Here is a 56,405-nt window from a genome sequence, read left to right on the forward strand (position 1 = left end):
TGCATTTCATGGGTCGGCTCAGCGGCTGCAGTGGTATTATCGCGTGATCCGCCCTCAGGGCTTGTGGATCCCATTCATGGATTTGCCCAGTAGTCGAACAACGCTTTCGTTTGCCAATCACGTATCGAATGATTGATCCCCTGGCGCGCTCCGACCGCTGGGGTGGAGTGCGCCATGACTGAAGTAGAAGCAAAGAAGCCGCAGGAAAGTCTCCAGGAGCGCCTGGCGCAAGTCGTTGACTTACTTCAGCGCCACAGGCTCGTGGAGGACCTGGCGCATAGGCAAACGCAGGAAGGCCAGCAGCAGGAAATAATCGACAACCTGGTGCATCGCCAGAATCTTGTCGAGCTGCAACGCAAGCTTGAAGCGCTTCACCCTGCCGACATCGCGCATATCCTCGAAGCCTTGCCACTCGACGATCGCCTGACGGTATGGCAGTTGGTCAAGTCAGACCGTGATGGCGATATTCTGCTTGAGGTGTCTGACGCCGTTCGCGAGACACTGATCGCCGATATGGACGATCACGAGTTGCTTGCGGCAGCCAAGGAAATGGACGCCGACGAGCTGGCTGACCTTGCCGCCGAGCTTCCCCGCGACGTCGTACACGAACTCATGGAAACCCTCGATGCGCAGCAGCGCGAGCGTGTTCGCTCGGCGCTGTCGTACGAGGAGGACCAGGTCGGGGCGCTGATGGATTTCGAGATGGTCACCATCCGCGAGGATGTGAGCCTCGAAGTCGTGTTGCGCTACCTGCGGCGCTTGAAGGAGCTGCCGGGGCATACCGACAAGCTGTTTGTGGTCGATTATGACGGCGTGCTGAAAGGCGTGCTGCCGATCAAGCGCTTGCTGGTCAACGACCCGGAACGGCACGTCTCCGAAGTGATGGCCAGCGATCCGGTGACCTTCCATCCGGATGAAGATGCCTACGAGGCGGCTCAAGCCTTCGAACGCTATGACCTGGTTTCGACCCCGGTTGTGGATAAAGGCGGCAAGCTCATTGGGCGTCTGACCATCGACGAGATGGTCGACCTCATTCGAGAGGAAAGCGAAAGCGAAGTGCTCAACATGGCTGGTTTGCGCGAGGAGGAAGATATCTTCGCGTCGGTCTGGAAGTCACTGCGCAACCGCTGGGCCTGGCTGGCGGTCAATCTCGTCACCGCCTTTATCGCCTCCAGGGTGATCGGTCTGTTCGACGGCTCGATCGAGAAGCTGGTGGCACTGGCCGCATTGATGCCCATCGTTGCGGGTATCGGCGGTAATTCGGGTAATCAGACCATTACCATGATCGTCCGGGCAATGGCGCTGGACCAGCTGGGCACCGGCAACAGTTCACGTCTGCTACGCAAGGAGGCGGGTGTCGGCATGCTCAATGGCCTGATCTGGGGTGGCGTGATCGGCATTGTCGTGTACTGGTTGTATGGCAGTTGGTCGTTGGGCATCGTAATGACCGCCGCGATGACCCTTAATCTGCTTCTGGCAGCCTTGATGGGCGTGCTGATCCCGGTGACGCTTGCGCGAATGGGGCGCGACCCGGCGCTCGGTTCCAGTGTCATGATCACGGCTGTAACCGATAGCGGGGGGTTCTTCATTTTCCTGGGACTGGCGACACTTTTCCTGCTCTGATTCCCTGCCGGCTGCGGCTGTATGGCGTTTGCCTTGCGTCGCGCATTCGGGCTACTGTTCGCGGGTTTCGCTCTGGCGAAGCCCTGAACCGTGCACATAACAGGCGGCCCGAGCTGCTGATTTGATAGGGAATCCCTGATGACCCCCAGCGAACTCCTACTCGAAGGCGTCGAACTTATGCTGTTCGGCCTAGGTTCTGTCTTCGTCTTCCTCGTGTTGTTGATTGTCTGCATCCGCCTGATGTCGTTCTTGATCGGTCACCTCGACGGCGGACCGACCCTGCCTGCCCCCGCTAAGCCGGCCGCCGCCACAGCGGACATGGATGCCGACCTTTTCGCAGCCATCCAGGCTGCCATTCATCAGCACCGCGCTCGTCGCGGTCGATAAGAACAGGGAGTTCCTCCACATGACTTCAGCCAAACAGCCACTCGGCATCACCGATGTGGTGCTTCGTGATGCGCATCAATCCATTCTTGCCACCCGGGTTCGCCTCGAAGACATGCTGCCGATCGCTGGCAAGCTCGACCGGGTGGGCTTCTGGTCGGTCGAATCCTGGGGTGGCGCCACCTTCGATGCGTGCATTCGCTACCTCGGCGAAGACCCTTGGGAGCGCATTCGCGAGCTGAAGAAAGCGATGCCCAATACCCGCCAGCAGATGTTGCTGCGCGGCCAGAACCTGTTGGGCTACCGGCATTATGCGGACGACGTGGTAGAGAAGTTCGTCGAGCGTGCCGCCATCAACGGCGTAGATGTATTCCGGGTGTTCGATGCGATGAACGATCCGCGCAACCTGGAGACTGCACTGCGTGCCGTCAAGCTTCAGGGTAAGCATGCGCAGGGCACCATCTCCTATACGACAAGCCCCGTGCATAGCCTGGACATGTGGGTCGACCTGGCCAAGCAGATCGAGGACATGGGTGCCGACTCGGTGGCAATCAAGGACATGGCCGGCATCCTGACGCCTTACCGGGCATACGAGCTTGTCTCACGCCTGAAAGCGAGCCTGTCGATTCCGATCCATATGCAGTGTCATGCCACGGCGGGCCTGTCCACCGCCGCCATTCTCAAGGCGGTCGAGGCGGGCATCGATAACGTCGACACCGCCATTTCGTCGCTCTCGATGACCTATGGCCATTCGCCGACTGAGTCGGTGGTGGCGATTTTCCAGGGTACCGAGCGTGACACCGGGCTCGATCTGGAGCTTCTGGAAGAGGTAGCGGCGTATTTCCGCGAGGTGCGCAAGAAATACGCGAAGTTCGAAGGCACGCTCAAGGGCGTCGATTCGCGCATTCTCGTGGCGCAGGTGCCTGGAGGCATGCTGACCAATATGGAAGGCCAGCTCAAGGAGCAGGGCGCACTCGACAAGTTCGATCAGGTGCTGGCTGAGATCCCTCGTGTCCGAGAAGACCTCGGCTTCATTCCGCTGGTAACGCCAACTTCGCAAATCGTCGGTACACAAGCGGTGATCAACGTCCTTACCGGCGAGCGCTACAAGTCCATCACCAAGGAAACGGCCGGCATCCTGAAGGGCGAATACGGCAGCGCGCCGGCGCCGTTCAACGCTGAACTCCAGCAGCGCGTGCTTGATGGCGCCGAGGTCATTACCTGTCGTCCCGCCGATCTGCTGCAGCCAGAGATGGACAAGCTGACAGCCGAGCTGAAGGGACTGGCGCAGAGCAAGAACATCAAGCTGGCCCAGGACGAGATCGATGATGTCCTGACGTACGCCCTTTTTCCCCAGATCGGCCTTAAGTTCCTCGAGAACCGCGGCAATCCCGCGGCCTTCGAGCCGGTACCGAGCGGTGACGTACCGGCGCCACGCGAGCCGGGTGTCGCCGAGGTCTACACCGTCGAGGTCAACGGCAAGTCATTTGTCGTACAGGTCAACGAGGGGGGAGACATCGAAGGGCTCAAGCCGATCGGTGCAGCTTCAGGAGCGGGCGCTACGATGCCTGCACCGGCCGCCGGCACGGGTGAGTCTCAGCCGGCGCCTCTGGCCGGCAACATCTTCAAGGTGCTCGTGCAGCCCGGTCAGCTGGTGCAGGAAGGTGATCTGGTCATCATCCTGGAAGCGATGAAGATGGAAACCGAAATTCGTGCGTTCAAGGCCGGCACCGTATCGGCTGTAGGTGTCAAGGTCGGCGATGCGGTGGCCGTAGGCGACAGCCTGCTGACCATCGCCTAAGGAGAGCTGCATGGATAAGTTGCTCAAGCTCTGGCAGAGCACAGGCCTGTATCACCTGGAGCTCGGTCAGTTGTTCATGATCGTGGTATGTCTGGCGTTGATCTTCCTGGCCATACGCAAGGGATTCGAACCCTTGCTGCTGATCCCGATCGGATTCGGCGGTCTGCTTGCCAATATTCCCGTAGCCAACATGGCCGAGGGCGCTGGCATCCTGCACCTGTTCTATGAGGTCGGGCTGCCGACCAGTGTGTTCCCGTTGTTGATCTTCATGGGTGTGGGTGCCATGACGGACTTCGGGCCGATGCTGGCCAACCCCAAGACGCTGTTGCTTGGCGCTGCGGCGCAGTTCGGTATTTTTGCTACCTTGCTTGGCGCCTTGGGGTTGGCCGCGATGGGCGTTCCCGGTATGGCGTTCACGCTGCGTGAGGCGGCTTCGATCGCGATCATCGGCGGAGCTGACGGCCCGACATCCATCTTCGTGACCGCGAAACTGGCGCCGCATCTGCTTGGCCCCATTGCCGTGGCCGCCTATTCGTACATGGCGCTGGTGCCGTTGATTCAGCCGCCGATCATGCGTGCGCTGACGACCAAGGAAGAGCGCGCCATCGTCATGACGCAGTTACGCCATGTGAGCCAGGCGGAAAAGATCGTTTTCCCGCTCATGCTCGCGCTGTTGATCGGCATGCTGTTGCCTGACGCTGCGCCCCTGGTCGGCATGTTTGCCTTCGGCAACCTGCTGCGCGAGTGTGGCGTGGTCGATCGCCTGGCCGATACCTCGCGCAACGCGCTGATCAACATCGTCACGATTGCGCTGGGTCTCACGGTCGGCTCGAAGCTGTCTGCCGAAGCGTTTCTGCAGTTGAAGACGCTGGGTATTCTTCTGCTGGGCATGGTTGCCTTCTGCTGCGGTACCGCCGCTGGCGTGCTCATGGCCAAGGTAATGAACGTGTTCAGTTCGAACAAGATCAACCCCTTGATCGGATCGGCAGGTGTATCGGCCGTGCCCATGGCAGCGCGTGTTTCGAACAAGGTCGGGCTGGAGGCGAATCCGCATAACTTCCTGCTCATGCACGCCATGGGGCCGAACGTGGCCGGGGTGATCGGCTCGGCGGTCGCTGCAGGTATCTTGCTGAGCTTCGTCGGTTAGAGCGCTGGTCGGCGGTAAGGACGCCCGCATCGATGAGATGCGGGCGTTTCAAGATAGCCAGCTCGGGGCTAGTGACTTCGCGGGGCCGTAGCGGGGTAGATGGCTGCGTCTAGGGGTGGCTGAACGACCAACGCCCCGACTGTGTCGAGGCGTTGGTCCTATTCTGCAAGCGTCTAGAAGCGTCAGTCTTCTTCTTTTGCCGCTTCCGTATCCTGTGCGATCAACGCTATCAGAGCATTCTGCTGGCGATGGGCGAGCTGGCGGAAGCGCTGCAGCAATTCACGTTCGTGAAGGGTCAGTTCCGGGCTGTCCAGGCGCATGGTCGAGTCGTCATCGAGTGCGCCCTCTTGAAGCAGGCTCTGCTCCAGGCGAGCAATGATTTCAGAGTTCATGCTGCGATGATGATTGCGTGCAACTTCAGCGATACGCTCACGCATTCCGTCTGGTAGCCGAACCACGAATTTGTCAGCCGTGCGGCTGGAGTAAACTGCCTGCTTCATAGGGCGCATATTAAACCGGTTAGTCAGGTGGGCGATGGTGGCTTATTGCCGTTCTAGTCACCGGTCAGACACCAAACAGCACTAGCTGTTCCACGACCCGTGAAAAAGATGCAAGACGGCTTAATGACGCCAATTATACGACGATTAAAGGCCGCGTAAAGCGCTGCGTGGTGGCATTTAGCCTTTACTGTGACCTGCCGCCGATCTACACCAGAAAAAGCGCGCTCATCGCAGGATCGGGTCGAATTTGATGCGCCGCCCCATCACCAGCGAGACGAGGAAAAGCGTGCTGAACAGCGCCGTGCCGCATTCGGCGACGGCTTCCCATGTCTCTGTCAGCTCTGCACCAAAACTCAACGTGCCACAGGCGACACTGAGCATCACGAACAGGTAACCATAGATAGACATTTGGTTTCTCCGCTGAAGTTATGGTTACAACGCTGGGCGTCAGAATACCCAGCGCTTGGCTTGTGCTGGTCGGGTTATTTCACTACTGATGGTCTGTGCCTGTACCGCAAGCGGTTGGGCAGCGACCTGATGGGCGCTCGCAGGCGGAGTAGGGGAGATTGTTGTGTTCATGTTGTCCGGCAGCTGTGAGGCAATCGCTGCCAGAACCGCAGTACTGAATAGGTAGGCCGGGCGTAACATGAGCGTCTCCTTCGCATGATTTGTCAGAAGACTTAAGCATTCCGCATGCCAATTTTTTGAAAACAAAAATGCTTTATAATCAATGACTTACGCTTTTGTCGAATACTCCGTTCGTGCGCAATGCCTGATTGTATATTTTAGATTCGTGCAAAATGCATTGCTTGCGCGAGCGTTCAAGCCGATGGGCGGAGGCCCAGGTCGAAGCGGCATGACAAATAGGCCAAGGCTCGCTAACATGCTGCCGCCTCATGCGTCCCAGTAGCTCAATTGGATAGAGCATCCCCCTCCTAAGGGGAAGGTTGTGAGTTCGAACCTCGCCTGGGACGCCATCTATTCGCTGTCGCAGAGTGGCTGCCATTGGCACGCGGCCAGTCTCCGGCCGTTTCGCGTGCTAGCGAAAGCCGTTCACGTTGGTCAGACAGTGATGGGCGAAGCGCAATGGCTTCGCGAGACTCTTGCGGGGCGTATCAGCTAAAACGATCGCCTGCCTGATCGCGTCGTGCTTCCCGCTGCAGCTGATAAACGAATCGCTCGATCTGTCGTTGCGTCAGTCCGCTGATGCGGTGAAAGCGCATGCCGCAGAATGTCGTGTCGAGCTTTTCATCGAAGATTACGTGGCGTAGTTCGGCTGCGGTTGTGACCGTGCCGAATGGTAGCTTCGCAGAAAGAGCCTCGTAGACTCGGCCTGGTTGCAGTCCGCTTTGTACATCGCCCTGGAAGCTCAATTTACAGCCGGTCGCGGACATATCCAGCACCTTGCCCTGAAGGGGCTGCCTGATCGTCTTCCCACCGAGTTCAACGGCGATCGATTGGCCTGTCAGCTGGGCGCGATAAGCGTTGCGGCGCTGGTGATAGATGATCTCATCAGGCAGCGGCGCCCAGTAGCAGCGGGCATCGTCCAGCTCACCCAGATGCACAGGATGGCTGTTTTTCCAGGCGATACGAACGCCTTCGTAATAGCCTTCGACCTGAAAGGATTCGCCAGCCGCCATCAGCCGCTCGCCGTCGGTGGGTATGAGTTCGTCCAGCGCGATCCAGCCCTTCTCGCGGTTTATCTCTACCAGATAGGTTTGGTATCGCTGGTTGCGGTCGGTGAAGCGCACCATCAGCGGAATGTGATTGTCCAGCAGAACGCGCAGGTTCGCCTGGACTTCCGCTACTGTCTTCAGGGTCTGGGGAGGCTGCGGGCCTTCATCTTCAGCAAAGCGACTGGACACTTATCTCTGCTCTCCGGCATATAACGACGTCGGCCGCATAATAGCATTTTGATGTTATTGGGCGTGTATGCGTCAGGCCTGGCTGAGTGGGCGATGGCTGGCGCTTCTGGCAGCGGCGCCTCTACGATCATAAAGATCGGGGGTCTGGTTGCTGCCTTGCAGTACGCGCAACATGCTTCCGACCGCGCTCTGGTTGGCGCGAATCAACTTTCCGTTGCGCTCGTTGGCGCTCCGGCAGGCCTCGAGAACCTGATCCAGCTGATCCGCTTGGGCGAGAATTTGCTCGCCTTGCGCTGAGCGTGCAGCAAATGCCGCCAAACCGTTCCGGTCGGCACTCAACTGGGCATGGGCAAGTATCTGGGTGCGCCGAGAACCGTGCTGGCCCAGCAGCGCCAGAAGCGTCTGCTTTTGGGTGAGCAGCTGTTCGAGCCCGGCGAGGTTGCGCTCAGCGAGTGCCTGGTACTCGGCATTGGTGAGCTCAAGAAGTTTTCCGGCAATGTCGATATCGTCGGTGAGCTGCTGAAGCACTTCGGTGTCTTGCATAGTGGCCTCTAACGCGCCGACGCCTGGCTACTACCCGCTGGCAAAGGCTTAGCGCTGATTTTCAAAAGCGAGCAGCTTGGACGCCACGCGCTGACTGTCTACCTGATAGCTGCCATCGGCGATGGCCTGCTTGATCTGCGCCACGCGCTCCTGGTCGACCGCAGGCTCCTGGCTCAGCTGCTGTGCCGTTTGCTGCAAGCGCTGCGCCTGTGGGCTGAGTTGGACGCTCTCGCCAGCTACTGCTGCGCCGCCAGTGCTCTTCGCGGTCTCAGCGGGAGCTTGCTGAGCGGCTGGGCGTTCGCTGTTCTGGACGCTGCTGCTGCGCCCGCTATTGGGTGAATTGACGGCGCTATTGGGCCGGTTGAAATCGATAGCCATGATCGAAACCTCGAATAAGTCAGGACGCTTGCCTGCTTTTCGGCAAATCCTAAAAAAACTTTAGTCTTTTTTCGGCCGATGGCTGCGTCGTCGCGCTTCATGCGCTTACATGGCGACTTCCACCTGGCCGGGGCCTGTCACTCGGGCCTTGATCGTTCGCCCAGAACCTTGGTTTTTGACCCGGATCTGGCTACCGAGTGCGCCATCGGACAAGGCCTCGCCGGGCATTCTCACATTTATCGTCGGATTTTTCGCGCTGATTACCACTTGATCGCCTTTGCGGACCACTTCGGCAGCGGAGATATACGTCGGAGGCAGCACTTGATCGGGCAGGGCGCTGCGAGTCACTTTATTACCGAGTACCTGATCGAACGCAGTCATGTAGCCTTGAGTCAGCAATCCCACATCGCGTTCTGCAAGCGTGACATCGGCTTGTTCGATGACGCTTTCGCGAGCCAGCGGACGCCGAGCGACGATCACTTCGCGGAACAAATGAACCTGAGCAGGAACGAAAACGGACCATGGCGTGGAACCCTCGCAGCTGACTCGTACGGTCGCGCGGCCGACGGGCTGCGCCGGGCTCTCCAGCTTGGCCGACAGCGGCTCGTCACAGTCGGCCAGACGCAGGCGGGGATCGAGGCGGTTGACTTCGATTTCGTAGCGGGCCTGGATTTGGCTACGCTGCAAATAGTCATTCACCTCGCGCTCAAGAAAGTCTCGGGTCGCGTCGATAAGCTGTTCAGGTCGTGTCACGCTTGCCGAGTCAGCGAACGGGCTCAGCCCACACAAGGCCGGTAATAGGAACGCATGGCAGATTGCCTTGCAGGGATGCCGGAAAAAAGTCATTTGTTTGCTCATGTCATGGCCTAAGCAAGGCGCGTGCCGTCAGGCCCGGCTTCATGACTCGACTACCATTTTGCAAGCGAGAGGAAACTGGCATGGCCGGTATATTGGATTCGGTTAACCAGCGCACACAGCTGGTGGGACAGAATCGTTTGGAACTGTTGTTGTTCCGGTTGGATGGAAAGCAGCTCTACGGCATCAATGTCTTCAAGGTCAAAGAAGTGCTGCAGTGCCCACGGCTAACCATCATGCCTCGGTCCAGTCCGGTCGTTCGGGGCGTTGCGAACATCCGCGGCAATACGCTCTCGATCCTCGACCTTTCGCTCGCCACCGGTAAACAGGCGCTTGGTGATCTGCCAAACAGCTTCGCCATCATCGTGGAGTACAACACCAAGGTCCTTGGCTTTCTCGTGCGTTCGGTCGAGCGGATCGTCAACATGAACTGGGAGGCGATCCTGCCGCCGCCCAAGGGCGTTGGTCATGATCACTACCTGACCGCCGTGACCCATGTCGACGGGCAAATGGTCGAAATCATCGACGTGGAGAAAGTGCTTGCCGAGGTGGCGCCGGTATCCGAGCAACTCTCGGTGGGCATTTCTGATGAGGAAACCACCAGCAAAGCCTCCACCAGTCGTGTGTTGATCGTGGACGACTCGTCCGTTGCGCGAAAGCAGATTATTCGTTGTCTACAGAATCTGGGCATCGAAGTGGTAGCCCAGAATGATGGGCGTCAAGCGTTGAATTATCTCCGCTCCCTGGTGGCCGAAGGTAAAACGCCATCCCAGGAATTCGTCATGATGATTTCCGATATCGAGATGCCGGAAATGGATGGCTATACATTAACGACCGAGGTGCGTCAGGATCCCGTCATGCGTGATATGCACATTCTGCTGCATACTTCCCTTTCCGGCGTGTTCAACCAGAGCATGGTCAAGCGTGTCGGTGCGGACGATTTTCTCGCGAAGTTTCAGGCCGATGAGCTGGCCAACCGTGTGATAGAGCGAATCCGGACAACGGATAGAAAATGAGGCTATGTCCTCTTAATACGACTGGTGGGCATTATTAGTGTCAGGCGATCCGGATTTCGATCAATTCCGAGTGTTCCTCGAGAAAACCTGCGGCATTCTGCTGGGTAACAACAAGCAATACCTTGTATCGAGCAGGCTGAACAAGCTCATGGAGCAGCAGGGGCTCAAGACCCTGGGCGACTTGGTCAGGAAGATTCAGGCGCAACCGCGAAGCGGTCTGAGGGAGCAGGTCGTCGATGCGATGACCACTAACGAAACGCTCTGGTTTCGTGACACCTATCCGTTCGAAGTCATGAAAAGCCGTGTGTTGCCGGAGCTGCTCAAAACGGCGGCTGGGCAACGACTGCGCATCTGGTCGGCAGCCTGCTCGTCGGGGCAGGAGCCTTACTCGTTGTCGATGACCGTCGATGAGTATGAGCGCAACAGTCCCAGCCAGCCCAAACTGGCCGTTCAGATCGTTGCCACCGAGCTTTCCGGTGCGATGTTGGCGGCGAGCAAGGCGGCCGAGTACGACAGTCTGGCGATCGCACGGGGGCTGTCGAGCGATCGTTTGCAGCGCTATTTCGATGTCAAGACGCCGGGACGGTGGGTGGTCAAGCCCGCCATTCGCAGTCGCGTCGAATTCCGTGTCCAGAATTTGCTGGATAGCTACGCCGTGCTGGGTAAGTTCGATGTGGTCTTTTGCCGGAACGTACTCATCTATTTTTCCGCGGATGTGAAAAAAGACATCCTCAAGCGTATTCACGCCACGCTGAAGCCTGGGGGGTATCTGTTCCTCGGTGCGTCCGAGGCCCTGAACGGGCTTCCGGAGCTTTACCAGATGGTGCAGTGCAGCCCGGGCATCATCTACAAAGCAAAGTAATCTCCTCCCAGTCAGGCGCGGCAGAATTCTGTCGGCGGCCGGCCCAAAGCGGCAAAGCAGAGGGAAAAGCCTTGCCGCTTTTGACGCCTATCGATCGCTCTGATCAGAAAAACCTCGATATATCAGCGCTTTGCTAATGTGGCACGGCGTTTGCTCATGCTTTGTCAGGCAGACTTGTATCCGGCAGAGGTCCAGATCATGAGCATCAGTTTCGACAAAGCGCTCGGCATTCACGAGAAGGCGCTCGGTTTCCGCGCCCAGCGCGCCGAGGTGCTGGCCAACAATATCGCTAACGCCGACACGCCCAACTACAAGGCGCGGGACCTGGATTTCAGTTCGGTCCTCGCCGCGCAGAGCAGCAAGAACCGCGGCGACTTTGGCGTAACGCTGACCAGCAGCAAGCACATTGCTGCCGAAGGCATGGAGATCGCCGATCCCGGGTTGCGCTTTCGTACGCCGGCGCATGCTTCGCTGGATCAGAACACGGTCGATGCGCAGGTCGAGCAGGCCGCTTACGCCGAGAATGCCATCGATTTCCAGGCAAGCTTCACCTTGCTCAACAGTAAGTTCAGGGGGCTGATCGGCGCCCTGCGCGGCGAATAACAGGAGCGACCACCATGTCCCTTGGCAACGTATTCAATATCGCCGGCAGCGGCATGAGCGCGCAGAGCACGCGCCTGAACACTATCTCCAGCAACATCGCCAACGCCGAAACGGTGTCGTCCAGTGTCGACCAGACCTATCGCGCTCGTCATCCGGTGTTCGCGACCATGCTGCAGCAGGCCAATGGACAGCCCGACCAGTCGCTGTTCGCCGATCAAGGCCAGGCGGGTGTGGGCGTCCAGGTGCTGGGCGTCGTCGAGGATCAAAGTGAGCTGCAGGCGCGTTACGAGCCGAATCATCCGGCGGCGAATGCCGAAGGCTACGTTTATTACCCCAACGTCAATGTCGTCGAAGAGATGGCCGACATGATTTCCGCAAGCCGTTCGTTCCAGACCAACGCTGAGTTGATGAACACAGCCAAGACCATGCTGCAGAAAGTTCTGACCCTGGGTCAGTAACCCTAACGAGAGATAGCCATGAGCACGACAGGCGGCGTCGGCGGTACCGGTTCGGTACTCGACCAGTACCAGATCAAGGATCGCGAAACCAAGAGCAAGGATCTTGGCAAGAACGAATTTCTCGAGTTGCTGGTCACCCAGTTGAACAACCAGAACCCGCTCGAACCACAGGAGAACGGCGAGTTCATCGCGCAGCTGGCGCAGTTCAGTACCGTCGAAGGCGTAGAGAAACTGAATTCGAGCATGGAGACGATGCTGTCTGGGTATCAGTCTTCCCAGGCGCTGCAGGCGTCTTCGCTGGTAGGGCGCAAGGTCATCGTGCCGACCGATAAGGCGGTTGTGGATACCAGCGAGACGTTCAAGGCCAGCCTGGTTTTGCCCACATCCAGCAGCAATGTTTCGGTCAACATCTATGACAGTGCCGGCACCGTCGTCAACCGGATCAACATGGGTCAACAGGAAGCCGGCAACGTCTCGTTCATGTGGGACGGCAAGGACTCGAGCGGCAAGACCTTGCCGCCGGGGGCGTACAAATTCGAAGCACAAGCTACCTACCAGGGCGAAACCAAGGGTTTGTACACCCTGCTTCCCGCCAACGTAGACAGCGTCACTCTCGGACAGAACGGCGGGGAGCTGATGCTCAACCTGGCCGGGGTTGGCAGCATTGCGCTGTCGCAAGTCCAGGTCATCGGTCAGTAATCGCCGGCCCGGTCCGGTAACAGGAGCAATTCATGTCGTTCAACATTGGCCTCAGCGGCATGCGTGCCGCCAGCAAAGACCTCAACGTCACGGGTAACAACATTGCCAACGCCGGTACTGCGGGCTTCAAGCAGTCACGGGCAGAGTTTGCCGATGTGTACGCCTCGTCCGTGCTCGGCACCGGTAAGAATCCGCAGGGCAGTGGTGTGCTGCTGGCCAACGTGTCGCAGCAATTCAACCAGGGCAACATCAACTACACCCAGAACGCGCTGGATCTGGCGATCAACGGCAACGGCTTTTTCCAGGTCAGCAATAACGGCGCGCTGAGCTATACCCGTGCGGGTTACTTCGGGACCGACAAGCAAGGCAACCTTGTCGATAACTTCGGCTACCACCTGCAGGGTTACTCGGTCGATGCCAACGGCAACATCCAGACCGGGCAAGTCAGCGATCTGAAGATCCAGACAGCCAGCCAGGAGCCCAAGGCCACGACCAAGGTCACCCAGGGGTTCAACCTCAACTCGACCAATACCCAGCCGATCAATACGCCGTTCGATCCGGCTGATCCCTTGAGTTACAACTCGTCCACCTCGACGAACATCTATGACGAGCAGGGTAATGCGCACGTCATGACGCAGTATTTCGTCAAGAGCGGCACGGCCAATACCTGGCAGATGAATGTGCTTATCGACGGACGCAACCCGGCGGATCCGGTCAACAGCACGGCACCCAGCAGCACCACGCTCGAGTTCAGCCCGTCGGGTAGCTTGCTCACACCGGCGAGTGGTAGCACGGCGATTGCCGGTTGGCAGCCTGCGGTCCACAACACCGACGGCAGCTGGTCGCTGAACAACGCGGCGCCCGCTGCCGGGCTGGATGTCTCGGTCGACATGCGCGGCTCCACCCAGTACGCCAGCGCCTTCGCCGTCAACAGTGTCGCGCAGGACGGCTACACCACGGGTGAGCTGGCAGGCCTTGAAATCAGCGAGTCGGGTGAGATCTTCGCTCGCTACACCAATGGTCAGTCCAAGGTGCAGGGCCAGATCATCCTGGCCAACTTCGCCAACGTGCAGGGCCTGACCCCGGTCGGCAAGACCCAGTGGGTACAGTCGTTCGAATCCGGTGAGCCGGTGCGCAACCCGCCTGGTAGCGGTACGCTGGGTTCATTGCAGGCTGGCGCGCTGGAAGATTCCAACGTCGAGCTGTCGGACCAGCTGGTGAACCTCATCGTCGCGCAGCGCAACTACCAGGCGAACGCGAAGACCATCGAAACCGAAAGCGCCATCACCCAGACGATCATCAATCTCCGGTAATCGACTGCAGTCGTACCGAGGCGGCGGGAAATTGCCGCCTCAGGATTTACAGGCCCTTCGGGGCCTTTTTTGTTGTCATTAATCCTTTGTTAATCAAAGTGTTATGGGGTGGCATCTTCTTTGGCATGCCTATTGCTGAACCAATCAGTAACGATCTGCTTTGCGTCAATTTGTGTAACGGAGGTTCCATGGACAAGATGCTCTATGTAGCGATGACGGGGGCGAGTCAGAACTCTCGCGCCCAGCAGGCGCATGCCAACAACCTGGCGAACATCTCGACCACGGGCTTCCGTCGCGACTTCGAGCAGGCGCGCTCGATGCAGGTGTTCGGTGACAGCTTTCCGGCACGTGTCTATGCGATGAGCGAGCGCCCCGGGACGGATTTCAGCTCCGGCACCTTGCAGGAAACCGGGCGGGACCTGGACGTCGCCGTCGAGGGCGACGGCTGGATCGCTGTTCAGGCACCCGATGGCAGCGAAGCCTATGCCCGGACCGGCAGCCTGAACATCGACACGCTCGGCATGCTGAGGACCGGCGACGGTTTGCCGGTGCTCGGCAATGCCGGTCCGATCGCGGTACCGCCGGAAGAGAAGGTAGAAATCGGCGCCGACGGTTCGATCAGCATTCGCGCCCTGGGTGAAGACCCGAATGTCGTGGTCACGGTCGATCGGCTGAAGCTGGTCAATCCTGATCCCAAACAGCTGGAGAAGGGCACCGACGGCCTGATCCGGATGAAAGATGGCAAGCCCGTCGAGGCGGATGCGGCGGTGCGCGTGACCTCAGGCTTCCTTGAGGCGAGCAACGTCAATGCCGTGGCGGAGATGACGTCGATGCTCGCACTGTCCCGTCAATTCGAGCTTCACGTGAAGATGATGCGCACCGCAGAAGAAGATGGTGCCGCTGCGGCCCGAGTCTTGCAGATCAGCTAATCAAACTACGCGGCGCGCCCAGATTCCGGCGCCATAGGAGAACAACATGCTTCCAGCACTGTGGGTGAGCAAGACAGGTTTGTCCGCGCAGGACATGAACCTGACGACCATTTCCAACAACCTGGCCAACGTATCCACCACGGGTTTCAAGAAAGACCGGGCTGAATTTCAGGATCTGCTGTATCAGATCCGCCGTCAGCCGGGCGGACAATCCAGCCAGGACAGCGAACTGCCGTCCGGCCTGCAGCTGGGTACGGGTGTCCGTATCGTCGGTACCCAGAAGCAGTTCACCGCCGGTAGCTTGCAGACCACCGAGCAGCCGCTCGACATGGCGATCAATGGCCGTGGCTTCTTTCAGGTCCTGTTGCCGGACGGCACCGTGTCCTACTCGCGTGACGGCAGCTTCCACCTGAACGCTGACGGCCAGATCGTCACCTCCAACGGTTACGCCCTGGAACCGGCCATCGTCGTGCCGCCGGAAACTCAGACCTTCACCGTGGGCGAGGACGGCACCGTGTCCGTCACCACCCTGGGCAACCCGGCGCCGCAGATCATCGGCAACATTCAGACCGCCGACTTCGTCAACCCGGCTGGCCTGCAAGCCATGGGCAGCAACCTGTTCCTGGAAACCGCTGCCAGTGGCGCGCCACAGGTCAGCACCCCGGGCCTCAACGGACTGGGCACGGTACTGCAGAACACACTGGAAAACTCCAACGTCAGCGTCGTCGAGGAACTGGTGAACATGATCACCACGCAGCGCGCCTACGAGATGAACTCGAAAGTCATCTCCACGGCCGACCAGATGCTGTCTTTCGTTACCCAGCAGCTGTAACAGCTATCAGCCGCTGGATTGAGGTGAATATGCGCCGCTTGTTGTCTGTCCTTCCGTTGATGCCCGCCGTGATCCTGTCCGGTTGCATGGCGCCGGCTCCGAAGCCCAACGATCCGTATTACGCGCCGGTGCTTCCGCGCACGCCGTTGCCGGCTGCACAGAACAACGGCGCGATCTATCAGGCCGGGTTCGAAACCAATCTGTACGACGATCGGAAGGCGTATCGGGTCGGCGACATCATCACCGTCACGCTCAACGAGAAGACGCAGGCAAGCAAGAATTCCAACTCGAAGATCTCCAAGGACAGCAACGCCAACATCGGCCTCGGTTCGCTGTTCGGCGGCGCCGTGTCGATGGCTAATCCGCTGACCGGCAACAATATGAGCCTCGGCGCCGAGTACGAAGCGTCGCGCGATACCTCCGGCTCGGGGCAGGCAGGGCAAAGCAACAGCCTGTCCGGCTCGATCACCGTGACCGTCTCCGATGTGTTGCCCAACGGCATCCTGGCGATCCGCGGCGAGAAGTGGATGACGCTCAATACCGGCGACGAGTTGGTGCGCATTGCCGGCTTGGTGCGCTCGGACGATATCGCGACCGACAATACCGTGCCCTCGACCCGCATCGCCGACGCCCGCATCACCTATTCCGGTACCGGCGCGTTCGCCGATGCCAGCCAGCCGGGTTGGCTGGATCGCTTCTTCATCAGCCCGTTGTGGCCATTCTAAGCAGGTGCAGGTAATGAAACTGTTCAGCTCGATCCTGCTGGCCCTGCTGTGCGTCGCGGCCATCCCCGCGCACGCCGAGCGGCTGAAGGACATCGCGACCATTCAAGGGGTGCGTAGCAACCAATTGATTGGTTACGGCCTGGTGGTCGGCCTCAACGGCAGCGGTGACCAGACCACGCAGACGCCGTTCACCGTGCAGACCTTCAACAACATGATGGCGCAGTTCGGCATCAAGGTGCCGGCCGGCGGCAATGTTCAGTTGAAGAACGTCGCGGCAGTATCGATTCACGCTGAGCTGCCACCGTTCGCCAAGCCGGGCCAGACCATCGACATCACCGTGTCGTCGATCGGCAACGCCAAGAGCCTGCGTGGCGGCAGCTTGCTGATGGCGCCGCTGAAGGGGATCGATGGCAACGTCTACGCCATCGCTCAGGGCAACCTCGTCGTGGGTGGCTTCGATGCCGGTGGTGCGGACGGTTCGCGCATTACCGTCAATATTCCTTCGGCCGGTCGGATCCCCGGTGGCGCGACGGTTGAACGGCCAGTACCCACCGCCTTCAACCAGGGCACCACCCTGACGATGAATCTCAACCGCCCGGATTTCACCACGGCCAAGAACATCGTCGATCACATCAACGAACTGCTTGGCCCGGGCGTGGCCCAGGCGCTCGATGGCGGCTCGATCAGCATCACCGCGCCGCTGGATCCGAGCCAGCGCGTGGACTACCTGTCGATCCTGGAAAACCTCGAGGTTGACGTCGGGCAGGCGGTGGCCAAGGTCATCATCAACTCGCGTACCGGCACCATCGTCATCGGGCAGAACGTTCGGGTTCAACCGGCGGCCGTGACCCATGGCAGCCTGACCGTCACCATCTCGGAGGATCCGCAGGTCAGCCAGCCGAATCCGCTGTCGGACGGGCAGACCGTGGTCGTGCCCAATTCGAAGGTCAAGGCGGAACAGGAAGCCAAGCCGATGTTCAAGTTCGGGCCGGGTACCACGCTGGATGAGATCGTACGGGCGGTGAACCAGGTGGGCGCTGCGCCCAGCGATCTGATGGCCATCCTCGAAGCGCTGAAACAGGCGGGTGCGCTGCAAGCAGACCTGATCGTGATCTGAGGAAAGGGACATGGAAAATCGTCTTGGTGTGAGTCGGCAGGCGCCTGATAGCGGTAGCTACTCCGACCTGAATCGGTTGAATCAGCTCAAGGTGGGCAAGGACCGCGACAGCGAAGAAAACGTGCGCAAAGTAGCGCAGGAATTCGAGTCCCTGTTCATGAACGAGATGCTCAAGTCGATGCGCTCGGCGACCGAAGTCATGTCCCAGGACAACCCGTTCAACAGCCAGGCCAGCAAGCAATATCAGGACATGCATGACCAGCAGCTCTCCGTCACCCTGTCCAAGGAGGGCGGTGGCATCGGGCTTGCCGATGTCCTGGTTCGCCAGCTGGCCAAGCAGCAGAAGCCCAGCGAAAAGCCGAATCCGTTCGCCCAGGTCGCGCAGACCGAGGGCGCGAAATGGTCGGCTAATCCCAACGCCAAGATCGCGCCGGTCGATCCTGGCCGTAACGATGTTCAATTGCTTAACCAGCGTCGTCTGGCCTTGCCGGGGCGGCTCGCCGAGCGCATGCATGCGCCAAGCGAGCCGGCGGCTCCGGTTGAGCAGATCAACCTGAAGGGCGAGGCGCAACCGCTGGTCAATCTCGACTGGAAACCGGCGACCACCTTCGCGGCGCCCAAGGATGCGCCTCTGACGATCAACGGCGTTGACGCGAGCGCGCCTGGCAAGACGCGCTTCAGCTCACCGGCCGAGTTCATCGCAACCATGCTGCCGATGGCAGAAAAGGCGGCCAAGCGTCTTGGCGTCGAGCCGCGCTTCCTCGTCGCGCAAGCTGCGCTGGAGACCGGCTGGGGCAAGTCGATCATCAAGCAGAAGGACGGTACCAACAGCCATAACCTGTTTGGTATCAAGGCCACGGGCTGGGATGGCGCCTCGGCGAAGGTGACCACGACCGAGTATGTCAATGGCAAGGCGACCAAAGAGGTTGCTGGATTCCGGGCCTATGACTCGTTCGAACACAGTTTCAACGATTACGTGCGGATGTTGGAAAACAACGAGCGCTACAAGCCGGCGATCCAGGTGGCCAGCGCGTCAGGCAACTCCGAACGTTTCGTCAACGAATTGCAGCGGGCCGGTTACGCGACCGATCCGCAATATGCGCGCAAGATCAATCAGATCGCCCGCAAAGTGCAGGCCTATCAGACTATTGCCGACGCCGGTACGGCGCCCGCCATGCGGACTAGGGGTTAATCATGGCTGACTTACTGAACATTGGCCTGTCCGGTCTGAGCGCCAGCAAGAGCCAGCTGTCCATCACCGGTCACAACATCAGCAACGTCAATACGCCGGGCTTCAGCCGGCAGGATGCCTCTCAGGCGACGCGTGTTCCGCAGTTCAGCGGTGCCGGCTATGTCGGCTCGGGCACGACGCTGGTGGAAATCCGTCGCAGCTATAGCGAGTTCCTGACCAGCCAACTGCGCAGCAGCACGTCGCTGAGCAGTGACGTGCAGGCCTATAAAGGCCAGATCGACCAGCTCGATTCCCTGCTGGCCGGCAGCACGACCGGTATCACGCCGTCGCTGCAGAAGTTCTTCTCGGCCATGCAGACCGCTGCGGAGGACCCTGCCAATATTCCGGCACGTCAGCTGGTGCTGGCAGAGGCCGAAGGGCTTGCCCGCCGCTTCAACACCGTGGCGGACCGGCTGAGCGAGCAGAACAATTTCACCAACAGGCAGATGGCGGCGGTGACCGACCAGATCAACCGCCTGGCGGGCAGCATCGGCAGCCTCAACAATGCCATCGCCACGGCGTCGGCCAACGGCCAACAGCCCAACGATTTGCTCGATGCGCGCGACGAGGCGGTGCGGCAGCTCTCGACCTACATCGGCGTTACCGTAACGCCGCAAGACGACAACAGCTTCAACATTTCGGTGGGCACTGGCCAGCCGCTGGTGGTGGGTAGCACCGTCAGCCGCTTGGAAGTCGTTCCCGGACAGGGCGACCCCAATCGCCATGAGATTCAGTTTGTCAGCGGTAGCTCGCGGCAGGGGATTACCTCGCAGATCACCGGTGGCGAACTGGGCGGGTTGATCCGTTATCGCAGTGAAGTGCTGGATTCGACGATGAATTCGCTGGGTCGTCTTGCGCTGTCGGTGAGTGATCAGGTCAATACCCAATTGGGGCAGGGCTTGGATCTGAAGGGGCAGGTCGGCAAGGCCCTGTTTGGTGATTACAACGCACCGGCACTGGCGAAGCTCAGAGTCACGGCGTTTGCCGGCAATAGCTCGACCGCGCAGCCGCTTCTGAACGTCACCAACACCAGCGCGCTGACCACCAGCGACTACCTCATGGAGTACGACGGGGCTGGTTACAAGATTCGTCGGCTCAGCGACAGCCAACTGATGAATGTGTCTGGTGCGCCAAACGGCCCCTTGACCATTACCGATCAGGACGGGCGCGATCAGGGATTCCAGATTGCGCTGGGCAGTCCGCTGCCCGCTGCTGGCGACAAGTTCACGTTGCAGCCGACTCGTCGTGGCGCTGCCGATGTCAGCGTAACCCTCGATCAGGCCGATCAACTGGCCTTCGCGGCGGTTGCCAGTGCACGCTACAACCTGCAAAACGCGGGTACCGGCGCCATCGGCCAGCCCGATATGGTCTCGGCGCCGTCGCCGATCGATCTCAACGAACTCAAGACAGCGTTTGGTAGCGGGCTGAATCTGAGCGCGACCGTCAATGCCGATGGCAGCTATACCCTGACCGGTGCGGCCTCGCTGCCGAGTGGCTGGGCTTATGTCGATGCCAATGGCGCTCCGCTGGTGGACGGCAGTGGTAACCCGCAGGAGCCGACGCTTCAGGGCGGTACGAGCAATACCGTTCGATTGGCCTACACCGCCGCGTCTGGGGCGACCTATCAGTTCGATTTCAGCGTCAGCGGCCGGCCCAAGGCCAACGATAGCTTCTCGTTGTCCTTCAACCAGGGCGGCGTCTCGGACAACCGCAATGCGTTGAAACTCGTCGACCTGCAGACGAAGCAGACCGTCGGGGTGGACTCAGCCGTGGCAGGAAGCGGTTTCAGCTTCACCGACGGCTACGGCGAGCTGGTCGAGCGGGTTGGTACCTTGACCGCCCAGGCGCGCATGGACAGCGATGCGACGAGCGCCATCCTCAAACAGGCCACCGACAACCGGGACTCGCTCTCAGCGGTGAACCTGGACGAGGAAGCGGCTAACTTGATCAAGTTCGAGCAGTACTACAACGCCTCGGCTCAGATCATTCAAGTTGCCCGCTCGATGTTCGATACATTGATCAGTACCTTCAGGTAATAGGACCGGCCATGCGCATCTCGACCCTACAAGCATTCAATAACGGCGTGACCGGCATCCAGCGCAACTACTCCAATGCCACGCGCACCCAGGAGCAGATCAGTACGGGAAATCGGATCCTGACGCCGGCCGACGACCCGGTCGCCTCGGTGCGCCTGCTTCAGCTTGAGCAGCAGCAGAATGTGCTTGGCCAGTATGACTCCAACCTGACGGCCGCCAAGAACAGCCTGACGCAGGAAGAGGTGACCCTGAATTCGGTCAATACCGTGCTCCAGCGTGTCCGCGAACTGGCGGTCAATGCCGGTAACGGTGCGCTCGATCCACAAGATCGCAAGGCCATTGCCGCAGAACTCGGCGAGCGTGAAGACGAGCTGCTGTCGCTGATGAACACCCGTAACGCGCGTGGTGAATACCTCTTCGCGGGTTTCCAGGGGAAAACGCAACCCTTCGTCCGGGCAGCGGACGGTAGCTACAGCTACCAGGGCGACGAGGGGCAGCGGAAACTGCAGATCGCAAGCTCTCTTAGCATCCCTATCAGTGACAGCGGCAAATCCATTTTCGAAAGCGTGACGAATGCCGGGCGTCTGGGTGCGGCAGTCTCTGATCAAGCTACCTCGACGTTGAAGGTTTCAGGCGCGCTGGTCAGTGATGAGGTCTCGTTTGCTGATCTTGGTGGTCTGGAGATTACGTTCGGCGCGAGTCCGAACGAGAAGAGCTACAGCGTCGCCGATGCCAGTGGAAATGTGATCAGCACCGGTAGTTTGAACAATGACGAAAAAAAGGAGAACAAACTGGTAGTTGGCGGGGTGACGCTTTTCATCAGCGGTCAACCAACTGCCGGTGAGGTCATTACGATCCCTGAAAACGGAAATCCTAAACAAGGCGTTCTCGACACCATCGCCAACCTGCGCAAGGCTCTGGAAGAACCGGCAACCGACAACGCTGGCGTACGCGACGCCGTCGCTGTCGCCCTGACCAACCTCGACCATGGCATGGTCAGCGTCGACGCCGCACGCGGCAATATCGGTGCGCGGTTGAATGTCATCGAAACCACCCAGACCGATAACGCGGATGTCACGCTGGTCAACAAAGGCGTTCAGGCGGATTTGCGTGAGCTCGACTATGCCGAAGCCTTGTCCCGGCTTTCCATGCAGACGGTCGTGCTCGAAGCTGCCCAGCAAAGCTACGTGAAGATCGCCGGCTTGAGCCTGTTCAACGTCATGCGCTGAGTCTGGGCATAGCGCGGCGTGGGTCACACAACGGCCGTCCGGATTTGACTTGTGGTCCTGGCGTTTTAGAGTGTGCTGGCGGCGCATGGAGTACCGCGTCGTTTATTCGACAATCAAAGGGATGTGAAAAATGATCAAGTCTGTTCTCTGCGCAACACTCTTCGCACTGCTCACAAGCGTATCGGCCGGCAGCTTCGCGGCGAAAAAAACCGAGCCTGTTGAAGCTGCGAAAGTCGCTGCCACTCAATCGGTGGCAATCAATCTCAATACGGCGGATGCTGAAACCCTGACCCGCGAGCTGAAGGGCATCGGCGCAGCGAAGGCGGAGGCTATCGTCGCCTACCGCGAAGCGCATGGCCCGTTCAGCTCGGTTGATGATCTGCTCGAAGTCAAAGGCATTGGTGCGGCGACACTGGAAAAGAACCGCGCGAAACTGAGCCTGAACTAAACCGATTGAGGCATGCTCAAGAAGGCCGGTCGCGAGACCGGCTTTTTTGTTCCTGTTGCAAACGCGGTGAGGCCAGAAACGGATCGGTGTATAGCCAGGTTTGATAAGGCTGAACGGCTGGTGATCGTCCGTTGTCTCTATTAGAACCAGTAGCCGGCTTTGTCTAGTCCTTTTAAAGCCGAAATTGCCTTAAAAAAGCGTTGACATGTTACGGTTATGCACATTCTGGAAAGCGTAACCGAGCGATTCGGCAGTACCCATCCAGGTAATTTTGCGGCGTTGCTAACTCGCTGATTTGAAAGGATTTATTTGCGCTGAACAAAAACCCATCGATCTGTTTGTAGGCCGCGTCGGGCGGGCGTTTGGAGCAGTCATCCATAATCTGTTCACAAGGTTATCCACAGGTTCTGTGGATAAACGCCAAGTGCTTATTCCACGCGGGTTTGGGAGGTATTGACGATGAAAGCTCCTTGGACATTCTTCAAATATCTTCCTATGGCGCAGCGGGTACTCGCCAAGGGCCGGTTACCTGTGGTGCTTCTGGCGGTTGCTCGCAAGCGCTCTGCCCGGGGAGGGCTACTCAAGGGCTTGCGCGAAGATCTAGGCCTGCTGCAAGCGCTCTGCGTGGCGTGGTGGCGGGGCGAGTACCGAGCCATCAGCAAACCTGCTCTGGTCGCTGCGGTAGCCGGTCTGCTGTACTTCCTGTCACCGATGGACGCCATTCCCGACTGGCTTCCCGGCCTGGGTTTCGTTGATGATCTCGCTGTCCTGGGCTGGGTCATGCGCAAGTGGTCCGGCGAGCTCCAGGCTTTTCAGACCTGGCGAGACAACCAATCGGCTGATGTGCAGGCGGACATCGCTCGGTTACCTTCGGCAGATGAGCCGATGGCGGAGGATGTCAGCCAGACGCGCCGCCGCCCGACGTAGGAGTAGCGCGTTTAATTCTTTGGAGCGATCGGCGAATCACGTCGTATTCACTCTTAAGTGCGGGCGTTTACGCTTAAAAACGACTCCCAGACTGTTAAGCTTCGCCTTTACGGAATATTAGCGAGCGGGGTGGCGGATGAGTGTCCAGGTCATCATGCGTGACGGCATACCAGACTATGCCGTGCTGCCTTGGGATGAATATCAAGCACTGTTGAAGGCGTGTGGCAAGGGGCCTGTCCCGACCGCGGGGCAGCAAGCCGCGGCCGTTTTGCCTAAATTCAGTGAGTTGCGTGCGATGCGAGAAGCCAAAGGCATGGCGCAGGATGCCGTGGCACGAGCGGTTGGCATCAGTCCGTCCTATCTGAACCTTATCGAAAGCGGTGAGAGAGACCCGGGAGAGGCGATACGCCGTTCACTGGCGCGTGCGATGGAGATCGATGGATGGGCGCAGGAGAGTTGAAAGGCGCTGCGTCGTCGATTCGTATCAGCCGTCCGCACTGGCAGGCACTGCTGGACGAATTGACCGATGCTCGACGTCAGCGGCATCTGGTGACGTATCGCGCGTTGGTCGAGCGGCTGCAATTACCCGCGCCGGCAATGCAGACACTGACAGCCGCCCTGGAGCACCTGGCAGCGCTGGATGCACGTGCCGATAGGCCACTGCGCAGCGCTTTGGTGATCAGTCAGGGTGCAAGCCGATTGCCGCGTACGGGATTCTTCGAATGCGCGGCTCGGCTTGGACGATTCTCCGGCCCGGCCGACGGGGCCGCTGCCGCCTCCTGGCATGCCGGCGAAGTCGCTCGCGTTTTTGAGTTCGATTATCCGGAGGCGCTGTAATGCTACTCAAGGTTCGAGCACGCGTGGGTTACGGGGTCGCGCGCAAGCTGCTAGGCGTCCGGCGGGCCGTACAACAGCCCAAGCTATGGCGATGGATGGAAGGCCAGTTCGCACGTATGGCCGCAATCGGCGACCCCAAGGCACAGAGCTTCTACGGTCATATGCTGCTGTTCCGCGGTCAGGGCTACGGCGCCAGGCGCGAGGGCATTCGCCTGTTATGTCTCGCTGCCGAGCGTGGCGATGCCAAGGCGGCCTATCAGATGGGCGTCATCAGTCTCAGCGAGGATGCCACGCACGGTCCCGATGGCGTCCAGGCGGCACGGTGGTGGAAGCTCGCCGACGAGGCCGGGCATCCATTGGCGGCGACCCGTCTGGCGCAGCTCTATAGCGCGGGCGGCCATGGCCTGCCCGCGGATCGCCAGCAAGCCGAGTATTACAAGGCCAGCGCAGCCAGAGCGGGGCTTTGATATTCCGCCGAACCTGGCGCCGTTTCGATCGTATAGAGGCTGTATCCGGCCTCCTGCTTGGCGCGACGCTTGGCTTGCGAGGCGAGTCCAGCCAGGCCGGCGGCATCGAGCTGCCCTTTGGTGTCGGGCCTGAGGTGGACGGCGCCGACCGAGAGTGAGAGCAGCGGATAGCGCTGCTGGCCGCCCTGTCGCCCTTCGGCGACAAAGCAGCCCTCTGCCAGATGGTCATTTCGGTAGAACGACCGACAGCGCTGCTCGAATGCGATGAACAACTGGCTGATCCGCGTCGACCACTCTTTGGATTTCATGACCAGCAGAAAGTCATCACCGCCGATGTGGCCAACGAAGTCACAGCTCGGATCGACCTGCTGATCCAGGCAATGTGCGAGGCACAGGAGCACCTCGTCGCCTTTGGCGTAGCCGTAAAGGTCGTTGAAGGGCTTGAAATGATCGATGTCGACGTAGCAGATCACCGCCTCCTGGCCCTGCCGCAAAAGTCGCGATAGGCATTGTTGGATAGGCACATTGCCGGGCAGCAACGTCAGCGGGTTGGCATGGCGCGCCTGCTGTATCTTCATTTCCGTGATCAGCTTGAGCACGTCGATTACCCGACCCAGGCCGTGATAGCGCCCGTCGACGGTGATGATGAAGTCTTCGTCGATGCGTTGCCGGGCGCGGCTGGTCAGAAGCCGGCTGACCTGTTGCAGTGATTGACCCAGTTCCACGGCCAGGAAATCTTCGCTCATCAGGCGGCTGATGGGTTTGCGTGCCAGCAAGTCGGTTGCGAACGGTTTGAGCAGCGCGTCCGACAACAGGCTTCGATGGACGATGCCCACAGGTATGTCGCTCGCGTCCAGTACGGCGACAGAATTCAGGTTCGCCTGCAGGCGGAACAACTCCAGAACGTCGCTCGTCGGACGCGAGACGGCGACCGCGGACTGTTTCAAAACCAGCGCGGACAGGTCCGCCTGATCCTCCAAAGAGGCGTCGTTGCGATTGCCATGCTCCGGCAGCTTCACGGCGGCATCGGGGCTTGGCTCTTCTTCCGGCCGGCCAAGCAGATAGCCTTGCACCAGATCGACGCCCATTTCGGACAGGACCCTGAGCTCTTCGCTCAGCTCGATCCCTTCTGCGATGACCTGGGCTCGCGAGGCCCTTGCAATTTTCATGATCGACTCGACGAACTCGCGCTTGACCCCATCCCGGTGAATGCCATCGATGAAGTAGCGGTCGATCTTGACGTAATCGGGACGCAGCTCCGACCACATGCGCAATCCCGAATAGCCGGCGCCCAGATCATCAAGCGCAATCGAGAAGCCCATGTCGCGGTAATGACGCAGCGCGGCGTCGAGCAATTCGAAGTCGTCAGTCGGCGTTTGCTCGGTCAGCTCGATGACCACCCGGTCCGCCGGGATGCGGTATTTGCGCAGCAGCTCCAAGGTATAGCCGGGGCGGTGGGTGGCATCCAGCAAGGTCTCCGGGGATACGTTGAGGAACAGTTTTCCCTGCAATTGCTGCTGGCTATAACGGTGGCAGGCGTTTTCGCGGCAGGTCATCTCCAGTTCATTGAGCCGGCCGGCATGCCGGGCGGCCGCGAGCAGGTTGATGGGGGAGTGCAGCGCAGTGTTCGAAGGGCCGCGCGTCAGCGCTTCGTAGCCGAGAACGCGTCGCTGTGAAAGCGAGACGATGGGCTGGAAGAGGCTGGTGATGTCGCCGTGAGCGAGGATGTTATCCAGCGTGCTCAACTGCTCGGTGACGGTCATGGTGATCCCGTGATGGCCGTGAAATGTGCGAAGGGCCGCACAATGGCGGCCCTTCGTATTTCACGACGCAATGATGTCATTTTGATGACATTCAGGATCTACTGGCTGATGGACTGATTTTTCGCTACCGCCTTCTGCAAGCCCAGGTAGTCAAGCAGGATTCGACCACTTTCGGAGAGATACGCGTCCTCTTCGGGTTTCACCTTCTTGTCTTCCTCCACGTGCGGAGTCGTTTCATCATCGCGCTCGAGCTTGGCCAGTGGCTCTTCGCCCTTGGCCTTGCGCAGCGCGTTTTCCAGCGCCAGTTGACGCTTTTCGATGCTCTCTTGCTGGGCGCGACGCTTCTCTTCGTTGAGGCTGATGGTCGTCTCGTGGGTAAGTTCCTGGGTCAATGCGAGGCGATCACGGGTAAAGACGAAATCAGGATTCTGATCGGTTCGTGCTTCGTGGCGGGCCTTGAGCTCTGCGAGGAACGGCTTGAACGGGTTCGCGCCCGGGTTGATAGCGGCCCGAATGCTGTCCCAGGGCATCGCTTCGGGCAGTGCGCTCTCGCCGATTTCCTTGGTGTCTACCTCAGCAGGGTAGGAAACGTCTGGAATCACGCCCTGGTGCTGCGTGCTCTGCCCGGAGACGCGATAGAACTTCGCCAGGGTGAGTTTGAGTTCACCATGGTTGAGTGGTTGCACGGTCTGTACGGTGCCCTTGCCGAAGGTCTGGCCACCGACGATCAGCGCACGATGGTAGTCCTGCATGGCACCGGCAAAGATTTCGGAAGCCGACGCGGATAAACGGTTGACCAGGACCGCCAGCGGGCCCTTGTAAAACGCGCCTTGATGCTCGTCAGCGAGCACGTCGACGCGACCATCACTGTTACGTACCAGCACCGTCGGGCCCTGGTCGATGAACAGTCCAGTCAGTTCAGTGGCTTCCTGAAGCGAGCCTCCACCGTTGTTGCGCAGGTCGATGATGACGCCGTCGACGTTCTCTTGCTTGAGCTCCGTCAGCAGCTTTCTAACGTCGCGGGTGGTGCTCTTGTATTCCTTGTCGCCCGCGCGCAGGGCCTTGAAGTCGAGATAGAACGCCGGTACTTCGATGACGCCAAGCTTATAGCTATGGCCATCCTGTTCGAGGTTGAGTATCGACTTCTTCGCGGCCTGCTCTTCGAGCTTCACGGCTTCACGGGTGATGGCTACCACCTTGCTGCTTTGATCATTGGGCGCATTGCTGGCGGGGATGACTTCGAGACGAACGACCGAGCCTTTAGGGCCGCGGATGAGCTTGACCACCTCGTCGAGCCGCCAGCCAATGACGTCGACGATTTCCTCGTCGTTCTGGCCTACGCCGACGATCTTGTCGGCCGGAGCGATCTGTTTGCTTTTCTCGGCAGGGCCTGCCGGTACCAGGCGTACCACCTTCACGTACTCGTTGTCGCTCTGCAGCACGGCACCTATCCCTTCCAGGGAAAGGCTCATGTTGATGTCGAAGTTCTCCGCGTTGTCAGGCGACAGGTACTGGGTATGTGGGTCGTAAGACTGGGCGAACGCGTTGATGTACGTCTGGAAGACATCTTCACCACGGGTTTGCTCGAGCCGCGACAGCTGGTTCTTGTAGCGCTTGGTAAGCAGTTCTTCGATGGCCTTTGGCTCCTTGCCGGCGATCTTCAGTCGCAGCACTTCGTCCTTGACGCGCTTGCGCCAGAGATCGTCCAGCTCTTGCTCGTTCTTTGGCCACGCGGCGTTCTCTCGGTCGACCAGCAGCTCCTCGTCGAGCGTGAAGTCGAAGCTGTCCACGCCTTTTTCCAGCAGGCTCAGTGCATATCGGAGCCGGCTCTGCAGGCGCTCCAGGTGCACCTTGTAGATCGCGAAACCGGGTTCGAGATTGCCGTTCTTCAGAAAGTTGTCGAACTCGTTGCGCCAGGCTTCGAACTCGGCGATATCGCCGGCGGTGAAGTAGCTGCGCGACGGGTCGAGCATCTTGATGTAGCTGTCGAAGATCTTCGCCGAGCGAGCATCATTGAGCGGCGGCTTGTTGTAGTGGTGCCGCTTGAGCAGTTCTACGACGTTGAGGCTGGCGATCACCTGGTCACGATCAGGCTGCAGATAGTCCCAGTCATGCCCATCGGCGGGTTTGGCCGTGGCGATAGCCGCCTGCAGGCCTAGCAGCAGGGCAACGACGCCCGCAGTCAAGGATCGTTTCATCTCGGAAGGGCGGCGCGAGGCTGGGTTATAACGCATAGTTGGCCATCAATTAGGGTGTCGGGACGGGGGCCCGGCGGGAAAACAATAGCCCGGTGGTAGCCTGCGGCTTGCATGCCGCGACGCCTCTCACACCAGGACGGTAGGGCGAGCCCCGCAGCACACCTTACCGAATCGGCAAGCGGTACGTGTAGATGGGAGTATCGCGTTGTGGCCTGTGGCAGAAAATCATCGACGGCCTGCACTGCCAGCCGGTACCGGTTGAGCGGGCGTAGGCAGAACCACTATGGAGGCTGCCTTGAGGCATTGCAAGGCATCCGCCGACTGCTTGGTGCAACCAGGGCAAATCTGTGACGCCGAGATCGAGGCCGGGTTCCTGCCGTTGTCGCACGGCAGGCTGCATTGCCACGTATTCGGCACAAGCGGCCACGCGAATGCGGGCGCTCTGGTGTCTGCCGGTGATGCCTCAGGGCAGGTCGGGACTCGAATAGAAGGCGCTGAGCACCTTGACCAGGTGCGTCAGGTCCTGGCTGCCGGCCAGCTCGCGGATCGAATGCATGCCGAAGGTCGGTAGACCGATATCGACGGTCCGTACACCGAGCTGACTGGCGGTAATGGGGCCGATGGTCGAGCCGCAACCCATGTCGCTGCGGGTAACGAAGCTCTGTACCGATACTTCGTTTTCCAGGCACAGATGACGGAAGAACCCCGCGGTTTCGCTGCTGGTGGCATAACGTTGATTGCTGTTGACCTTGATGACCGGTCCGGCATTGAGTTTCGGGCCGTGATTACCGTCATGCTTGTCGGCGTAATTGGGATGTACCGCATGCGCATTGTCGGCCGAGATCAGCAGCGAGCGGTTGATGCTGCGTTGAAAGGCTTCGCCTTCGGGCAGGACACGGCGCAGGACCTGTTCGAGGAAGGGCCCGTCCGCGCCACACATGGACATGGAGCCGACTTCTTCATGGTCGGTACAGACCAGTACGCAGGTTTCCTCTGGGCCGGCTCGCAGCAGGGCCTGTAAGCCGGCGAAGCACGACAATAGGTTGTCGAGTCGTGCACCGGCGATGAAGTCCCCGTTCAGGCCGATGACGGCTGCGCCTTGGGTATCGTAGAAGCTCAGCTCGAAATCCAGCACCACATCGGCTACCAGCCCGTGCTCGCGACCGAGCTGGTCTGCGAGCAGAGCGCGAAAATCCGGCCGGTCTTCGCTGGCGACCTGTGCCAGGATCGGCGGCAGCTCGTTCTGGGGGTTGATCGCCCAGCCCTGATTGGCCTCGCGATTCAGGTGGATGGCCAGGCTCGGGACGACCGCAATCGGCAGTTTGAAGTCGATCAACTGGCTTTCGATACGGCCATCGCGGCTATAGGTCACGCGCCCCGCCAGGGAGAGGTCTCTATCGAACCAGGGCGCCAGCAATGCGCCGCCATAGACTTCGACACCCAACTGCCAGAACCCCTGGCGCTGCAGTTCCGGCTGCGGCTTGACCCGCAGGCAGGGACTGTCGGTGTGGGCGCCCACCATGCGCATGCCGTGCTCGATGACCGACTTGCTGCCGAGCTGGAAGGCAATGATCGCGGAGTCGTTACGGGTGACGTAATAGCGGCCACCGGGCTCGGTATGCCAGGTCTCGCGCTCGTCCAAGGCCTCGTAGCCCGCGGCTTGAAGGCTCCGCGCGAGGCTGCGGGTGGCATGGAACGGCGTAGGGGAGGCCTTGAGGTAGTCGATCAGACCCTGGTTGAGTTCTTCGCGCATGACGAGCTCCTGACTGCAAGGCCTGGGAGTTTACCGTATTGGCCGCTGCTGGCTCGACGGTAGCTCTCTGACCCGATGTGGGGTTAGAAGGGCGCCGGACAATCGAAGCGCAAACGCTCGCCGCTTTGCGGGTGGGTCAGGGAGAGCATGCTGGCGTGCAGGCACAGGCGTTCATGCGCGGCCAACGCCTGTTCGTGCGCATAGAGCCGATCGCCCAGCAGCGGATGACCGATTGACAGCATATGCACGCGCAGCTGATGCGAGCGCCCAGTGATCGGGGTCAGCTCGACGCGGCTGTAATGACCGCACCGCTCGATCACCTGCCAGTAGGTCAGGGCGTGCTTGCCATGCTCATGATCGACAACGTGCCGCGGCTTGGTTGGTGGATCGTAACGCAACGGCAAGTCGATGCTGCCGCTGTCCTGCTCGGGTTCGCCCCAGCACAGCGCGGTGTAGGCTTTTTCGGTTTCGCGATCATGGAATTGCCGGGACAGCTCGCGGTGGCTGTCGGCGTCGCGTGCAAGCACGATGAGGCCGGAGGTTTCCCAGTCCAGGCGATGAACGATACGCGCCTCGGGAAAGCCGTTTTCCTGCATCCGGGTGACCAGGCAATCCTTGTTGTCATCGGCGCGGCCGGGCACCGATAGCAGCAGGGTGGGCTTGTTGATCACCAGCAAGGCGGCGTCCTGGTGGACGATCTGGATGTTGCTCAGGGGCATCTTGGGGTTCCGCAAACGCAATCGGCGACCGAAGTCGCCGATGATGGTGCCGTGGAAAGCGAGCGGGCCATTGCCCGGTCGCTCAACGATCCGGCAGGGTAATGTTCAGCTCGAGGATCGAGCAGCTGCCCTGATCTTCCAGGGCGACCTGAACCTGATCGCTGTCGATGTTCACATATTTGCGGATCACCTCGACCAGCTCCTTTTGCAGGGCGGGCAGGTAATCCGGCTGAGTCCGCTGGCCGCGCTCGTGGGCAACGATGATCTGCAGGCGTTCCTTGGCGATGGTGGCTGGCGTTTCCTTCTTCTTGCGTTCGCGGAAGAAGTCGAGGATGTTCATTCGCGGCCTCCAAACAGTCGTTGCAGGAAGCCCTGCTTCTTCACATCGAGGAAGCGGTGACTGACTTCCTTGCCCAGCAGCCGATCAACGGCATCGCTGTAGGCTTGGCCGGCGTCGCTCTGGTCGTCGAGGATGACCGGCACGCCTTGGTTGGACGCCTTCAGTACCGCCTGAGATTCCGGAATCACGCCCAGCAGGCGGATCGACAGGATTTCTTCGACGTCCTCGACACCCAGCATCTCGCCCTTGACCACGCGCTCAGGGTTGTAGCGGGTCAGCAGCAGGTGTTCCTTGATCGGATCTTCGCCATTCTCGGCACGGCGGGACTTGCTGGCCAGCAGGCCCAGCATGCGATCCGAGTCGCGAACCGAAGACACTTCGGGGTTAGTCACGACGATGGCCTCGTCGGCGAAGTACATCGCCAGGTGCGCGCCTTTTTCGATACCGGCCGGCGAATCACAGATCACGTATTCGAAGGTCTGCGCCAGCTCGTCGATGACTTTGCCGACACCCTCGAGGGTCAGGGCATCCTTGTCACGGGTTTGGCTGGCCGCGAGCACGTAGAGGTTCTCGAGGCGCTTGTCCTTGATCAGGGCCTGGGTAAGGGTGGCGTCGCCCTGGATGACATTGACGAAGTCATACACCACGCGCCGCTCGCAGCCCATGATCAGGTCCAAGTTGCGCAGACCGACGTCGAAGTCGACGATGACGGTCTTATGGCCGCGCAAGGCGAGGCCGGTACCGATGGCAGCGCTGGAAGTGGTTTTACCAACGCCACCCTTGCCGGAAGTGACTACGAGGATCTTGGCCAAGGTGATTCACCCTAAATATGAAGTCGGGACCGTCGCCGAGTCGGCATACGGTACGCCCGTTTTGGTGCTGAAAATTCGCGGCAGTATCCGTTAAAGGCGGGTGATGTTCAACACGTCGCCGGATAGCTTCAGTTGTACGGCTTCGGTCCACAGCGGGTCGCGACGCAGATCTTCGGCGACCTTGTAACGGCCGGCGATGGAGACCATTTCCGCAGCGAGTTGCTGGCAGAAAATCCGTGCGTTGGTATCACCTTTTATGCCGGCCAGAGCGCGTCCCCGCAGCGGACCGTAGACATGGATGTTGCCATCGGCGAGAAGTTCCGCTCCAGGGCTGACCGCAGCCAGCACGATCAGGTCTCCGTCCTTGGCGTACACCTGCTGCCCGCCACGGATCGGCGTGGTGACCACCCGGGTAGGGCGGTAAACCGGTTCGGCGGGTTTCGCCGGCTCTGCTGGAGCCTTGCTGGCCAGGTCCAGCTTGCGCTCCTTGGCGCCAGACGGTGGCAGGACCGGTAGATCCAGCGCGCCGGCGGCCTCGATGATTCGAACATCGCCAGCGCGCAGCGCCAGGGTGCGCAGGCCGTGCTTGCGGCACAGTGCGATAAGCGCTGGCAGATCCAGATCGCTGTCGGTGGGCAGCTTGTCCAGCGCCAGAACCAGAGGCGTGTTGTTGAAAAAGTCCGGTGCTTGCTCGACCTTGACGGCCAGCTGTCGATCGAGACGTTCCAGGTCGTTCTGCGTCAGCTCCAGCACGGTGATGGCAAGCATGCTGCCCTTGAGCTGGAACACGGGGGCTTGGTCGAGAGGATCGGCTTGGCTCATGGTCTGCCTGCTACGGTAAATGGCGAGGACTTATAGCGGGGCAAACCGCTGGCTGCAAGTCTCGCCTGGCCGAGCGCATCGCTGCCGTGTATCGAGACCCTGCCGCATCACCGGGCGATTTGTCGCTAGAATGCGCGCTTTTATCGGTTCGGGCTTTTCAATGGATCGTCCTCGTTTTCGCGCATCCTTCCTTCGTCCGCGTTTCTGGCTGCTCTGGCTCGGCCTGGGTCTGCTGTGGCTGGTCATTCAGCTGCCGTACCGGATCCTGTTGCTGCTCGGACGAGCGCTGGGCGTGCTGATGTACCGAATGGCGCGATCGAGGCGGCACATCGCGCGGCGTAACCTGCAACTGTGTTTTCCCGAGTTGAACGAGAAGGCGCGCGAGCGGCTGCTGCGGGAGAATTTCGCTTCGTCCGGCATCGCTTTCTTCGAAATGGCAATGAGCTGGTGGTGGCCCAGGGCCCGCCTGCAGCGCCTGGCGCATATCGAGGGGCTGGAACACTTGCAGCAGGCGCAGGCCGAAGGGCAGGGCGTGATCCTCATGGCGCTGCACTTCACCACGCTGGAGATCGGCGCGGCGCTGCTGAGCCAGCGCCATACCATCGATGGCATGTACCGCGAGCACAAGAATCCGGTGTTCGATTTCGTCCAGCGTCGTGGTCGCGAGCGGCACAACCTGGATGCCACAGCCATCGAGCGTGAAGACGTGCGCGCCATGCTCAAGGTGCTGCGCGCCGGGCGCGCGATCTGGTACGCGCCGGATCAGGATTACGGCCGCAAGCAGAGCCTCTTCGTGCCCTGGTTCGGCATCAATGCGGCCACCGTCACGGCAACCACCAAGTTCGCGCGGCTGGGTAAGGCGCGGGTGATTCCTTACACCCAGGAGCGCCTGGACGACGGCAGCGGCTATCGGCTGGTCATCCACCCCCCGCTGGCCGATTTTCCCGGCGAAAGCGAAGAAGCCGACTGCCGGCGCATCAACGATTGGGTCGAAGAGGCGGTCCGGCAGCACCCGGAGCAGTATCTGTGGGCACATCGCCGCTTCAAGACGCGGCCGGAAGGCGAGCCGAACCTGTACCGCAAGCTACCGAAAAAGCCCGTCAGTCCGTGAACACGCCGTCGCGGAAGTCGCGTAGCGCCTGCTCTATCTCTTCCCGACTGTTCATGACGAACGGACCGTACTGAACGATTGGCTCACCGAGCGGGCGACCCGCCAGCAACAGCACGCGGGCATCGGCCAGCGCTTCCAGGCGCAGCAGGCCCCGCTCGGACAGCACCGCCAGCTGATGCTGGTGCAGCGTTTTGCCGGCAACGCTGATCGTGCCTTCGTAGACGTGCAGCATCAGCCGATGCCCATCGGGCAGCTGCGGCTCGAGGTGACGGCCGCTGGGCAGGTGCAGATCGAACAGCTGTGGCTCGGTCTCGGCTCGTTGTACCGCCCCGGCCAGATCGACACCCTCGGCGGTCAGTCGGCCGGCGATGACGACCGCCTCGATGCCGCTGGGCAGTCCGGCCCGAGGTATCTCGTCGGCAGCGTAATCCCGATAGTCCGGGTCGCTCATCTTGTGCTTGGCGGGCAGGTTCAACCACAGCTGGAAACCCCGCATGGCGCCTTCCTGCTGTTCGGGCATCTCGCTGTGGATGACGCCACGTGCGGCCGTCATCCATTGCACCCCGCCACTGTCGAGCAAGCCGACATTGCCCAGATGGTCCTCGTGGCGCATGCGGCCCTCGAGCATGTAGGTGATCGTCTCGAAGCCGCGGTGCGGGTGTGGCGGGAAGCCGGCGATGTATTCGTCGGGCTGGGTCGAGCCGAATTCGTCCAACATCAGAAAGGGATCGAACCGCTCCGGTGTTGCGCCACCGAACAGCCGGGTCAGGCGAACACCGGCACCGTCCGAGGTGGGGCGGCCAGTGCTGATGTGCTGGATCTGTCGCAGGGTCATGGCAATGCTCCAAGTCGCTGATCGGGAGAGACTACCGGCAGCGGCTCGATGCATGGATGAGAAAACTACGCCGTTCCTATCGAACGGATCGATCACTCATCGATTTGCAGCTCGCGGGCGCGGGTGTAGACATAGCGCACCTTTTCGTACTCGAACGGCGAGTTGAGCTGGCCGTAGCGCAGCGGGGTGGAGTAGCGAATGTCGATCAGGCGCAACGCCGTGAGGCCGAACTCGCCACCGCTGGCTTCGGCATAGCTGAAATAGTCGACCTGGCGTTCCACGCTGAAGTCCGCGACCTGCCCCGTGGCGTCACGCAGATTGGACGGGCCCAGTGCCGGCAGGATCAGATAGGGGCCGTGGGGCACGCCGTAGAAACCGAGCGTCTGGCCGAAATCCTCCTTGTAGCGGGGCAGCCCCATTCGCGTCGCCGGATCCCACACGCCGCCCACGCCCAGGATGGTATTGAACAGCAGACGCGCGGTGGTGGTCATGGCGCGCTGGCCCTTCAGCTGGGCGACGCTGTTGAACAGCGTGGGGATTTCGCCCAGGTTGTTGAAGAAGTTGCTGACCCCGGTGCGCACGAACTTCGGCGTAACGTAGCGGTAGCCGCGCACCGCTGGCAGCATCACCCATTGATCCAGGCGGTAGTTGAAATAGTACATACGCCGATTCAACGATTCCCAGGGATCGTAGATATCCAGTGCGTTGAACGTGGCGCGCTCGAACTCACGCTGGTCCAGGCCGGGGTTGAATTCGAGGTTGCGCAGCGGCTGCGTGAAACCGTCCTCATCGGCGGTCGGCGTCTGTGCGCTGGCCACGCCGCTGACGAGCATGAGCAACGCGAGCAGTTGACGTCTAGCCACGGAAGAACTCCAGCATGTCTCGGGCATTGACCCGGTAATTGAGGTTGCCGCAATGGCCGCCGCGCGGGTAGAGGGTCATGCGTTGGCCAAAGGTACGGCGCAGGAAGCCGAGGTCGCCGGGACCGAGAATGATGTCGTCCGCGTTATGCATGACGCCGATCTTCGGGCTGCTGCGCAGGTAATCTTCCAGCGCATAGAGACTGACCTGCTGAACCAGCTGCGCCAGGCTGCCGCCATCCTGTTGCGCGCGCCACATGGGAATCAGCTGCTCGGTGATGTAGCAATCGAAGTCGCAGAGCAATGAGCGGCGGAAGAAGGGCTCGAGGCTGGTGCCCTCATCGATCGGGTAGTTCGGCGGGACGATCAGGCCGCGACGGTTGATCAGGTCCGATGTAAAGACGATGTCGGCGGCGGAGAAGCGAAACACCGAACCGATCAACATCGCCATCTGTTCGTCGGTCAGCCGCAAGGCCGATCGCTGGAAGTCGAACAGCATGGCTTCGTCCAGGTTGATGGCACCTTTCTGGCGGTAGTAGCGGGTCAGCTTGTCGAAGATGAGTTCGTAGAAGGTGGTGGTGCTATCGATCGCTTCGACCCGCGTCTGGACCAGCTTGTCGAGGTTCCTGATCGAGGTATAGAGGTTGACCGGCGGGTTGATCATCAGGACCCGCTTGAAGTTGAAACTTTGCCGCGTCTCGTCCAGCTTGCTGACGAAGGCCGCATCGAGCCCGCCCAGGCTGTAACCGATCAGGTTGAATTCGGTCACGGGCAGATCATGCTGTTGCGCGCGAACCGCTTGCATGACGCGGTACAGGTCCTTGGCGTCGTCCGGACTGTAGCCCGGCGTGGCGTAGCGCGAAGCCGCCGCGATGAAATCGAAGCTGGTCGGGGACGACAGCTGCACCACGTGATAGCCGGCGCCGTAGAACAGCCGTTTGAGCGACTCGGTCTTTTCCGCCGAATAGCTGGCTCCGGTGCCGGAAATGATGAACATCAGTGGCGCCGGGCCAGGTTGCTTGGCCAAGCGGTAGGTCAAGCGCTTAACCGCCCAGAAGTTCTCAGGCAGGGTGAATTCCCGCTCAGGGCGCAACCGCAGGCTGTAGTCGGCCTGATCGATGTCCTCGTCGCCGGGTACTTCGGCGCGCAGATTGGCAGGCGTCGTGGCGATCGTCGCCTCGAACGGGTTGCTCAGCGGGTAGCCGTACTGCTCGACGCTGATATCAGCGGCACGGGCAGAGGTGACGGCCAGCGTCAGCAGCGCGGTCAGGCACAGCAGCATTCGCATCTAAAGGGCGCTCCTGGGACAAGCATGGGGACCGGCGAGCCGGATAGGCAGGAAGTGAGTTGATCGATGCTGGCAGAAAACATCGGTCCGCCGTCTGGCCAAGCGGCGATTGCTGTCGACCGAGCCGGATAAAACCAGGCGGTGCTGCGTGGCGGACGAACAGCAAGCGTTGCGGAACGTTAGGTCGGCGTGGCGGTGCGCCGGTGTCGCGGCTGACGTACGACGGGTGCGGGTACTGCGCATTGCTCCTCCGGGATGAGCGCTTCTGTCTTCCTGCGTGCGCTGCGCAGAGCGGTCGATCGACCGAGCCAGGCTCAGCGCATCTTCATAGACCACGCTTAAGCCGTCTGGTTGCGTAGCGGCTTGCGTCGGGCCAGCATCCCATCCGCTTCGGCGGGGTCCTGATCTCCGCGGCAAGCCAGGATTTGAGGCGCTTGCGCAGCGCTGTGGCCATCGTGAAGCGGTCGAGACAGGGTCACGCGTGATGATGCAACCACGCGTGAGACGGAATCGGGTCGCCGCTACGCTGACGTTTGTCCAGGCGCTGCCAGATGCGCTCGTGGAAGTAGAAGCCCACAGAATTGCACAGCGGCTCGATGGCCGCCACCAGACCGCCTGCGGCAACGCTGCCAGTCAAGGCGTAGGTCACCGTGAAGGCGATGCAGAAGTGCATCAGGGTGAAGGTCACGGTCTTGAGCATGGCGAAACTCCGTATGCGGTCGAGAATTATTCTCTGTTGGCGCCAGTCTCCCGCTGTCGCGCCGCAAATGACAATCGCGGTGCTCGATCCCCTGCATAGGTCCGGTCTATCAAGCCGTCTCGGTTGATTCGAGGCGTCTAAAACGGCCGTTCCAGTAAATAAAAACAAGACCATGGTCGAGTGGTGTTCAGCCTGCCGGGCCCTAAAGTAGCCACCTGCTCTGATCAGGGGCGAGACCGTGGAGACTCTCAATGCAAAACAATGAAGATGTTTACCGGCAGATCTATGCCAATCCGCGCTTCCAGGAGCTGGTTGCCAAGCGTGGTCGCTTCGCGTGGCTGCTGTCGGCCGTCATGCTGGGCGCCTATCTCGCGTTCATCCTGCTGATCGCGTTCGATCCCAAGATCCTGGGCATTCCGCTCGCGGCCGATACGGTCACGACCTGGGGGATCCCGGTGGGTGTTGGCGTGATTTTCATGGCGTTCATTCTGACTGGCGTCTATGTGCAACGCGCCAACGGCGAATTCGATCGCCTCAACCAGGAAATCCTCAACGAGGCTCAGCAATAATGATTCTGCGTTTATTGACAGCAGTGGCACTGACGGTTGCCTCGCCCCTGCTTCTGGCTGATGCGCTGACCGGCGACGTCCAGAAGCAGGCGGTCAACTACACCGCCATCGCCATGTTCGTGGCGTTCATCGGCTTCACCATGGGCATCACCAAATGGGCGGCCAAGCGCAACACCTCCACGTCTGACTACTACACCGCCGGCGGCAGCATCACTGGCTTCCAGAACGGCCTGGCGATCGCCGGCGACTTCATGTCCGCCGCGTCCTTCCTGGGGATTTCCGCGCTGGTGTACACCAGCGGCTATGACGGCCTGATCTACTCGATCGGCTTTCTGGTCGGCTGGCCGGTCATCCTCTTTCTGATGGCCGAGCGTCTGCGCAACCTGGGCAAGTTCACCTTTTCCGACGTGGCGTCCTACCGCCTCGGACAGACCCAGATCCGCATCCTCTCGGCGTTCGGTTCGCTGATCGTGGTGGCCTTCTACCTGATCGCGCAGATGGTCGGCGCCGGCAAGCTGATCCAGCTGCTGTTCGGTCTGGATTACTACGTCGCGGTGGTGCTGGTCGGCGTGCTGATGGTGATGTACGTGCTGTTCGGCGGCATGCTGGCGACTACCTGGGTGCAGATCATCAAGGCCGTGCTACTGTTGTCCGGCGCGAGCTTCATGGCGATCATGGTGATGAAGGCGGTCAATTTCGACTTCGGCAGCCTGTTCGCCGAGGCCGTCAAGATCCATGAAAAGGGCGCGGCCATCATGAGCCCCGGCGGTCTGGTTTCCGACCCAATTTCGGCAATTTCGCTGGGCTTGGCGCTGATGTTCGGTACCGCTGGTCTGCCGCACATTCTGATGCGCTTCTTCACCGTCGCCGACGCCAAGGAAGCGCGCAAGAGCGTCTTCTACGCCACTGGCTTCATTGGTTACTTCTACATCCTGACCTTCATCATCGGCTTCGGCGCGATCCTGCTGGTCAGCACCAATGCACAGTTCAAGGACGCCGCGGGCGCCGTCATCGGTGGCACCAACATGGTGGCGATCCACCTGGCCAATGCGGTGGGTGGCAACCTGTTCCTCGGCTTCATTTCCGCGGTCGCTTTCGCCACGATCCTCGCGGTGGTGGCTGGCCTGACGCTGGCCGGCGCCTCGGCGGTTTCCCATGACCTGTACGCTTGCGTGATCAAGAAGGGCAAGGCCAAGGAAGAGGAAGAGATGCGCGTCACCAAGATCACGACGCTGACCCTGGGTGTCGTGGCTATCCTGCTGGGCATCATTTTCGAGAAGCAGAACATCGCCTTCATGGTCGGTCTGGCCTTCTCGATCGCCGCCAGCTGCAACTTCCCGGTGCTGTTCCTTTCCATGTACTGGAAAGGCCTGAGCACGCGCGGTGCGCTGATCGGCGGTGCTCTGGGCCTGGCTACGGCGCTGGTCCTGACCATCATCAGCCCGACCGTATGGGTCGACGTGTTCGGCTACGCCGAGGCGATCTTCCCCTACAAGTACCCGGCGCTGTTCTCGATGATCGTGGCGTTCGTCGGTATCTGGTTCTTCTCGATCACCGACAAGTCCAAGTCGGCAGGCCTCGAGCGCGAGCGTTTCTTCTCGCAGTTCGTCCGCTCGCAGACCGGGCTGGGCTCCAGTGGTGCGGTCGCCCACTGATAAGAGACCGCGAAAAATGGAAGGGCAGCCAGTTGGCTGCCCTTTTTTTTCGTCGATAAAAGCCATTCGGGCGACGCCAATCGGGCCCGAGATATGCCAGTCATTCAGCATTTCGATAGAGGCCAGAGTGCGCTGCGGCATTCGCTAGACTCGTTGCAACTCAACGAACAAGAAGGCAACACACGATGCAAAATCGCATGATGGTCACTGGCGCTGGATCCGGTCTCGGTCGCGAGATCGCGTTGCGTTGGGCGCGAGAAGGTTGGCAGTTGGCGCTTTCAGACGTCAATGAAGCGGGTCTGGCAGAAACCCTGAAAATGGTTCGCGACGCAGGGGGTGATGGTTTCACTCAGCGTTGTGACGTGCGTGACTACAGCCAGCTGACCGGCTTGGCGCAGGCCTGCGACAGCAAGCTTGGCGGGATCGACGTGGTGGTCAACAACGCCGGTGTCGCCTCGGGTGGCTTCTTCGAAGAGCTCTCGCTGGAAGATTGGGACTGGCAGATCGCGATCAATCTCATGGGCGTGGTCAAGGGCTGCAAGGCGTTCCTGCCATTGGTTCAGAAAAGCCGCGGCAAGATCATCAATATCGCCTCCATGGCGGCGTTGATGCAGGCGCCCGGCATGAGCAACTACAACGTGGCCAAGGCGGGCGTGGTCGCGCTGTCGGAAAGCCTGCTGGTCGAGCTGAAGCAGCAGGAGGTGGGTGTCCATGTGGTATGCCCATCATTCTTCCAGACCAACCTGATGGACTCCTATCGCGGGCCGACTCCGAACATGAAAGCGCAGATCAGCAAACTGCTGGAAGCTTCGCCGATCACCGCGGCGGATATCGCCGACTACATCTATCGCCAGGTGGCCGAAGGCGTCTTCATGATCCTGCCGCACGACGAAGGGCGCATGGCCTGGCAGATCAAGCAGCAGAATCCGCAAGCGATTTACGACGAGATGGCGGCGCTGGCCGAGAAGAAGCGCAACAAGAGCAGAAGCTGACCAATAGGTCCGTTTTGCTTGCCGTGATCCAGGGCCGGGAGTAGGGTTGCCGGTCCACCCAGACCGACCCATGGATCCACTGTAAAAAACCCGTCTCGCTGGCTGCTCATGCTGGCTCTGGTGCTCGCCGCCATCAACCTTCGCCCCGGTATCACCTCCTTCGCCCCATTGATCGAACGCATCGCGCACGAACTGAATCTCAGCCGAGGCCTGATCAGCCTGACCACGGCGTTGCCGGTACTGCTCATGGGATTGCTGGCGCCGCTGGCGCCGCGGCTGGCCGTGCGGTTCGGCCTGGAACGGACCATCACGCTCTGCCTTGGCCTTATCGGCCTTGCCCTGGTGTTGCGGTTGCTCGGCGACAATCCGGTGGTGCTGATCGGCACGGCGGCCATGGTCGGCGCAGGCATCGCTGTAACCGGCCCCTTGTTGTCGGGCTTCATCAAGCGCTATTTCCTCGACCGCGTCGGCAAGACCGCCGCCTTCTACTCCTTGAGCATGGCTGTTGGCGGCACCATCGGCGTGGTGTTGACGGTGCCTGCGACGCAGCTGCTGGACGAGCGTTGGACCTTGGGCCTGGCGATCTGGTCGATCCCGGCGATCCTGGCCGTCATGTTCTGGTGGCGACTGCCCAACCAACCGGAGTCCGCCGTCGAACGGCGAGCCGGATTGCCGTGGCGCGAGCCGCGTGCCTGGCTGGTGAGCATCTACTTCGCCCTGCAGGCCGGGTTGTTCTACGCCCTGGCGACCTGGCTGGTCGCGCGGTATCACGAGGCAGGCTTCAGCCTGCTGCAAAGCAACACCTTCTTCGGTGGCTTCATGTTGATTGGCTTGCCGAGTGCCTTCGCCATGCCCTGGCTGGCGCAGCGATTCGGTAAGCGGCACCTGCTGATGGCCGTGTGCGGCGTGATGGCGACGACCAGCCTGCTGATTATCGCCTGGGTTCCGCAGGTGCAGCCGCTGGTTGTCTGCATGATGTTGGGGATCGCCCTGAACGGTACCTTCTCGATGTCGCTGGTGCTGCCCATGTATGAGGCCAGTACCCCGTTGGAGGTCAGCCGGCTGACGGCCATGATGCTCTGTACCGGCTATTGCCTGGCGTGCTTCTCGCCTGTGCTGACCGGGCTAGGGCGCGATCTTGCCGGTGACTACCGCTGGCCGTTTCTGGTCCTGGCAGGCATGGCGGCCGTCATGTCGGTGCTCGCGCTGCAGCTGGCGCCGCGACGTGATCCGGGCGCTACCCCCCGGGCCTGAATCCCTTGCCGTGACCGGCATCACTTTGCATTCGACGCAGGTGCGCCAAACGCATGCAGATGCTGGCACGCCGGAGGGTTTTGGTTGAACATGTCGGCCTTTCGACTGGAGTGTTCGCGTGGAGCCGGAATCCATCGTCTATGGCAGCATTCGCGACTGGCCATCGGCTGACGCTGAAGAGGGTCGGTATCGTCGTGAACGCAATCGCCGTGCATTGGACAACCTGCCGCAAGGCGAGGGCTGGCCGTTCGTAGGCCGCGAGATGTTTTCCTGCTGTTCCGGCGACGGCCTCTACCAGACCCAGGTGATTCACTTCGGCGCCAGCTACCGTGCAATCGAGTACGAGTGGGCCTTGTGGGTCCGCAACTTCGAGGCGTTGCTCAACGAGCTCTACTGGACCAGTGCGGTGGTCCACCTGGAAACCGAACTCAGCGGGACGCACACCTTTCGCTGGGAAACCGAAAGTGGCTCGCACAGCCCGCATCAGCGCGATCTGCGCATGCGTTGCGCCTGGGAGCGGGACGGCGGCGTGCTGGGCTAAGGCTCAATCCTCCAGCCATTCCTTTGGCACGTCGCGTTTCAGCGCCAGCTGGCATTGCTGATGGTCGGCATCGAAGACGATCACCGCCGTACCTTTGCTCAATGCGTGGCGCACCCGCTCGACGCGGGTCTGCAGGGGCGTCTCGTCGCCGTTGTCGGTGCCTTCGCGGGTGACGAAATCCTCGATGAGGCGAGTGAGCGTGTCGGGTTCGAGCTGGTCGTGAGGGATGAGCATGGCTGCAGGTCAGGTCGGCTGGTCAGGTTCGGCGATGGTCGTCGCGCGTAGATGGCGGTCCAGGCAAGCATACAGCTGCTCGGTGTCTAATGGCTTGCCGATGAAGTCGTCCATTCCAGCGTCGCTGCCCTGCTGGCGGTGGCCATCGAGTACATGCGCGGTCAGCGCAATGATCGGGACCGGTGCCAGGCCTCGTTCGGCCTCCAGGGTTCGGATCTGGCGACTGGCTTCGAAACCGTTCACCTCTGGCATCTCGCAGTCCATCAGGATCGCCTGTATGGCCGAAGGATTTTCCCGATAGACCGTGACGGCGCGACGGCCGTTCTCGGCAATCATCACCTCGTAACCCCGTTTGCGCAGCAAGCTTGAAACCACCATCTGGCTGACGGGATTGTCTTCGGCGACGAGGATGCACGAGCAGGGCGTCGCAGTGCGGGAGTCGGGGTCCGGGGCCGTCCTGTTCAACGGCTGATAGAGCCGATGCAGGGCCTCGCGCAACGGGGCGATCAGCAGCGGCAACGGCAACTGGATCAGGCGCAGGTCGGTGTCGGGGAAAGCGCCTCCGCTTTGCGGCGGGTGGAGCAACAAGACACGCTGATGGGGCTCGAGCTGGTTGCTCAGCGGCGCCAGCCAATCCGCGGGTTGCCCCGGCCACGGCGCCATGATGACGAGCAAAGGCGGGGCGCTGTGGTCGTCCAGGTAGCGCGGCAGGCGCTGCGGCTCCTCACAGCGCACCACCCGCATCCCCCAGCGCATCAACAGATTGCCCATCGCATCCAGCGCACGTACATCCTGGGAGGCGATCACGGCCGTGCGCCGTTCGAGCAGCGCGATGAGCGGATCATGGTTGCCCCCGGCCTCGCGGATCGGCGTGGCGAAACTGAAACGGCTGCCTTGCCCTGGGGCGCTTTGCACGGCGATCTGGCCGCCCATCATTTCCACCAGCTCCTTGCTGATGACCAGGCCCAGCCCGCTGCCGCCGTACCGGCGCGTGGTGCTGGAGTCGCCCTGGGAGAAGGACACGAACAGCTGTGCGAGAACCTCGGGGCGCATGCCGATGCCGCTGTCGGTTACGGAAAACTCCAGCGTACGAGCATCCGCAGGCCCCTGGGGCGTGACCTCGAGCATCACATAACCCTGCTCGGTGAATTTCACCGCGTTACTGATCAGGTTCAACAGGATCTGCTTGAGCCGGGTTGGGTCGCCCCGTACTCGGCGCGGCACGCCAGGCGCGAGACTGACGTGCAGGCGCAGTTGCTTCTCCAGCGCCTGGGCGGTGAACAGACTGATGGTGTCGGAGAGCAGGGCCTCGAGATCGAATTCGATGTCTTCCAGCACGAGTTTTCCGGCACCGATGCGCGCGTAGTCGAGAATGTCGTTGATCACCGACATCAACGAGGCGCTGGAACTGGAGATCGTATCGAGATAGAAGCGCTGGTTGCGGTCCAGCGGGGTGTCGCGCAACAGCTGCAACATACCGAGAACGCCGTTGAGCGGCGTGCGGATTTCATGGCTCATTTTTGCCAAAAAGCGGCTTTTGGCCTGGTTTTCGCTCTCGGCGCGCGCGGCGGCTTGCCGCGAGCGGAAACCCTCTTCCTTGAGCAGGTTGATCCGGTCGGCAAGGCCGATGGACAACGTGATCAGTTCGAAAGCGATACCGACCTTGACGATCGTCGAGCCATACAGATCGAACGGGTTGAAACCCAGCGAGCCGGCCGTGACGATGGCGAAGGTCACCAGCAACACGCCCCAGGCCAGGGTGTAATAGAGACCGTAACGCACCCCGCGGCGCCAGACGAACGCACCGGTCAGCAAGAGGCCAATGGACGAAGCGATGACCATGACGCTGGCCAGGACGCTCCAGGTCTGCTGATCGAGGACCACCCCGGATAGCAGCGCGGCGAACGAGACGAGAAACCCAACACGCAGCGCGAAATCGAGCCGCGGAAAATGCTCGCGGGTATGCAGGAAATGCCGGCTGAACTGGATCGAGATCAGGCAGTGGCTGAGCATCAGCGCATAAATGCCCAGGGCGACGACACCCCCACCGTCGTTCAGCCATTTGACCAGACGCCCGTCGAAGCTGAGCGCGAACAGCCCGACGTTGACGTTGTAGATGAGGTACCAGAAATAGGCAGGTTCGCGCAGCGAGAGAAAGAGAAAGAAGTTGTAGCAGAACATCGCGAACAGCACGCCGTAGAACGCACCGGCGAGCCCCATCGAATCCTCGACCGCGGCGGCGCTCGCGCTGTACGTGCTGAAATACAGCGGCACGTAGATGGTGCTGGTGCTACGCACCCGTAGCAGCAGCGTCGAGGTGCCGGGTTGCAGGTCGACCGGGAACCAGAAGTTACTCACTTTGACGGAGCGCTCGCTGAAAGGGCGCTCGTCGCCCGATTGCTGCCGGCTGACGCTGCCGTCCGGGTGGCGCAGATACAGCTCGATGTGATCAAGCAATGGATAGTTGATTTCGACGAAACCGCCGACCGCGTCGTTCAGTTGGTTGTCCAGCTCGACGCGAAACCACCAGACATCGTCATTCTTGCCCTTGTTGACGTGCTCGGCGTCGACCGGTTCGAAGGTCTTCTCCGGCAGGTCGAGCACTTCGTTGGTCTTCAGCTCGGCAGCCGGGTCGCGCAGGAAATACGTCCAGTTGCCCAGGGACTGGCGGAAATCGTGCGTAGTCACTGGCACCGGGGTGAATGCCCAGAGCTGAGCAGATACACAACAGAGCAATAGAGCCAGGCAAAGACGCGGCAGCATGTTGGGACCCGGAGTCGTGCGCAACGTCTCAGGGGACAGGGCAATCGCCGTCTGATCCGCAGGGCCGTGCGCAGGTTTGTGACGCGAATGGCAAGCCAGGTTCGCCGAATGCCCAGTCTATCCAGGCAATCCATATATTTCAGTGACTTGCGACTTTGCCCGGATCAAGGCCGCCTCGCAATCGGCAATTGCCTCAAGTTGGCGGCAGATCATGAAACCCGCCGGTCAATCGGATGGCTCGTCGGCTCGCTTGTCGAATATCGAATCCACTGGCGGTACCCGCGTGTCGTTCTCCATCTGGGTCTCGTGTTCGAGTTGATGGCTGAAGCTTTCCAGCGAGCCCTGTCCGGTATGTGCATCGCTGGCGAAGACCGGCGGGCTGAGCAGGTAGCTGCTGACCAGACGGCTCATGGCCGCGAGGCTGTCTATATGGGTCCGCTCGTAGCCGTGGGTCGCATCGCAGCCGAACGCCAGCAGGGCGGTGCGGATATCGTGCCCGGCTGCGATCGCCGACTGGGCGTCGCTATGGTAGTAGCGGAACAGATCCCGGCGCACCGGAATGTCATGGTTCTCGGCCAGCTTGAGCAGGTGGCGAGAGAGGTGGTAATCGTAGGGTCCACCGGAATCCTGCATCGCGACGGTGACAGCGTGCTCGCTGGATTCCTGGCCTTTGGCGCTTGGCGCGATATCGATGCCGACGAACTCGCTGACATCCCACGGCAGCGCACCCGCGGCCCCGGAGCCGGTTTCTTCGGTGATGGTGAACAGCGGATGGCAGTCGATCGGCAATTCCTGGCCGCTTTCCACCACGGCTTTCAGGGCCGTGAGCAGTGCTGCCACGCCGGCCTTGTCGTCCAGGTGGCGGGCACTGATGTGCCCGCTGTCGGTGAACTCCGGCATCGGATCGAAGGCCACGAAGTCGCCCACATGGATGCCCAGCGCAACGCTGTCGGCGCGGCAGCTGGTATGGGCATCGAGGCGCAGCTCGACGTGGTCCCAGCTGATCGGCATCTCGTCGACGGCTGTGTTGAAGGCATGCCCTGAGGCGAGCAGGGGCAGGACGCTGCCGCGTATCACGCCATGGTCAGTGAAGACGCTGACGCGGCTGCCTTCGGCAAATCGGCTTGACCAGCAGCCCACCGGCGACAGGCCCAAGCGGCCAGTTTCATGAATTTCGCGGACGCTGGCGCCGACGGTGTCGAGGTGCGCGGCAATGGCACGGTCGGGGCTGTCCTGGCGGCCCTTGAGCGTTGCGCGGATGGTGCCGCGGCGGGTCAGTTCGAACGGGATGCCCAATTCGCTGAGCCGCTCGGCCACGTATCGCACGATGGTGTCGGTAAAGCCCGTGGGGCTTGGGATCGCCAGGGTTTCCAGCAATACGCGTTGCAGATAGTTGAGATCGGGTTCAGGAAGCTTTGCAGTCATGATCATTCCTTAGGGGGCACGTGGATGGCTGCCGCCATGCGATGAATGAATGCGAGCGATGCCGCGTTAGGCCTGTCCGAAGGTGACCATGGTCACCTTCGTGACGGCGGCAGCTAGTGGCTGTTGTGGCTCAGCGGAAACAGCAGGTCGATGAACCGCTCCGCAGTGGGCTGTGGATGATGATTGGCGAGGCCCACGCGCTCGTTGGCCTCGATGAACACATAGTCCGGTTGATCCGCGCCTGGCACCAGCAGGTCCAGGCCCACCACTGGGATTTCCAGCGCGCGAGCGGCACGAATGGCGGCCTCGATGAGCTCAGGATGCAGCGTGTCGGTGACATCGTCGAGCATCCCGCCTGTATGCAGATTCGCGGTGCGACGGACTGCCAGGTGCTGCCCGCGGGGTAGCACCGTGTCGTAATCGAACCCGGCGTCTTCGATGCAGCGCTGGGTTTCCCTGTCCAGGGGAATTCGGCTCTCGCCTCCGGTGGCGGCCTGGCGACGGCGACTCTGGGTTTCGATCAACTGGCGAATGCTGTGGCTACCGTCACCCACCACTTCCGCAGGACGGCGGATGGCGGCGGCCACCACCTCGTAACCGATCACCACGATGCGCAGATCGAGGCCTGGGTGATAGCCTTCGAGCAGCACCCGCTGATCGAACTGGCGTGCCTGGACGATGGCCTCTTCCAGGGACTCGGGAGTTCGCAGATCCACCGAGACGCCGTGCCCCTGCTCACCATCGACCGGCTTGACTACCAGGCTGCCGTGTTCTTGTAGAAAAGCGGCGTTGTCGTCGGGCGAGCCTGCCAGCCGCTGCGCAGGCAGCTTCAACCCGGCGCGCGCCAGGGTGCGGTGAGTCAGGCTTTTGTCCTGGCACAGCGTCATGCTGACGGCGGACGTCAGGTCCGACAGCGACTCGCGGCAGCGCACCTTGCGGCCGCCGTGGGTGAGGGTGAACAGGCCGGCCTCGGCGTCGTCGATGCTGATCTCGATACCTCGCCGCCGCGCTTCGTCGACGATGATCTTGGCGTAGGGATTGAGTTCGGCTTCGGGACCGGGGCCGAGGAACAGTGACTGGTTGATGGTGTTCTTGCGCTTGACCGTGAAGGTCTGCAGGTCGCGAAAGCCCAGCTTGGCGTAGAGCGCCTTGGCCTGCTTGTTGTCGTGCAGGACCGACAGGTCCAGATAAGCCAGGCCGCGCCCCATGTACTGTTCGATCAGATGACGAACCAGCGCCTCGCCGACGCCAGGACGGGTACAGCTCGGCGCGACCGCCAGGCACCAGAGACTTGAGCCGTTCTCCGGGTCATTGAATGCGCGGTGATGATTGATACCCATGACGCTGCCGATGATCTGCCCGGAATCGTCATCCTCGGCCAGCCAATAGACCGGCCCGCCTTTTTCCCGCGGCGTGCACAGCTCTGGATTGACCGGGAGCATGCCGCGCGATTGATACAGGCAGTTGATGGCCTTCCAGTCAGCGTCGCTTTGTGCGCGGCGAATGCCGAAGCCGCGGAAACTACGGCGCGCCGGCCGGTAATCGGTGAACCAGATGCGCATGGTGTCGGAGGGATCAAGGAACAACTGCTGCGGCGCATAGGCGAGGACCTGATGCGGGGCGGCGACGTAAAGCGCAATGTCTCGCTCGCCGGCTTGCTCGCCCAGCAGATCCGCGGCCAGGTCGGCCGGGTCCGAGTAGGTGTGTCCAACCAGTATCCGGCCCCAGCCACAGTGCAGCGTTACCGGGCCTTGCGGCTCTTCCTGGCCATCCTCGGCGAGGCGCGCCTGCAGCCGCTCGTAGGTAGGTGTCTGGCCGCGCAACAATCGCTGTCCGTAAGCTTGAGACTTCTGCATGGTGTTTTCCTTGGAGCTGGTCATGTCGGCGCGGCGAACAGACGGAACGCGCGCGCCCGCGATGGAACAGGCACTGTCACGATCGAATGCTCATAGGCCTTGCTCGCTCAACCATAGGTTGACTGCCGCCAGTTGCCACAGTTTCGACCCCCGCAGTGGCGTCAGTTGGCCCTCCGGATCGTTGAACAGTTTTTCCAGCATGGCCGGGTTGTAGAGGCCGCGATCCTGGCTCGGGTCGGTCAGCAGTTCACGCACCCAATTGAGGGTGTCGCCCTGCAGATGCTTGAGGCCAGGCACCGGGAAATAACCCTTCGGTCGATCGATCACTGCCGCCGGAATCACCTTGCGAGCAGCTTCCTTGAGGACGTATTTGCCGCCATCGGGCAGCTTGTACTTGGCCGGGATGCGCGCCGACAGTTCGGCCACGTTGTGGTCGAGGAACGGCACCCGCGCCTCCAGGCCCCAGGCCATGGTCATGTTGTCGACGCGTTTGACCGGGTCGTCCACCAGCATCACGGTGCTGTCGATCCTGAGTGCTTTGTCGACCGCTGCCTCAGCGCCTGGCTGGGCGAAGTGCTGCCGCACGAAGTCGCCGGAGAAGTCGCCCTTGACCCATTGCTGCTGCACGGTCTCGGCATATTCCTCGTAACTGCGGTCACGGAACGCCGCCAGATAGGCGGCGGCCGGGTCATCCGCGCCGTCGACCTGCGGATACCAGTGATAGCCTGCGAACAGCTCGTCCGCACCCTGGCCGCTCTGGACTACCTTGCAATGCTTGGAGACCTCGCGCGACAGTAGGTAGAACGCGATGCAGTCGTGGCTGACCATCGGCTCGCTCATCGCCTGGAAGGCAGCGGGTAGCCGCTCCAGGATCTCTTTCTCCTGGATGCGCAACTGGTGGTGACGTGTCTGGTAGTGCTCGGCGATGAGGTCGGAATACTTGAATTCGTCACCGCGCTCACCACCGGCATCCTGAAAGCCGATGGAGAACGTCAGCAGGTTGTCCGCCGCGCCCGCTTCGCGAAGCAGGCCGACCAGCAAGCTGGAGTCGACACCACCGGACAGCAGCACGCCGACATCGACTGCCGCGCGTTGACGCAGCGCGACCGATTGGCGAAGGGTCGCCAGGGTGCGCTCCTGCCAATCCTCGAAGCTGTAGTTCTGCTCGTCTTCCCTGGCACCGAATTCGAGTGTCCACCAGCGCTGCTGGCTGGATTTGCCCGTGGCGTCGACGCGCATGAAGGTGCCCGGCGGCAGCTTTTCAATGCCCGCGATCAGGGTGTCCGGGGCCGGCACCACAGCATGGAAGCTCATGTAGTGGTTGAGCGCCACGGGGTTCAGCACGCCGGCGATGTCGCCGCCCTTGAGCAACGCGGGCAGGGCCGAGGCGAATCGCAGGCGGTCACCCGTCTTCGACAGGTACAGCGGCTTGATCCCCAGGCGGTCCCGGGCGATGAACAGTTCCTGCGTATCGCGCTGCCAGATGGCGAAGGCGAACATGCCGTTGAGGCGTGGCAACAAGGCCTCGCCCCAGGCGTGAAAGCCTTTGAGCAACACTTCGGTATCGCCTCCGGAGAAGAAGCTGTAGCCCAGGGCTTCGAGCTCGGCGCGCAGCTCCGGATAGTTGTAGATGGCACCGTTGAAGACCATGGACAGCCCCAGCGCCGAATCGATCATGGGCTGGCCGGAGGCCTCGCACAGATCCATGATTTTCAGGCGTCGATGGCCCAATGCGACGGGGCCTTGGCTATTGAAGCCACAGGCGTCGGGACCACGAGCGGTGAGGTGTTGGGTGATGCGTTCAACCGCGGCCAGATCGGCCGGTTGATTATCGAAGCGAAGTTCGCCAGCTATGCCACACATAGGATCCTTACCGGTTTAGCCGTTGGGGAGTGTGACTGACCCGCGGATCGTGAAGTTCAGCTTTTCAGACCGGCGCGCAGGGCTCAGGACCGCCACTTGACGCGCATGCCAACACGTCTTGGCGCCGTTCGCGCCGCGTCCTGTCAGGTCAGTCGGGTTTTACAGAGAAACAAACAAATGCTTTCATGTCAAACTTTGGTGTTCGACAGAAATCTGGACTATGAGCGATAAAAATATTTCGGATCAAACTAATAGTGCACAGCCGTCACCGTTGGAGCTGTCCCTGTTCCAGGCGCTGCGACGCTTGCAACAGGACGCCGAAGTCCATGCCAAGCGGCTGGCGCGTTACGGGGGACTGAGCCCGGTGCAGTTGATGATCTTGCAGGTCATGGCCAACGAAGGGCAGCTGACCGCCAGCGCTTTGAGCAAGCGCGTCAGCCTGACCGCCGCCACCCTGTCTGGCCAGCTCGACCGGCTCGCCGAACGAGGCCTGCTGCTGCGCCAGCGGGACGATCAGGATCGACGTCGGCAATGGTTGTTGCTGACGCCCGAGGGCAGGGCCCTGCAAACGCAGGCCCCGTCGTTGTTGCCGCCGGAGTTCGTTGAGCGCTTCACGGCGCTGCCTGAATGGGAGCAGCACGGTATCGCGGCGGCACTGCTGCGCGCCGCCTCGCTGTGTGGTCCGACCGACTAGCGGCGCCCGGCCCGTTCAGCGTGTGACGGCTACAGACGGAACCCTTCGACGATGTGTTCGGCCAGCGTTTCGCTGACCTGTGATTGGCTGCGATCGTTGCGCAACAGCACGATGCTGCTCACCGGCAACTCGGGAAAGCCTTCGGCCGGGCCCAGTTGGCGCATGTCCGGTGGCAACAGGCTTTGCAGCTGGGCGGTAACGGCCAGGCCGGCCCCGACCACGGCCATCAGTGCCGATAAGCTGGGGCTGGTATAGGCGATTCGGAAGGGGGTGCCCAGGCTGTCCAGGGCGTTGCAGGCCCAGGCACGGCAGAAGCATTCACTGTTGAACACCGCCAGTGGAATCGGCCGCTGTTCGTGGACGTTGAAACCGGCAGCTTCGGCCCAGACGACACGTTCGCGCCGCAGCAGTTGGCCGATCTCCGTGCCGGGCTCACGGGTCACGATGGTCAGGTCCAGGTCGCGCCGTTGCAGCAACTGAAATGATGGCTCGCAGTGCAGTTCCACTTGCACCAGCGGGTACGCCTGGGCGAAGCGTGACAGGATGCCCGGGAGAAAGCGCATCACATAGTCGTCCGGTGTGCCGATGCGCACGGAGCCGACCATGTGCGGCTCGCGGAAGGTGGTCAGCACCTCACCGTGCAGCTTGAGGATGCGTCGGGCGTAGCCGAGCAACACCTGACCTTCGGCTGTCAGCCGAACCTGCCGGCCTTCACGCTCGAACAGAGGGCGCTGCAGCACATCTTCTTCGAGCCGTTTCATCTGCATGCTGATCGCCGACTGGGTGCGATTGACGGCATCGGCAGCCCGCGTGAAGCCACCATGATCGGCAATCGCCACGAAACTGCGCAGCAACTCGGCATCGATACTGGGATAGTTGGCCATTCATCAATCTCCGAGATGGGAGCTATCAGTAACATTCGTTGGATTGATCATAGCGCTGGCCGGACACTGATGCCATCTCACTCGGAGGTGCATCATGAAAGGTCATGCTGAGTTTCTGAAAACCAACCCTATCGTCGTCCGCCGTAGCGTCTCATTCGGCCAGGTACTGCTCGGCTTCTGGCAACAGCTTCGCCGCTGGCACTCGCTGTATCGCCAGCGCCGGCAACTGGCTGCGTTGAGTGACGACATGCTCAAGGATCTTGGACTGAGCCGCGCGGATATCGACACCGAAGCCAATCGGCCCTTCTGGGACGAGCCGTTCCGGCGCGGCTGAAGCGTGAGCCGCAGCGGTTTTCAGGGCAGGCGCATCGCTTGGTCGTGCGGTCTGCGGCTCAGTCGGTTCGGCGAATGAGTTTGCGCAGCAAAAAGCGATTCGGGTGGCAGGCCTCGGCGATCTGGCGCGGCACCGGCAGCGGCTCGTCATCGAGCCAGGCAGCCAGCAGCTCGCCGGACAGCGGGGCGGTGATCAGTCCGCGCGAGCCATGAGCGGTGTTGACGTACAGCCCATCCAGCCAGGGGCAGGGGGCATCGGGCACCTGCCTGGCATCCTTGCCCAGCACCGCATAGGCCTCGGCGAAAGCGGCGGGATCGGCCAGCGGGCCGACGATCGGAAGGTAGTCGGGGCTGGTGCAGCGAAACGCGACGCGCCCGTGCAGCGCATCGAGCGGCTGGTCGCCAGCGTGCAATCGCTCGAACAGATCGGCCGATATCTCCTGAAGCATGTCGAGGTTCGAGCGGTGTTCCGCTTCGCTCGGTGCGCCATCGACCTCGGCGAAATTGAAGCTCGCCCCCAGCGTATGCAGGCCGTTGCGTGCGGGGGCGACATAGCCTTTGGCGCAGAGCACGGTGCGCAGCGCGGCGCTCTGTTCGGTGGCCTGCAGGCCGGTGATCTGGCCACGGATACGCTTGAGTGGCAGCCAGGCGCTCTGACTGAAGCGGGTCGCGTCGGCGGCGCCAGCGAGGATCACCACCGGCGCTTCGGCGAGCACCTGATCGTCCTGCAACGCTTGCCAGCGGCCGTCGATACGGCGCAACTCGACGGGCTGTCGCTGGCGGAGCACTTCGATAGCCGGGTGCGCGGTCAGCCAACGGCACAGCGCCGGAGGGTGTGCCCAGCCTGCGTCCGGGTAGTACAAGCCGCCCTGATCCAGCGAGACACCGGCCAGGTCCTCGGCCTCTGCTGGCGTCACCGCGCGTAGCAGGTTGGGCGAAAAGGCCTCGGCAAGCGCCGTCTGCCGGGCCGCCTCTTTCTCATCGAAGGCGAGTTGCAACACCCCGCATGCGTCCCAGTCCTCGCCGCGTTGCAGCTGGCGCAGCAGCCGGCGCGTGTAGCCAAAGCTGCTGACGACCAGCTGCGAGAGGGCTGTCCCATGCGCTGAGAGCTTCAAATAGAGCACGCCCTGCGGGTTGCCGGAACCTTCCTGGGCGATGTCGTCATGCCGTTCGATGAGCGTCACCTGCCAGCCGCGTGCGGCCAGGCTGGCGGCACTGGCGCACCCGGCCAGCCCTGCACCGATCACCAGGGCTTGGCGTTGCGTGACTTTGACGCTCGGGCGAGCGAACCAAGGAGCACCGGCCTGTTCCGTACCGGCGATGAACCGGCCATTGAGGCTTTCCCATTTCTGGCCGAAACCCGGGATGCGCTTGACCTCGAAGCCGGCTGCCTGCAACGCGCGGCGCACGCTTCCAGCGCTGGTGAAGGTGGCGAAGGTCGCGCCAGGCCTGGACAGGCGAGCCAGCTGTTCGAACAACGCCGGTTGCCACATGTCGGGATTCTTGGCGGGTGCGAAGCCATCCAGGAACCAGGCATCGACACGCGCTTCGAGCGTGCTCAGGCCGTCCAGCGCATCGCCTACCAGCAGCGTCAGCACCACGGTACCGAAGCGCAACTGCTGGAAGCCGGGGTTGACCGCGACATACTGCTCGAGCAGCTGTTCGGCATAGATCTGCAGGTCTGGCCACAGCGCGAGCGCGCGCCGAAGGTCGGCCTGGGAAAGCGGGTGTTTCTCGACGCTGACGAAATGCAGCTGCGCACCGGCGCAGGCGCTGCGCTCGAAGAGCGCCCAGGCGCAGAGGAAATTCAGTCCGGTGCCGAACCCCGTTTCACCGATGACCAGACGTTCGCCGGGTTGCAGCGCAGCGAAGCGCTCCGCCAGCCCGTTCGGCTGCAGGAAGACGTGTTCGGTTTCGGCCATGCCCGAGACGCGCGAGAAATAGATGTCGCCGTACTGGCGGGACTGCGGCTGACCATTGGCGTCCCAGTCGAGCTCGGCCGGTTGAAAATCACGGGAGGTGTGGATGGGCATGGCAGGCATCCTGACGCGAGAAGGCCGCGATTCTAGCAGCCGTGGGAAACCCGCAGCGGGTGCGCTTTGTCGCATCAATTCGGGCTGCCTGAATCATGCGGCTGAAGGCCACAGGCGCTCGGCACCGTTCACGTCTGCGTCCCGCCGCCTGCTAGGGTTATGCGAAGCCACGCTCTGGAGTACGCCATGTTCGAATCCGCGGAAATCGGCCATACCATCGACAAACAAACCTACAACGACGCCGTACCGGTTCTCCGCGAGGCTTTGCTGGCTGCACAGTACCGTCTGCGTGAGCAGGCACGTTTCCCGGTGCTTATCCTGATCAACGGCATCGAAGGCGCGGGCAAGGGCGAGACCATCAAGTTGCTGAACGAATGGATGGACCCGCGGCTGATCCGCGTCGACAGTTTCGATGTGCCGACCGACGAGGAACTCGCACACCCACCGGCCTGGCGCTACTGGCGGCGCCTGCCGCCCAAGGGGCAAACCGGAATCTTCTTCGGTAACTGGTACAGCAAGATGCTCGAGGATCGCGTCCATGGACGGATCAAGAAAACCGAACTGGAACTGGCCATCGACCGATCCCAGCGCTTCGAACGGATGCTCTGTGCCGAGGGCATGCTTATCTTCAAGTTCTGGTTCCACCTGTCCAAGGAGCGCATGTTGGCGCGCCTCGAGTCGCTCAAGGACGACCCGCTGCACAGCTGGCGTATCAGTCCGCTGGATTGGCAGCAATCGAAGACCTACGACAAGTTCGTCCGATACGGCGAACTCATTCTGCGCCGCAGCAGCCGCGACTTCGCGCCTTGGTACGTGATCGAGGGCTACGACGAGCGCTACCGCAGCCTCACGGCTGGACGAATACTGCTCGAAGGGCTCAATGCCGCGCTCGATGCCGTCGACAGCCAGCCTTCCCAGCCCCACACGGCACCCGTCGAGCTGAATGCCGACCGGCTGAGCCTGCTCAGCAGCCTCGACATGACGCAGACCCTCGACAAGGACGACTACAAGGCGCAGCTGACACAGGAGCAGGCACGGCTGTCGAAGCTGTTGCGCGATCCGCGTCTGCGCAAACGCGGCGTGCTGGCCGTGTTCGAGGGTCATGACGCAGCCGGGAAGGGCAGTGCGATCCGCCGTGTCACAGGTGCGCTTGACCCTCGCTTGTACCGGACGGTGCAGATCGCCGCGCCGAGCGAGGACGAACGCGCGCAGCCCTGGCTCTGGCGCTTCTGGCGTAACGTGCCGGCGCGTGGCGAGTTCACCATCTTCGATCGCTCCTGGTA

55 protein-coding genes and 1 tRNA gene (1 of these 56 running past the window's edge) are annotated in these 56,405 nt (G+C 61.2%); 32 read left to right on the forward strand and 24 right to left on the reverse strand.

Annotation, left to right across the window (positions count from 1 at the left end; all coding sequences use genetic code 11):
* Positions 1-174: 174 nt before the first annotated feature.
* The 4 genes from mgtE to KVO92_RS18925 all read left to right on the forward strand — a co-directional run bounded on the left by mgtE (position 175) and on the right by KVO92_RS18925 (position 4,955).
* Positions 175-1,623, forward strand: coding sequence for a magnesium transporter (mgtE, locus tag KVO92_RS18910; protein WP_217477048.1), 1,449 nt, complete (start codon positions 175-177; stop codon positions 1,621-1,623).
* A gap of 138 nt (positions 1,624-1,761) precedes the next feature.
* Positions 1,762-2,010, forward strand: a complete 249-nt coding sequence (locus KVO92_RS18915; RefSeq protein WP_217477049.1) for an OadG family protein — start codon at positions 1,762-1,764, stop codon at positions 2,008-2,010.
* A gap of 19 nt (positions 2,011-2,029) precedes the next feature.
* Positions 2,030-3,808: a sodium-extruding oxaloacetate decarboxylase subunit alpha gene (oadA, locus tag KVO92_RS18920; RefSeq protein WP_217477050.1), complete on the forward strand. Its 1,779-nt coding sequence runs from the start codon at positions 2,030-2,032 to the stop codon at positions 3,806-3,808.
* A 10-nt stretch (positions 3,809-3,818) separates the two neighbouring features.
* Positions 3,819-4,955, forward strand: a complete 1,137-nt coding sequence (locus tag KVO92_RS18925) for a sodium ion-translocating decarboxylase subunit beta (protein ID WP_217477051.1) — start codon at positions 3,819-3,821, stop codon at positions 4,953-4,955.
* Positions 4,956-5,137: 182 nt separating this feature from the next.
* On the opposite strand, the gene KVO92_RS18930 is transcribed toward KVO92_RS18925, so the two are convergent.
* Both KVO92_RS18930 and KVO92_RS18935 read right to left on the reverse strand, forming a co-directional pair.
* Positions 5,138-5,464, reverse strand: coding sequence for an Arc family DNA-binding protein (locus KVO92_RS18930; RefSeq protein ID WP_021208476.1), 327 nt, complete (start codon positions 5,462-5,464; stop codon positions 5,138-5,140).
* 216 nt (positions 5,465-5,680) lie between these two features.
* Positions 5,681-5,863, reverse strand: coding sequence for a PA3371 family protein (locus KVO92_RS18935; protein WP_217477052.1), 183 nt, complete (start codon positions 5,861-5,863; stop codon positions 5,681-5,683).
* 492 nt (positions 5,864-6,355) lie between these two features.
* On the opposite strand from KVO92_RS18935, the gene KVO92_RS18940 reads away from it, so the two are divergent.
* Positions 6,356-6,432 (forward strand) — tRNA-Arg (locus KVO92_RS18940).
* Positions 6,433-6,570: 138 nt separating this feature from the next.
* On the opposite strand, the gene KVO92_RS18945 is transcribed toward KVO92_RS18940, so the two are convergent.
* The 4 genes from KVO92_RS18945 to flgA form a co-directional block, all read right to left on the reverse strand.
* Entirely contained in the window at positions 6,571-7,320 is a 750-nt protein-coding gene (locus KVO92_RS18945) for a flagellar brake protein (RefSeq protein ID WP_217477053.1), read from the reverse strand.
* A 72-nt stretch (positions 7,321-7,392) separates the two neighbouring features.
* Complete coding sequence (locus KVO92_RS18950; RefSeq protein WP_217477054.1) at positions 7,393-7,863, reverse strand: flagella synthesis protein FlgN; 471 nt, start codon at positions 7,861-7,863, stop codon at positions 7,393-7,395.
* Between the two features lie 48 nt (positions 7,864-7,911).
* Positions 7,912-8,241: a flagellar biosynthesis anti-sigma factor FlgM gene (gene flgM, locus KVO92_RS18955; protein WP_217477055.1), complete on the reverse strand. Its 330-nt coding sequence runs from the start codon at positions 8,239-8,241 to the stop codon at positions 7,912-7,914.
* A 105-nt stretch (positions 8,242-8,346) separates the two neighbouring features.
* Positions 8,347-9,099, reverse strand: coding sequence for a flagellar basal body P-ring formation chaperone FlgA (flgA, locus tag KVO92_RS18960; protein ID WP_217477056.1), 753 nt, complete (start codon positions 9,097-9,099; stop codon positions 8,347-8,349).
* An 80-nt stretch (positions 9,100-9,179) separates the two neighbouring features.
* On the opposite strand from flgA, the gene KVO92_RS18965 reads away from it, so the two are divergent.
* The 18 genes from KVO92_RS18965 to KVO92_RS19050 all read left to right on the forward strand — a co-directional run bounded on the left by KVO92_RS18965 (position 9,180) and on the right by KVO92_RS19050 (position 24,825).
* Positions 9,180-10,112, forward strand: coding sequence for a chemotaxis protein CheV (locus tag KVO92_RS18965; protein WP_217477057.1), 933 nt, complete (start codon positions 9,180-9,182; stop codon positions 10,110-10,112).
* 37 nt (positions 10,113-10,149) lie between these two features.
* The gene (locus KVO92_RS18970; protein WP_217477058.1) at positions 10,150-10,974 is read left to right on the forward strand and encodes a CheR family methyltransferase; all 825 of its coding nucleotides are present in this window, start codon (positions 10,150-10,152) and stop codon (positions 10,972-10,974) included.
* Positions 10,975-11,172: 198 nt separating this feature from the next.
* Complete coding sequence (gene flgB / locus KVO92_RS18975; RefSeq protein WP_217477059.1) at positions 11,173-11,577, forward strand: flagellar basal body rod protein FlgB; 405 nt, start codon at positions 11,173-11,175, stop codon at positions 11,575-11,577.
* Positions 11,578-11,591: 14 nt separating this feature from the next.
* Positions 11,592-12,035 (forward strand): flagellar basal body rod protein FlgC, encoded by a 444-nt coding sequence (gene flgC, locus KVO92_RS18980; RefSeq protein WP_217477060.1) that lies wholly within the window; start codon positions 11,592-11,594, stop codon positions 12,033-12,035.
* A gap of 18 nt (positions 12,036-12,053) precedes the next feature.
* The gene (gene flgD, locus KVO92_RS18985; protein ID WP_217477061.1) at positions 12,054-12,734 is read left to right on the forward strand and encodes a flagellar hook assembly protein FlgD; all 681 of its coding nucleotides are present in this window, start codon (positions 12,054-12,056) and stop codon (positions 12,732-12,734) included.
* Between the two features lie 32 nt (positions 12,735-12,766).
* Complete coding sequence (gene flgE, locus KVO92_RS18990) at positions 12,767-14,047, forward strand: flagellar hook protein FlgE (protein WP_217477062.1); 1,281 nt, start codon at positions 12,767-12,769, stop codon at positions 14,045-14,047.
* 188 nt (positions 14,048-14,235) lie between these two features.
* The gene (gene flgF, locus KVO92_RS18995) at positions 14,236-14,976 is read left to right on the forward strand and encodes a flagellar basal-body rod protein FlgF (RefSeq protein ID WP_217477063.1); all 741 of its coding nucleotides are present in this window, start codon (positions 14,236-14,238) and stop codon (positions 14,974-14,976) included.
* Positions 14,977-15,022: 46 nt separating this feature from the next.
* Positions 15,023-15,808, forward strand: a complete 786-nt coding sequence (gene flgG, locus KVO92_RS19000) for a flagellar basal-body rod protein FlgG (RefSeq protein WP_021208516.1) — start codon at positions 15,023-15,025, stop codon at positions 15,806-15,808.
* 29 nt (positions 15,809-15,837) lie between these two features.
* On the forward strand, positions 15,838-16,533 hold the full coding sequence (gene flgH / locus KVO92_RS19005; RefSeq protein ID WP_217477064.1) for a flagellar basal body L-ring protein FlgH: 696 nt from the start codon (positions 15,838-15,840) through the stop codon (positions 16,531-16,533).
* A 13-nt stretch (positions 16,534-16,546) separates the two neighbouring features.
* A complete protein-coding gene (locus KVO92_RS19010; RefSeq protein ID WP_217477065.1) occupies positions 16,547-17,650 on the forward strand; it encodes a flagellar basal body P-ring protein FlgI in 1,104 nt (367 codons plus the stop codon).
* A 10-nt stretch (positions 17,651-17,660) separates the two neighbouring features.
* Positions 17,661-18,842 carry a flagellar assembly peptidoglycan hydrolase FlgJ gene (gene flgJ, locus KVO92_RS19015; protein WP_217477066.1) on the forward strand — a complete coding sequence of 394 codons (1,182 nt, stop codon included), beginning with the start codon at positions 17,661-17,663 and terminating at the stop codon, positions 18,840-18,842.
* Positions 18,843-18,844: 2 nt separating this feature from the next.
* Entirely contained in the window at positions 18,845-20,917 is a 2,073-nt protein-coding gene (gene flgK / locus KVO92_RS19020) for a flagellar hook-associated protein FlgK (protein ID WP_217477067.1), read from the forward strand.
* Positions 20,918-20,928: 11 nt separating this feature from the next.
* Positions 20,929-22,146, forward strand: a complete 1,218-nt coding sequence (gene flgL, locus KVO92_RS19025; RefSeq protein ID WP_217477068.1) for a flagellar hook-associated protein FlgL — start codon at positions 20,929-20,931, stop codon at positions 22,144-22,146.
* A 130-nt stretch (positions 22,147-22,276) separates the two neighbouring features.
* Positions 22,277-22,594, forward strand: a complete 318-nt coding sequence (locus tag KVO92_RS19030) for a ComEA family DNA-binding protein (protein WP_217477069.1) — start codon at positions 22,277-22,279, stop codon at positions 22,592-22,594.
* Between the two features lie 459 nt (positions 22,595-23,053).
* On the forward strand, positions 23,054-23,521 hold the full coding sequence (locus KVO92_RS19035) for a YkvA family protein (RefSeq protein ID WP_217477070.1): 468 nt from the start codon (positions 23,054-23,056) through the stop codon (positions 23,519-23,521).
* A 136-nt stretch (positions 23,522-23,657) separates the two neighbouring features.
* Positions 23,658-23,981 carry a helix-turn-helix domain-containing protein gene (locus tag KVO92_RS19040; protein ID WP_217477071.1) on the forward strand — a complete coding sequence of 108 codons (324 nt, stop codon included), beginning with the start codon at positions 23,658-23,660 and terminating at the stop codon, positions 23,979-23,981.
* Complete coding sequence (locus KVO92_RS19045; protein WP_217477072.1) at positions 23,963-24,358, forward strand: hypothetical protein; 396 nt, start codon at positions 23,963-23,965, stop codon at positions 24,356-24,358. The genes KVO92_RS19040 and KVO92_RS19045 overlap by 19 nt, the downstream gene beginning before the upstream one ends.
* Positions 24,358-24,825 carry a tetratricopeptide repeat protein gene (locus KVO92_RS19050; RefSeq protein WP_217477073.1) on the forward strand — a complete coding sequence of 156 codons (468 nt, stop codon included), beginning with the start codon at positions 24,358-24,360 and terminating at the stop codon, positions 24,823-24,825. The genes KVO92_RS19045 and KVO92_RS19050 overlap by 1 nt, the downstream gene beginning before the upstream one ends.
* On the opposite strand, the gene KVO92_RS19055 is transcribed toward KVO92_RS19050, so the two are convergent.
* The 7 genes from KVO92_RS19055 to minC form a co-directional block, all read right to left on the reverse strand.
* The gene (locus KVO92_RS19055) at positions 24,792-26,588 is read right to left on the reverse strand and encodes a bifunctional diguanylate cyclase/phosphodiesterase (protein WP_217477074.1); all 1,797 of its coding nucleotides are present in this window, start codon (positions 26,586-26,588) and stop codon (positions 24,792-24,794) included. The genes KVO92_RS19050 and KVO92_RS19055 overlap by 34 nt on opposite strands.
* Positions 26,589-26,686: 98 nt before the next feature.
* Positions 26,687-28,786, reverse strand: a complete 2,100-nt coding sequence (locus KVO92_RS19060) for a carboxy terminal-processing peptidase (protein ID WP_217477075.1) — start codon at positions 28,784-28,786, stop codon at positions 26,687-26,689.
* Positions 28,787-29,249: 463 nt separating this feature from the next.
* On the reverse strand, positions 29,250-30,539 hold the full coding sequence (locus KVO92_RS19065) for a M18 family aminopeptidase (protein WP_217477076.1): 1,290 nt from the start codon (positions 30,537-30,539) through the stop codon (positions 29,250-29,252).
* Positions 30,540-30,622: 83 nt separating this feature from the next.
* Positions 30,623-31,258: an RluA family pseudouridine synthase gene (locus KVO92_RS19070; protein WP_217477077.1), complete on the reverse strand. Its 636-nt coding sequence runs from the start codon at positions 31,256-31,258 to the stop codon at positions 30,623-30,625.
* 82 nt (positions 31,259-31,340) lie between these two features.
* A complete protein-coding gene (gene minE / locus KVO92_RS19075) occupies positions 31,341-31,598 on the reverse strand; it encodes a cell division topological specificity factor MinE (protein ID WP_217477078.1) in 258 nt (85 codons plus the stop codon).
* Positions 31,595-32,410 (reverse strand): septum site-determining protein MinD, encoded by an 816-nt coding sequence (minD, locus tag KVO92_RS19080; RefSeq protein WP_217477079.1) that lies wholly within the window; start codon positions 32,408-32,410, stop codon positions 31,595-31,597. Before minD ends, minE begins: the two co-directional genes overlap by 4 nt.
* Before the next feature lie 90 nt (positions 32,411-32,500).
* Positions 32,501-33,232, reverse strand: a complete 732-nt coding sequence (gene minC, locus KVO92_RS19085) for a septum site-determining protein MinC (protein WP_217477080.1) — start codon at positions 33,230-33,232, stop codon at positions 32,501-32,503.
* Between the two features lie 160 nt (positions 33,233-33,392).
* On the opposite strand from minC, the gene KVO92_RS19090 reads away from it, so the two are divergent.
* Positions 33,393-34,343, forward strand: a complete 951-nt coding sequence (locus KVO92_RS19090; RefSeq protein WP_217477081.1) for a lipid A biosynthesis lauroyl acyltransferase — start codon at positions 33,393-33,395, stop codon at positions 34,341-34,343.
* Here the strand turns inward: KVO92_RS19090 and KVO92_RS19095 are convergent.
* The 4 genes from KVO92_RS19095 to KVO92_RS19110 form a co-directional block, all read right to left on the reverse strand.
* Entirely contained in the window at positions 34,333-35,178 is an 846-nt protein-coding gene (locus KVO92_RS19095; RefSeq protein ID WP_217477082.1) for a pirin family protein, read from the reverse strand. The two genes, KVO92_RS19090 and KVO92_RS19095, sit on opposite strands and share 11 nt — an antisense overlap.
* A 92-nt stretch (positions 35,179-35,270) precedes the next feature.
* Positions 35,271-36,026 carry an MlaA family lipoprotein gene (locus KVO92_RS19100; RefSeq protein ID WP_217477307.1) on the reverse strand — a complete coding sequence of 252 codons (756 nt, stop codon included), beginning with the start codon at positions 36,024-36,026 and terminating at the stop codon, positions 35,271-35,273.
* 7 nt (positions 36,027-36,033) lie between these two features.
* The gene (locus tag KVO92_RS19105) at positions 36,034-37,326 is read right to left on the reverse strand and encodes a serine/threonine protein kinase (RefSeq protein ID WP_217477083.1); all 1,293 of its coding nucleotides are present in this window, start codon (positions 37,324-37,326) and stop codon (positions 36,034-36,036) included.
* Between the two features lie 475 nt (positions 37,327-37,801).
* Positions 37,802-38,026 carry a DUF2061 domain-containing protein gene (locus tag KVO92_RS19110; RefSeq protein ID WP_217477084.1) on the reverse strand — a complete coding sequence of 75 codons (225 nt, stop codon included), beginning with the start codon at positions 38,024-38,026 and terminating at the stop codon, positions 37,802-37,804.
* A gap of 251 nt (positions 38,027-38,277) precedes the next feature.
* Between KVO92_RS19110 and KVO92_RS19115 the strand changes: the two genes are divergently transcribed.
* The 5 genes from KVO92_RS19115 to KVO92_RS19135 all read left to right on the forward strand — a co-directional run bounded on the left by KVO92_RS19115 (position 38,278) and on the right by KVO92_RS19135 (position 43,037).
* Entirely contained in the window at positions 38,278-38,595 is a 318-nt protein-coding gene (locus tag KVO92_RS19115; protein ID WP_021208538.1) for a DUF485 domain-containing protein, read from the forward strand.
* Positions 38,595-40,250: a cation acetate symporter gene (locus tag KVO92_RS19120; protein ID WP_217477085.1), complete on the forward strand. Its 1,656-nt coding sequence runs from the start codon at positions 38,595-38,597 to the stop codon at positions 40,248-40,250. The genes KVO92_RS19115 and KVO92_RS19120 overlap by 1 nt, the downstream gene beginning before the upstream one ends.
* Positions 40,251-40,435: 185 nt before the next feature.
* On the forward strand, positions 40,436-41,242 hold the full coding sequence (locus KVO92_RS19125) for an SDR family oxidoreductase (protein ID WP_217477086.1): 807 nt from the start codon (positions 40,436-40,438) through the stop codon (positions 41,240-41,242).
* 108 nt (positions 41,243-41,350) lie between these two features.
* A complete protein-coding gene (locus KVO92_RS19130; protein ID WP_217477087.1) occupies positions 41,351-42,496 on the forward strand; it encodes a CynX/NimT family MFS transporter in 1,146 nt (381 codons plus the stop codon).
* Positions 42,497-42,614: 118 nt separating this feature from the next.
* The gene (locus KVO92_RS19135) at positions 42,615-43,037 is read left to right on the forward strand and encodes a hypothetical protein (protein ID WP_217477088.1); all 423 of its coding nucleotides are present in this window, start codon (positions 42,615-42,617) and stop codon (positions 43,035-43,037) included.
* 3 nt (positions 43,038-43,040) lie between these two features.
* Here KVO92_RS19135 and KVO92_RS19140 read toward each other — a convergent pair whose 3' ends face one another.
* The 5 genes from KVO92_RS19140 to KVO92_RS19160 form a co-directional block, all read right to left on the reverse strand.
* Complete coding sequence (locus KVO92_RS19140) at positions 43,041-43,271, reverse strand: YheU family protein (RefSeq protein WP_217477089.1); 231 nt, start codon at positions 43,269-43,271, stop codon at positions 43,041-43,043.
* Positions 43,272-43,280: 9 nt separating this feature from the next.
* Positions 43,281-46,034, reverse strand: coding sequence for a hybrid sensor histidine kinase/response regulator (locus KVO92_RS19145; protein ID WP_217477090.1), 2,754 nt, complete (start codon positions 46,032-46,034; stop codon positions 43,281-43,283).
* Positions 46,035-46,259: 225 nt separating this feature from the next.
* The gene (locus KVO92_RS19150; RefSeq protein ID WP_217477091.1) at positions 46,260-47,459 is read right to left on the reverse strand and encodes an osmoprotectant NAGGN system M42 family peptidase; all 1,200 of its coding nucleotides are present in this window, start codon (positions 47,457-47,459) and stop codon (positions 46,260-46,262) included.
* Between the two features lie 113 nt (positions 47,460-47,572).
* Positions 47,573-49,315, reverse strand: a complete 1,743-nt coding sequence (ngg, locus tag KVO92_RS19155; RefSeq protein ID WP_217477092.1) for an N-acetylglutaminylglutamine synthetase — start codon at positions 49,313-49,315, stop codon at positions 47,573-47,575.
* Between the two features lie 90 nt (positions 49,316-49,405).
* Complete coding sequence (locus tag KVO92_RS19160; RefSeq protein ID WP_217477093.1) at positions 49,406-51,178, reverse strand: N-acetylglutaminylglutamine amidotransferase; 1,773 nt, start codon at positions 51,176-51,178, stop codon at positions 49,406-49,408.
* 220 nt (positions 51,179-51,398) lie between these two features.
* Here KVO92_RS19160 and KVO92_RS19165 point away from each other — a divergent pair, with 220 nt between their 5' ends.
* Positions 51,399-51,872 (forward strand): MarR family winged helix-turn-helix transcriptional regulator, encoded by a 474-nt coding sequence (locus KVO92_RS19165; protein ID WP_217477094.1) that lies wholly within the window; start codon positions 51,399-51,401, stop codon positions 51,870-51,872.
* A 29-nt stretch (positions 51,873-51,901) separates the two neighbouring features.
* On the opposite strand, the gene KVO92_RS19170 is transcribed toward KVO92_RS19165, so the two are convergent.
* Positions 51,902-52,756, reverse strand: a complete 855-nt coding sequence (locus KVO92_RS19170) for a LysR substrate-binding domain-containing protein (protein WP_217477095.1) — start codon at positions 52,754-52,756, stop codon at positions 51,902-51,904.
* Between the two features lie 94 nt (positions 52,757-52,850).
* Between KVO92_RS19170 and KVO92_RS19175 the strand changes: the two genes are divergently transcribed.
* On the forward strand, positions 52,851-53,090 hold the full coding sequence (locus KVO92_RS19175; RefSeq protein ID WP_217477096.1) for a DUF1127 domain-containing protein: 240 nt from the start codon (positions 52,851-52,853) through the stop codon (positions 53,088-53,090).
* A 58-nt stretch (positions 53,091-53,148) separates the two neighbouring features.
* On the opposite strand, the gene mnmC is transcribed toward KVO92_RS19175, so the two are convergent.
* A complete protein-coding gene (gene mnmC / locus KVO92_RS19180) occupies positions 53,149-55,122 on the reverse strand; it encodes a bifunctional tRNA (5-methylaminomethyl-2-thiouridine)(34)-methyltransferase MnmD/FAD-dependent 5-carboxymethylaminomethyl-2-thiouridine(34) oxidoreductase MnmC (RefSeq protein ID WP_217477097.1) in 1,974 nt (657 codons plus the stop codon).
* Positions 55,123-55,308: 186 nt separating this feature from the next.
* Here mnmC and pap point away from each other — a divergent pair, with 186 nt between their 5' ends.
* On the forward strand, positions 55,309-56,405 hold the 5' portion of the coding sequence (gene pap, locus KVO92_RS19185; RefSeq protein WP_217477098.1) for a polyphosphate:AMP phosphotransferase. Its footprint extends 385 nt past the window's final position; 1,097 of the gene's 1,482 nt are visible here — the first part of the coding sequence; it begins with the start codon at positions 55,309-55,311; its stop codon lies beyond the right edge, outside the window.

The sequence above is a fragment of the Stutzerimonas stutzeri genome (assembly GCF_019090095.1).
GTDB classification, from domain to species: Bacteria; Pseudomonadota; Gammaproteobacteria; order Pseudomonadales; family Pseudomonadaceae; genus Stutzerimonas; species Stutzerimonas stutzeri_AN.

Bases quoted from the DNA above. Each gene is read 5' to 3' on its own strand.
- KVO92_RS19055 (WP_217477074.1), bottom strand. From the start codon at position 26,588: ATGACCGTCACCGAGCAGTTGAGCACGCTGGATAACATCCTCGCTCAC.
- KVO92_RS19030 (WP_217477069.1), top strand. From the start codon at position 22,277: ATGATCAAGTCTGTTCTCTGCGCAACACTCTTCGCACTGCTCACAAGC.
- flgJ (WP_217477066.1), top strand. From the start codon at position 17,661: ATGGAAAATCGTCTTGGTGTGAGTCGGCAGGCGCCTGATAGCGGTAGC.
- KVO92_RS19140 (WP_217477089.1), bottom strand. From the start codon at position 43,271: ATGCTCATCCCTCACGACCAGCTCGAACCCGACACGCTCACTCGCCTC.
- KVO92_RS18925 (WP_217477051.1), top strand. From the start codon at position 3,819: ATGGATAAGTTGCTCAAGCTCTGGCAGAGCACAGGCCTGTATCACCTG.
- mnmC (WP_217477097.1), bottom strand. From the start codon at position 55,122: ATGCCCATCCACACCTCCCGTGATTTTCAACCGGCCGAGCTCGACTGG.
- KVO92_RS18965 (WP_217477057.1), top strand. From the start codon at position 9,180: ATGGCCGGTATATTGGATTCGGTTAACCAGCGCACACAGCTGGTGGGA.
- KVO92_RS19130 (WP_217477087.1), top strand. From the start codon at position 41,351: ATGCTGGCTCTGGTGCTCGCCGCCATCAACCTTCGCCCCGGTATCACC.
- KVO92_RS19105 (WP_217477083.1), bottom strand. From the start codon at position 37,326: ATGCGAATGCTGCTGTGCCTGACCGCGCTGCTGACGCTGGCCGTCACC.
- KVO92_RS19040 (WP_217477071.1), top strand. From the start codon at position 23,658: ATGAGTGTCCAGGTCATCATGCGTGACGGCATACCAGACTATGCCGTG.
- flgK (WP_217477067.1), top strand. From the start codon at position 18,845: ATGGCTGACTTACTGAACATTGGCCTGTCCGGTCTGAGCGCCAGCAAG.
- flgL (WP_217477068.1), top strand. From the start codon at position 20,929: ATGCGCATCTCGACCCTACAAGCATTCAATAACGGCGTGACCGGCATC.
- KVO92_RS19045 (WP_217477072.1), top strand. From the start codon at position 23,963: ATGGGCGCAGGAGAGTTGAAAGGCGCTGCGTCGTCGATTCGTATCAGC.
- KVO92_RS19010 (WP_217477065.1), top strand. From the start codon at position 16,547: ATGAAACTGTTCAGCTCGATCCTGCTGGCCCTGCTGTGCGTCGCGGCC.
- KVO92_RS19145 (WP_217477090.1), bottom strand. From the start codon at position 46,034: ATGCTGCCGCGTCTTTGCCTGGCTCTATTGCTCTGTTGTGTATCTGCT.
- flgG (WP_021208516.1), top strand. From the start codon at position 15,023: ATGCTTCCAGCACTGTGGGTGAGCAAGACAGGTTTGTCCGCGCAGGAC.
- minE (WP_217477078.1), bottom strand. From the start codon at position 31,598: ATGAACATCCTCGACTTCTTCCGCGAACGCAAGAAGAAGGAAACGCCA.
- KVO92_RS19120 (WP_217477085.1), top strand. From the start codon at position 38,595: ATGATTCTGCGTTTATTGACAGCAGTGGCACTGACGGTTGCCTCGCCC.
- KVO92_RS18950 (WP_217477054.1), bottom strand. From the start codon at position 7,863: ATGCAAGACACCGAAGTGCTTCAGCAGCTCACCGACGATATCGACATT.
- ngg (WP_217477092.1), bottom strand. From the start codon at position 49,315: ATGCAGAAGTCTCAAGCTTACGGACAGCGATTGTTGCGCGGCCAGACA.
- KVO92_RS18915 (WP_217477049.1), top strand. From the start codon at position 1,762: ATGACCCCCAGCGAACTCCTACTCGAAGGCGTCGAACTTATGCTGTTC.
- KVO92_RS19150 (WP_217477091.1), bottom strand. From the start codon at position 47,459: ATGACTGCAAAGCTTCCTGAACCCGATCTCAACTATCTGCAACGCGTA.
- flgA (WP_217477056.1), bottom strand. From the start codon at position 9,099: ATGAGCAAACAAATGACTTTTTTCCGGCATCCCTGCAAGGCAATCTGC.
- KVO92_RS19060 (WP_217477075.1), bottom strand. From the start codon at position 28,786: ATGAAACGATCCTTGACTGCGGGCGTCGTTGCCCTGCTGCTAGGCCTG.
- KVO92_RS19170 (WP_217477095.1), bottom strand. From the start codon at position 52,756: ATGGCCAACTATCCCAGTATCGATGCCGAGTTGCTGCGCAGTTTCGTG.
- KVO92_RS19110 (WP_217477084.1), bottom strand. From the start codon at position 38,026: ATGCTCAAGACCGTGACCTTCACCCTGATGCACTTCTGCATCGCCTTC.
- flgC (WP_217477060.1), top strand. From the start codon at position 11,592: ATGTCCCTTGGCAACGTATTCAATATCGCCGGCAGCGGCATGAGCGCG.
- KVO92_RS19165 (WP_217477094.1), top strand. From the start codon at position 51,399: ATGAGCGATAAAAATATTTCGGATCAAACTAATAGTGCACAGCCGTCA.
- oadA (WP_217477050.1), top strand. From the start codon at position 2,030: ATGACTTCAGCCAAACAGCCACTCGGCATCACCGATGTGGTGCTTCGT.
- KVO92_RS18930 (WP_021208476.1), bottom strand. From the start codon at position 5,464: ATGCGCCCTATGAAGCAGGCAGTTTACTCCAGCCGCACGGCTGACAAA.
- minC (WP_217477080.1), bottom strand. From the start codon at position 33,232: ATGAGCCAAGCCGATCCTCTCGACCAAGCCCCCGTGTTCCAGCTCAAG.
- flgE (WP_217477062.1), top strand. From the start codon at position 12,767: ATGTCGTTCAACATTGGCCTCAGCGGCATGCGTGCCGCCAGCAAAGAC.
- flgD (WP_217477061.1), top strand. From the start codon at position 12,054: ATGAGCACGACAGGCGGCGTCGGCGGTACCGGTTCGGTACTCGACCAG.
- KVO92_RS19175 (WP_217477096.1), top strand. From the start codon at position 52,851: ATGAAAGGTCATGCTGAGTTTCTGAAAACCAACCCTATCGTCGTCCGC.
- KVO92_RS19050 (WP_217477073.1), top strand. From the start codon at position 24,358: ATGCTACTCAAGGTTCGAGCACGCGTGGGTTACGGGGTCGCGCGCAAG.
- flgM (WP_217477055.1), bottom strand. From the start codon at position 8,241: ATGGCTATCGATTTCAACCGGCCCAATAGCGCCGTCAATTCACCCAAT.
- KVO92_RS19065 (WP_217477076.1), bottom strand. From the start codon at position 30,539: ATGCGCGAAGAACTCAACCAGGGTCTGATCGACTACCTCAAGGCCTCC.
- KVO92_RS18935 (WP_217477052.1), bottom strand. From the start codon at position 5,863: ATGTCTATCTATGGTTACCTGTTCGTGATGCTCAGTGTCGCCTGTGGC.
- KVO92_RS19035 (WP_217477070.1), top strand. From the start codon at position 23,054: ATGAAAGCTCCTTGGACATTCTTCAAATATCTTCCTATGGCGCAGCGG.
- flgB (WP_217477059.1), top strand. From the start codon at position 11,173: ATGAGCATCAGTTTCGACAAAGCGCTCGGCATTCACGAGAAGGCGCTC.
- flgF (WP_217477063.1), top strand. From the start codon at position 14,236: ATGGACAAGATGCTCTATGTAGCGATGACGGGGGCGAGTCAGAACTCT.
- KVO92_RS19070 (WP_217477077.1), bottom strand. From the start codon at position 31,258: ATGCCCCTGAGCAACATCCAGATCGTCCACCAGGACGCCGCCTTGCTG.
- mgtE (WP_217477048.1), top strand. From the start codon at position 175: ATGACTGAAGTAGAAGCAAAGAAGCCGCAGGAAAGTCTCCAGGAGCGC.
- KVO92_RS19160 (WP_217477093.1), bottom strand. From the start codon at position 51,178: ATGTGTGGCATAGCTGGCGAACTTCGCTTCGATAATCAACCGGCCGAT.
- KVO92_RS19115 (WP_021208538.1), top strand. From the start codon at position 38,278: ATGCAAAACAATGAAGATGTTTACCGGCAGATCTATGCCAATCCGCGC.
- KVO92_RS19125 (WP_217477086.1), top strand. From the start codon at position 40,436: ATGCAAAATCGCATGATGGTCACTGGCGCTGGATCCGGTCTCGGTCGC.
- KVO92_RS19095 (WP_217477082.1), bottom strand. From the start codon at position 35,178: ATGACCCTGCGACAGATCCAGCACATCAGCACTGGCCGCCCCACCTCG.
- KVO92_RS19090 (WP_217477081.1), top strand. From the start codon at position 33,393: ATGGATCGTCCTCGTTTTCGCGCATCCTTCCTTCGTCCGCGTTTCTGG.
- flgH (WP_217477064.1), top strand. From the start codon at position 15,838: ATGCGCCGCTTGTTGTCTGTCCTTCCGTTGATGCCCGCCGTGATCCTG.